54 protein-coding genes, 1 pseudogene, 4 riboswitches and 1 other annotated feature (2 of these 60 cut by a window edge) are annotated in these 57,671 nt (G+C 41.9%); of the genes and pseudogenes, 44 read left to right on the top strand and 11 right to left on the bottom strand.

What is annotated here, in order from left to right:
- From atpD to ACZ449_RS17765, 13 genes are all read left to right on the top strand, one after another.
- On the top strand, nt 1-921 hold the 3' portion of the coding sequence (gene atpD / locus ACZ449_RS17825; RefSeq protein ID WP_464257406.1) for a F0F1 ATP synthase subunit beta. It extends 495 nt beyond the left edge of the window; only the last 921 of its 1,416 coding nucleotides appear in the window; its start codon lies beyond the left edge, outside the window; it ends in the stop codon at nt 919-921.
- Complete coding sequence (atpC, locus tag ACZ449_RS17820; RefSeq protein WP_464257405.1) at nt 918-1,169, top strand: ATP synthase F1 subunit epsilon; 252 nt, start codon at nt 918-920, stop codon at nt 1,167-1,169. Before atpD ends, atpC begins: the two co-directional genes overlap by 4 nt.
- Nucleotides 1,170-1,450: 281 nt before the next feature.
- Nucleotides 1,451-1,537, top strand: a riboswitch (cyclic di-GMP riboswitch).
- Between the two features lie 100 nt (nt 1,538-1,637).
- Nucleotides 1,638-1,817 (top strand): hypothetical protein, encoded by a 180-nt coding sequence (locus tag ACZ449_RS17815; RefSeq protein ID WP_464257404.1) that lies wholly within the window; start codon nt 1,638-1,640, stop codon nt 1,815-1,817.
- A gap of 268 nt (nt 1,818-2,085) precedes the next feature.
- On the top strand, nt 2,086-3,141 hold the full coding sequence (locus ACZ449_RS17810) for an HD-GYP domain-containing protein (RefSeq protein WP_464257403.1): 1,056 nt from the start codon (nt 2,086-2,088) through the stop codon (nt 3,139-3,141).
- Between the two features lie 80 nt (nt 3,142-3,221).
- A riboswitch (THF riboswitch) is annotated at nt 3,222-3,327 on the top strand.
- 74 nt (nt 3,328-3,401) lie between these two features.
- Nucleotides 3,402-3,941, top strand: coding sequence for a folate family ECF transporter S component (locus tag ACZ449_RS17805; RefSeq protein WP_464257402.1), 540 nt, complete (start codon nt 3,402-3,404; stop codon nt 3,939-3,941).
- A 177-nt stretch (nt 3,942-4,118) separates the two neighbouring features.
- On the top strand, nt 4,119-5,474 hold the full coding sequence (locus ACZ449_RS17800; RefSeq protein ID WP_464257401.1) for a hypothetical protein: 1,356 nt from the start codon (nt 4,119-4,121) through the stop codon (nt 5,472-5,474).
- A gap of 250 nt (nt 5,475-5,724) precedes the next feature.
- Complete coding sequence (gene thiS, locus ACZ449_RS17795) at nt 5,725-5,919, top strand: sulfur carrier protein ThiS (protein WP_464257400.1); 195 nt, start codon at nt 5,725-5,727, stop codon at nt 5,917-5,919.
- 3 nt (nt 5,920-5,922) lie between these two features.
- Complete coding sequence (thiF, locus tag ACZ449_RS17790) at nt 5,923-6,726, top strand: sulfur carrier protein ThiS adenylyltransferase ThiF (RefSeq protein ID WP_464257399.1); 804 nt, start codon at nt 5,923-5,925, stop codon at nt 6,724-6,726.
- Between the two features lie 2 nt (nt 6,727-6,728).
- Entirely contained in the window at nt 6,729-7,508 is a 780-nt protein-coding gene (locus ACZ449_RS17785) for a thiazole synthase (RefSeq protein ID WP_464261898.1), read from the top strand.
- 5 nt (nt 7,509-7,513) lie between these two features.
- Nucleotides 7,514-8,665 (top strand): 2-iminoacetate synthase ThiH, encoded by a 1,152-nt coding sequence (gene thiH, locus ACZ449_RS17780; protein WP_464257398.1) that lies wholly within the window; start codon nt 7,514-7,516, stop codon nt 8,663-8,665.
- 7 nt (nt 8,666-8,672) lie between these two features.
- Nucleotides 8,673-9,284 (top strand): thiamine phosphate synthase, encoded by a 612-nt coding sequence (locus ACZ449_RS17775; RefSeq protein WP_464257397.1) that lies wholly within the window; start codon nt 8,673-8,675, stop codon nt 9,282-9,284.
- A gap of 260 nt (nt 9,285-9,544) precedes the next feature.
- Nucleotides 9,545-9,886, top strand: a complete 342-nt coding sequence (locus tag ACZ449_RS17770) for a DUF3870 domain-containing protein (protein ID WP_464257396.1) — start codon at nt 9,545-9,547, stop codon at nt 9,884-9,886.
- 321 nt (nt 9,887-10,207) lie between these two features.
- On the top strand, nt 10,208-11,101 hold the full coding sequence (locus ACZ449_RS17765; RefSeq protein WP_464257395.1) for a serine hydrolase: 894 nt from the start codon (nt 10,208-10,210) through the stop codon (nt 11,099-11,101).
- A gap of 85 nt (nt 11,102-11,186) precedes the next feature.
- Here ACZ449_RS17765 and ACZ449_RS17760 read toward each other — a convergent pair whose 3' ends face one another.
- Complete coding sequence (locus ACZ449_RS17760) at nt 11,187-11,534, bottom strand: ASCH domain-containing protein (RefSeq protein WP_464257394.1); 348 nt, start codon at nt 11,532-11,534, stop codon at nt 11,187-11,189.
- Between the two features lie 458 nt (nt 11,535-11,992).
- Here ACZ449_RS17760 and ACZ449_RS17755 point away from each other — a divergent pair, with 458 nt between their 5' ends.
- The 4 genes from ACZ449_RS17755 to ACZ449_RS17740 all read left to right on the top strand — a co-directional run bounded on the left by ACZ449_RS17755 (nt 11,993) and on the right by ACZ449_RS17740 (nt 17,316).
- Nucleotides 11,993-12,346, top strand: coding sequence for a response regulator (locus tag ACZ449_RS17755; protein ID WP_464257393.1), 354 nt, complete (start codon nt 11,993-11,995; stop codon nt 12,344-12,346).
- Nucleotides 12,347-12,412: 66 nt separating this feature from the next.
- Nucleotides 12,413-14,443, top strand: coding sequence for a methyl-accepting chemotaxis protein (locus ACZ449_RS17750; RefSeq protein WP_464257392.1), 2,031 nt, complete (start codon nt 12,413-12,415; stop codon nt 14,441-14,443).
- A 481-nt stretch (nt 14,444-14,924) separates the two neighbouring features.
- Complete coding sequence (gene nspC / locus ACZ449_RS17745; RefSeq protein WP_464257391.1) at nt 14,925-16,028, top strand: carboxynorspermidine decarboxylase; 1,104 nt, start codon at nt 14,925-14,927, stop codon at nt 16,026-16,028.
- Between the two features lie 28 nt (nt 16,029-16,056).
- Nucleotides 16,057-17,316: a saccharopine dehydrogenase family protein gene (locus tag ACZ449_RS17740; protein WP_464257390.1), complete on the top strand. Its 1,260-nt coding sequence runs from the start codon at nt 16,057-16,059 to the stop codon at nt 17,314-17,316.
- Nucleotides 17,317-17,494: 178 nt separating this feature from the next.
- On the opposite strand, the gene ACZ449_RS17735 is transcribed toward ACZ449_RS17740, so the two are convergent.
- The 4 genes from ACZ449_RS17735 to ACZ449_RS17720 all read right to left on the bottom strand — a co-directional run bounded on the left by ACZ449_RS17735 (nt 17,495) and on the right by ACZ449_RS17720 (nt 22,043).
- A complete protein-coding gene (locus tag ACZ449_RS17735; RefSeq protein WP_464257389.1) occupies nt 17,495-19,621 on the bottom strand; it encodes an EAL domain-containing protein in 2,127 nt (708 codons plus the stop codon).
- Between the two features lie 173 nt (nt 19,622-19,794).
- Complete coding sequence (locus ACZ449_RS17730) at nt 19,795-20,634, bottom strand: TIGR00266 family protein (protein WP_464257388.1); 840 nt, start codon at nt 20,632-20,634, stop codon at nt 19,795-19,797.
- Between the two features lie 120 nt (nt 20,635-20,754).
- Nucleotides 20,755-21,162, bottom strand: a complete 408-nt coding sequence (locus ACZ449_RS17725; protein ID WP_464257387.1) for a PaaI family thioesterase — start codon at nt 21,160-21,162, stop codon at nt 20,755-20,757.
- Between the two features lie 59 nt (nt 21,163-21,221).
- Nucleotides 21,222-22,043, bottom strand: a complete 822-nt coding sequence (locus ACZ449_RS17720) for a MerR family transcriptional regulator (protein WP_464257386.1) — start codon at nt 22,041-22,043, stop codon at nt 21,222-21,224.
- 276 nt (nt 22,044-22,319) lie between these two features.
- Nucleotides 22,320-22,403: riboswitch (ZMP/ZTP riboswitch) on the top strand.
- A gap of 464 nt (nt 22,404-22,867) precedes the next feature.
- Here ACZ449_RS17720 and ACZ449_RS17715 point away from each other — a divergent pair.
- Complete coding sequence (locus tag ACZ449_RS17715) at nt 22,868-24,628, top strand: formate--tetrahydrofolate ligase (RefSeq protein WP_464257385.1); 1,761 nt, start codon at nt 22,868-22,870, stop codon at nt 24,626-24,628.
- Nucleotides 24,629-24,821: 193 nt separating this feature from the next.
- On the opposite strand, the gene ACZ449_RS17710 is transcribed toward ACZ449_RS17715, so the two are convergent.
- The gene (locus ACZ449_RS17710; protein WP_464257384.1) at nt 24,822-25,025 is read right to left on the bottom strand and encodes a TOBE domain-containing protein; all 204 of its coding nucleotides are present in this window, start codon (nt 25,023-25,025) and stop codon (nt 24,822-24,824) included.
- 674 nt (nt 25,026-25,699) lie between these two features.
- Between ACZ449_RS17710 and ACZ449_RS17705 the strand changes: the two are divergent.
- Nucleotides 25,700-27,012 (top strand): annotated as a pseudogene (locus tag ACZ449_RS17705) (IS3 family transposase).
- Between the two features lie 183 nt (nt 27,013-27,195).
- Here the strand turns inward: ACZ449_RS17705 and ACZ449_RS17700 are convergent.
- Both ACZ449_RS17700 and ACZ449_RS17695 read right to left on the bottom strand, forming a co-directional pair.
- The gene (locus ACZ449_RS17700) at nt 27,196-28,881 is read right to left on the bottom strand and encodes a hypothetical protein (protein ID WP_464257383.1); all 1,686 of its coding nucleotides are present in this window, start codon (nt 28,879-28,881) and stop codon (nt 27,196-27,198) included.
- A gap of 87 nt (nt 28,882-28,968) precedes the next feature.
- On the bottom strand, nt 28,969-29,400 hold the full coding sequence (locus ACZ449_RS17695; RefSeq protein WP_464257382.1) for a hypothetical protein: 432 nt from the start codon (nt 29,398-29,400) through the stop codon (nt 28,969-28,971).
- A gap of 175 nt (nt 29,401-29,575) precedes the next feature.
- A riboswitch (molybdenum cofactor riboswitch) is annotated at nt 29,576-29,691 on the bottom strand.
- A 427-nt stretch (nt 29,692-30,118) separates the two neighbouring features.
- Here ACZ449_RS17695 and modA point away from each other — a divergent pair.
- Nucleotides 30,119-30,931 (top strand): molybdate ABC transporter substrate-binding protein, encoded by an 813-nt coding sequence (gene modA / locus ACZ449_RS17690; RefSeq protein ID WP_464257381.1) that lies wholly within the window; start codon nt 30,119-30,121, stop codon nt 30,929-30,931.
- A 123-nt stretch (nt 30,932-31,054) separates the two neighbouring features.
- Here modA and ACZ449_RS17685 read toward each other — a convergent pair whose 3' ends face one another.
- The gene (locus ACZ449_RS17685; RefSeq protein ID WP_464257380.1) at nt 31,055-32,041 is read right to left on the bottom strand and encodes a Gfo/Idh/MocA family protein; all 987 of its coding nucleotides are present in this window, start codon (nt 32,039-32,041) and stop codon (nt 31,055-31,057) included.
- Nucleotides 32,042-32,128: 87 nt separating this feature from the next.
- On the opposite strand from ACZ449_RS17685, the gene ACZ449_RS17680 reads away from it, so the two are divergent.
- The 7 genes from ACZ449_RS17680 to ACZ449_RS17650 all read left to right on the top strand — a co-directional run bounded on the left by ACZ449_RS17680 (nt 32,129) and on the right by ACZ449_RS17650 (nt 38,922).
- Nucleotides 32,129-32,941: a polysaccharide deacetylase family protein gene (locus tag ACZ449_RS17680; protein ID WP_464257379.1), complete on the top strand. Its 813-nt coding sequence runs from the start codon at nt 32,129-32,131 to the stop codon at nt 32,939-32,941.
- Between the two features lie 169 nt (nt 32,942-33,110).
- Nucleotides 33,111-33,371: a binding site (T-box leader), on the top strand.
- A 54-nt stretch (nt 33,372-33,425) separates the two neighbouring features.
- Nucleotides 33,426-35,123, top strand: coding sequence for a biosynthetic-type acetolactate synthase large subunit (ilvB, locus tag ACZ449_RS17675; protein ID WP_464257378.1), 1,698 nt, complete (start codon nt 33,426-33,428; stop codon nt 35,121-35,123).
- Nucleotides 35,123-35,620, top strand: coding sequence for an acetolactate synthase small subunit (gene ilvN / locus ACZ449_RS17670; RefSeq protein WP_464257377.1), 498 nt, complete (start codon nt 35,123-35,125; stop codon nt 35,618-35,620). The genes ilvB and ilvN overlap by 1 nt, the downstream gene beginning before the upstream one ends.
- A 71-nt stretch (nt 35,621-35,691) precedes the next feature.
- A complete protein-coding gene (locus ACZ449_RS17665) occupies nt 35,692-36,471 on the top strand; it encodes a hypothetical protein (protein ID WP_464257376.1) in 780 nt (259 codons plus the stop codon).
- A 215-nt stretch (nt 36,472-36,686) separates the two neighbouring features.
- The gene (locus ACZ449_RS17660; protein WP_464257375.1) at nt 36,687-37,544 is read left to right on the top strand and encodes a response regulator; all 858 of its coding nucleotides are present in this window, start codon (nt 36,687-36,689) and stop codon (nt 37,542-37,544) included.
- Nucleotides 37,535-38,002, top strand: a complete 468-nt coding sequence (locus ACZ449_RS17655; RefSeq protein WP_464257374.1) for a chemotaxis protein CheX — start codon at nt 37,535-37,537, stop codon at nt 38,000-38,002. The genes ACZ449_RS17660 and ACZ449_RS17655 overlap by 10 nt, the downstream gene beginning before the upstream one ends.
- 62 nt (nt 38,003-38,064) lie before the next feature.
- Nucleotides 38,065-38,922 carry a YitT family protein gene (locus ACZ449_RS17650; RefSeq protein ID WP_464257373.1) on the top strand — a complete coding sequence of 286 codons (858 nt, stop codon included), beginning with the start codon at nt 38,065-38,067 and terminating at the stop codon, nt 38,920-38,922.
- A gap of 65 nt (nt 38,923-38,987) precedes the next feature.
- Here ACZ449_RS17650 and ACZ449_RS17645 read toward each other — a convergent pair whose 3' ends face one another.
- Nucleotides 38,988-39,740, bottom strand: a complete 753-nt coding sequence (locus ACZ449_RS17645; protein ID WP_464257372.1) for an exodeoxyribonuclease III — start codon at nt 39,738-39,740, stop codon at nt 38,988-38,990.
- 193 nt (nt 39,741-39,933) lie between these two features.
- Between ACZ449_RS17645 and fliD the strand changes: the two genes are divergently transcribed.
- The 7 genes from fliD to ACZ449_RS17610 all read left to right on the top strand — a co-directional run bounded on the left by fliD (nt 39,934) and on the right by ACZ449_RS17610 (nt 48,467).
- Nucleotides 39,934-40,674 (top strand): flagellar filament capping protein FliD, encoded by a 741-nt coding sequence (gene fliD / locus ACZ449_RS17640; protein ID WP_464257371.1) that lies wholly within the window; start codon nt 39,934-39,936, stop codon nt 40,672-40,674.
- Between the two features lie 166 nt (nt 40,675-40,840).
- Complete coding sequence (locus tag ACZ449_RS17635; RefSeq protein ID WP_464257370.1) at nt 40,841-42,283, top strand: FAD-dependent oxidoreductase; 1,443 nt, start codon at nt 40,841-40,843, stop codon at nt 42,281-42,283.
- Between the two features lie 348 nt (nt 42,284-42,631).
- Nucleotides 42,632-43,927 (top strand): dicarboxylate/amino acid:cation symporter, encoded by a 1,296-nt coding sequence (locus ACZ449_RS17630; RefSeq protein WP_464257369.1) that lies wholly within the window; start codon nt 42,632-42,634, stop codon nt 43,925-43,927.
- Nucleotides 43,928-44,217: 290 nt separating this feature from the next.
- Complete coding sequence (locus ACZ449_RS17625) at nt 44,218-45,177, top strand: bile acid:sodium symporter family protein (RefSeq protein ID WP_464257368.1); 960 nt, start codon at nt 44,218-44,220, stop codon at nt 45,175-45,177.
- 207 nt (nt 45,178-45,384) lie between these two features.
- Entirely contained in the window at nt 45,385-46,593 is a 1,209-nt protein-coding gene (locus ACZ449_RS17620; protein ID WP_464257367.1) for an MFS transporter, read from the top strand.
- A gap of 88 nt (nt 46,594-46,681) precedes the next feature.
- Nucleotides 46,682-47,596: a Na/Pi cotransporter family protein gene (locus ACZ449_RS17615; protein ID WP_464257366.1), complete on the top strand. Its 915-nt coding sequence runs from the start codon at nt 46,682-46,684 to the stop codon at nt 47,594-47,596.
- Between the two features lie 274 nt (nt 47,597-47,870).
- Complete coding sequence (locus tag ACZ449_RS17610; RefSeq protein WP_464257365.1) at nt 47,871-48,467, top strand: ECF transporter S component; 597 nt, start codon at nt 47,871-47,873, stop codon at nt 48,465-48,467.
- A gap of 120 nt (nt 48,468-48,587) precedes the next feature.
- Here the strand turns inward: ACZ449_RS17610 and lepB are convergent, their stop codons facing one another.
- Nucleotides 48,588-49,151, bottom strand: a complete 564-nt coding sequence (lepB, locus tag ACZ449_RS17605; protein WP_464257364.1) for a signal peptidase I — start codon at nt 49,149-49,151, stop codon at nt 48,588-48,590.
- 252 nt (nt 49,152-49,403) lie between these two features.
- Here lepB and ACZ449_RS17600 point away from each other — a divergent pair, with 252 nt between their 5' ends.
- The 10 genes from ACZ449_RS17600 to ACZ449_RS17555 form a co-directional block, all read left to right on the top strand.
- Entirely contained in the window at nt 49,404-50,255 is an 852-nt protein-coding gene (locus ACZ449_RS17600; protein ID WP_464257363.1) for a YitT family protein, read from the top strand.
- A 127-nt stretch (nt 50,256-50,382) separates the two neighbouring features.
- Nucleotides 50,383-51,084 carry an aspartate/glutamate racemase family protein gene (locus ACZ449_RS17595; protein ID WP_464257362.1) on the top strand — a complete coding sequence of 234 codons (702 nt, stop codon included), beginning with the start codon at nt 50,383-50,385 and terminating at the stop codon, nt 51,082-51,084.
- A gap of 83 nt (nt 51,085-51,167) precedes the next feature.
- Complete coding sequence (locus ACZ449_RS17590; RefSeq protein ID WP_464257361.1) at nt 51,168-51,998, top strand: replication initiation protein; 831 nt, start codon at nt 51,168-51,170, stop codon at nt 51,996-51,998.
- Between the two features lie 111 nt (nt 51,999-52,109).
- The gene (gene arsS, locus ACZ449_RS17585; protein ID WP_464257360.1) at nt 52,110-53,072 is read left to right on the top strand and encodes an arsenosugar biosynthesis radical SAM (seleno)protein ArsS; all 963 of its coding nucleotides are present in this window, start codon (nt 52,110-52,112) and stop codon (nt 53,070-53,072) included.
- 39 nt (nt 53,073-53,111) lie between these two features.
- Nucleotides 53,112-54,089, top strand: coding sequence for an aliphatic sulfonate ABC transporter substrate-binding protein (locus ACZ449_RS17580; RefSeq protein WP_464257359.1), 978 nt, complete (start codon nt 53,112-53,114; stop codon nt 54,087-54,089).
- 66 nt (nt 54,090-54,155) lie between these two features.
- A complete protein-coding gene (locus ACZ449_RS17575; protein WP_464257358.1) occupies nt 54,156-54,965 on the top strand; it encodes an ABC transporter permease in 810 nt (269 codons plus the stop codon).
- A complete protein-coding gene (locus ACZ449_RS17570) occupies nt 54,962-55,717 on the top strand; it encodes an ABC transporter ATP-binding protein (protein ID WP_464257357.1) in 756 nt (251 codons plus the stop codon). The genes ACZ449_RS17575 and ACZ449_RS17570 overlap by 4 nt, the downstream gene beginning before the upstream one ends.
- A 138-nt stretch (nt 55,718-55,855) precedes the next feature.
- Nucleotides 55,856-56,104 carry a hypothetical protein gene (locus ACZ449_RS17565; protein ID WP_464257356.1) on the top strand — a complete coding sequence of 83 codons (249 nt, stop codon included), beginning with the start codon at nt 55,856-55,858 and terminating at the stop codon, nt 56,102-56,104.
- Nucleotides 56,105-56,672: 568 nt separating this feature from the next.
- Nucleotides 56,673-56,861 carry a hypothetical protein gene (locus ACZ449_RS17560; protein WP_464257355.1) on the top strand — a complete coding sequence of 63 codons (189 nt, stop codon included), beginning with the start codon at nt 56,673-56,675 and terminating at the stop codon, nt 56,859-56,861.
- Between the two features lie 384 nt (nt 56,862-57,245).
- Nucleotides 57,246-57,671, top strand: the beginning of a protein-coding gene (locus tag ACZ449_RS17555) for a sigma 54-interacting transcriptional regulator (RefSeq protein ID WP_464257354.1). The gene runs 1,659 nt beyond the window's last position; only the first 426 of its 2,085 coding nucleotides appear in the window; its start codon is at nt 57,246-57,248; the stop codon falls past the right edge of the window.

Below are 57,671 nucleotides of genomic sequence, written 5' to 3'. Positions count from 1 at the left end.
ATGGAACTCATTCGTAATATCGCGACAGAGCATGGCGGATTTTCCGTTTTTGCCGGTGTAGGGGAACGTACCCGCGAAGGCAATGAGCTGTGGCGAGAAATGATGGAGTCAGGCGTTATCAGCAAAACAGCCTTGGTGTACGGGCAGATGAATGAACCGCCAGGTGCTAGGATGCGGGTGGGTCTAACAGGGTTGACTATGGCGGAGTACTTTCGCGATGTGGCTGGACAGGATGTGTTATTATTTATTGATAATATTTTCCGCTTCATTCAGGCCGGTTCTGAAGTTTCGGCATTACTGGGCCGTATGCCTTCGGCAGTAGGTTATCAGCCTACGCTTGGCACCGATGTAGGCACTTTGCAGGAGCGGATTACTTCTACGAAAAAAGGCGCGGTAACCTCGGTACAGGCAGTCTATGTGCCGGCCGATGACCTAACAGACCCGGCACCGGCAGCGACTTTTGCCCATCTTGATGCAACTACCGTATTATCCCGGCAAATTGCTGAGTTAGGTATTTATCCGGCGGTAGATCCGCTGGATTCTACCTCACGGATACTTGACCCATTCATAATTGGCGACGAACATTATCAGATTGCTCGCGCTGTTCAGGAAATCTTGCAACGGTACAAGGAACTTCAGGACATTATTGCTATTTTGGGAATGGAGGAGTTATCTGAAGAGGACAAAGTTATAGTAGCCCGGGCCCGGAAAGTACAGCGTTTTCTAAGTCAGCCGTTCTTCGTTGCTGAGGCCTTTACTGGGACGGCAGGTAAATATGTGCCACTCAAGGAAACCGTGCGGGGCTTTAAAGAAATAATAAGCGGCAAGTACGACGATTTGCCGGAGAGCGCTTTTTATATGGTCGGAACGATTAACGAAGTCGTGGAAAAAGCCGAAGCCATGAGGGGGAAAGGGCAGTGAGCAAGTGGCTACGCTTAGAGATTGTTAACCCGGAACGTAAGGTATTTGAAGGCGAAGTGTGCATGCTTATCGCCCGGGCCACAACCGGCGAAATGGGCGTCCTTCCCGGGCATGCTCCCCTGGTTGCTCTGCTGGAACACAGGCCAGTCAGGATTCTGAGCGAAGAGAGTGAGCAGCAGATTATGGTGCAAGGGGGAATACTACAGGTTAAACCAGACTCGGTGGTTACCATTTTGACAAGTGGGTAAGGCGAATGGCACCATTATAATAGGCATTCATTCATTTTCAAAGATGACGTTACGTATAAGTATAGAATAGATAAAGTTCCTGCAAAATGTTCTAATAATTTGCAGGAACTTTGTATTTTTACGGTAAATCTATTAGTTATGAACGATTACTTATCACCTAGATTGATAATAGGACTAAAATCCTAAAGGTAGGACCCTAGTCCCAATTATTGACATTGAATATTAGCTCACATTAATGTAAGATTATAACTGAAATTCCTGTAATATACATGATTATACAAAATTTATTTAGGCAAACTTATCGAAAGATGAGGACGCAAAGCTATGGGTCTAAGGACAGATTGGTCTATGACTGCCAAGTTGCCGATTCGTAAAGAATTGTACTTGTTGGCATCAATCTGTTGATAGATTGATGCCATTTATATTCTCAAAATAGTATTGTAACAGGCAAATAGTGGGGGAATGCTTATGCTTCAAGTGTTTAAAGCGGTCGAGGAAAAATGTGCAGAACTAGAACAATTACGAATTATAATTCAAGCAACCGAAATTACTTATCGTCAAAAAGGCGAAATTCATACAGCAGATTGCATTAAGAATCTAGAAACAAATTTAGCAAAGGCTATTCATATTTTGAGCACAGAAACGTGAACTAATTACAAGGAGGACTGCATGAATATATTAATAGAAAATCTATATGTGATTTTATTAGGATTGGTTGCATTTTGTCTGATGATACCATATTTTTATTCGAAGGCTCATCCCACAAAAAGTATATTCCAAAAATCAGCAGACTATGTCGAAATACGAACTTGGAGGAAAAAATAGCGTTTCCTAGAAACCGAGACCATCGAACTTGATCTTAAATAATTATCGATGCTGATTTTTAATATTCCATATTCTACCAGGGGGGCTGCGCATGAATTTAATTTTTACAAAAGATTTAGTTCCTGGCATGTGCATCGGTGGGGATGTGATAGCTAGGGATGGGTTTATAAAGCTATTGACTCAGGGAGCTGTTCTCACTCAATCGCAAATAGACAGCCTTAGAAACTGGGGTTTGCCATCTATTTATATTAATGATTTTACTGAGAAAATGAAGGACAAAGTAATTGCCGTTCATATGACTAAGAAGGAGTTTGCAAAGGGCTATAATGAAACGCTTGATAAAATTATTCATGCATTTAGACATATTAAAAAATTTAGAGAGGTTCCAATTGTCGAAATGCAGGAACTCGTCGAGCAAAAGATTATCCTTTTAGCAGAAACAGTTGGAGTTTTGGAGCATTTGCATGATATACGGTGTTATAGTGAGAATAACTTCAACCACTCCTTACATGTTGCTATAATTGCCGGGATTTTGGGTAAGTGGTGCAACTACAAAGATGCTGAGTTGAAAAATCTAATTTTAACCGGCTTGCTCCATGATATTGGCAAATTGATTATTCCTTTGTCCATACTAGATAAACCGGGAAGTTTGTCTGATGAAGAATTTGCCGTCATTAAGAAGCATCCTCAGGAAGGCTATCAAATGGTTAAAGATGATGCCCGGATTTCAGAGAATGTAAAACTAGGAATTTGGCAGCACCATGAACGGCTGGATGGTAGCGGATATCCCCTTGGACTTGTCGGTGATGAAATTTATGCTGGGGCAAAAATTATTTCCATTGCTGATGTCTACGACGCGATGACATCTGATCGGGTATACCGTCGAAAAATGACGCCGTTTGAGGCGCTAAACATTTTGGCAGATAGTATGTTTGAAAAGCTGGAACCTGCTGCCTGTTTGACTTTCATGAATAATATGGGGGATTATCTTATCGGGTGCAATGTGGCATTAAGCAATGGACAAAAAGCAAAAATTATTGCCATTAATGCCAGAGACAGATATTTTACCAAACCAGTTGTATGTATGCAAAATGGCAATCTTTTGGATCTACAAAAGACCGATATACGTATTGAAGAAACTGAATAGTAAATCGGTCTTTTGTTTTTTTATTTTGAATTTCCAAAAGAAGGATTTTGGTATTCAAATCTATAACTATTTTAGTAAATTGCAGAGTAAATGTTTGTGCGTTAAGTGTCATGTAAACGGGGAGTTGTCACTGAACGAAAAACTACTGTATAGTAGTTTGCGGTACAAACATTGCATCCCGCTGCTGCATAGAAGGAAATCCTTAAATTATGTAGCAATATGTAGCAATTATTTTCCTACATTTTTATGGAGGTGTCTTCATGCATTTTTTTGCGAAACGTCATCCCACCCAACCTTTCATTACTACAAATACCCTAATTATTTCAGCAATCTTTGTATCTATGATCATTATATTTACTAATGTTTTTGCAATCCAGACCCCATTTATTCGAATCAGTCTCAGTTTTTTGCCAATTGCGATGTTTTCCATATTATTTGGTCCTATTCTTAGCGGTATTGTTGCTGCTATTGCCGACGTTCTCGGTTGCTTGGTTTTTTCTCCTGGATTGTTTTTCCCAGGGTTTACCGTAAGTTCTTTTGCATCTGGCATGATTTACGGTTACTTTTTGCATAATAAAAAAGTAACCTTGCAAAGAATTAGCTTGGCAAGCATAGTTGTGTTTTTATTCGTTGATCTAATTTTAAACACGTTGTGGCTGTCTATCTTATACAACAAAGCTGCCCAGTTGTTCTTACTAGCGCGGCTGCTCAAAGGTTCCATCTTGCTTCCCATTCAGATTGCTGCTATTTATGCGATATGCAAACCATTGCTTCGGTATAAAGTAGCCCGTCAGCATTAATTAATGAAGTGAACTACTGAAATCACCAAAAAAGTCGGCCATAATCTCCCCGGGCCGACTTGAATTTTGTATAGTCTTGACGAATTTGGGCCACAACTTTGGAAATGCATGGGTTGTGGCTTGTTTATTACTTTTATGGTTCAGGTATTTTAACCTGCGAAAGGAATTGTTTTGCCTATGGCAAGTAAGTTTGAGAATAAAAAGATTACTTGGTTTTTATTCGTAATGGTGTTAGCAGCTTGGATGATAACGATACCGGATAGAGCGGCTGCACAAACAGTGAATAGGTATTGCGGTCCGGAAGTACAGTTTTTAGAAGAAAAATATGGGATTTACTTTGGGAGTGTGATTAATAACGGAGAGTTTATTTCTGCACTGGCAAAAGTGTTGAATTTAGACTATACTGAGCAGTTCAGCCGGATTGACGGCATTGCGCCAAACTCAAAGTATTTTAAAGAGATGAATGCGTTGTATAAAGACGGTGTGCTGACAGAGAACAAGCTGGAGGCTGACAGTCGTCTAACTAGTATTAACACAGTCGCTTTGGCTGTACGGGCAGCTGGCTTAAAAGAAGTTGCTGATACTTATAATCGCCATAAGACCGATGTGGCGGTTAGCAAACTGGGGTTGTCAGGTAGCAAGCTTCAACCATCTTTGCTGAACGAGTTAGCAGTTGCGATTGATAGTGAGTTGCTGCCACAGTCTTGTTACAAATATATCCATCTTAATGAAGCGGTTACACCAGAATTAGCTGCTGTGCTGTTAACCAAAGTATTGGCTTTTCACGGTGAATATTTACCGGCAAACTATCTTGGTTATATCACAGATGAGGATATATATGGCAAAGTGTACACGACATGGAAAAATGCAAAGTTGATTAAGGATGAAAAGTTGCTGGAAGTAGTAAACAGGGGAGTGGCGCAAGGCCTGATAAACGGCTATAACCTTCGAGATAAGGATAATGCACACCGATTTGATGAGCGTCGTACTATCCGCTATGGTCATAGCAGTATTAAGCATGCGTTGCAGTTGATTGCGCTGTTAAAGAGTGAAGGATTAAATGCCAAAGTACAGTTCGAACCAAAAACTTCAGCCTACATCTATCTGAAAGAATGGGGCAAACCAAACATTACGCCTGATTTTACAGTTGCAGAGTTGGCTAACGGCATTTACGTTGCTTATGCTAAAGAATATGATATCTCTTTTGAATTTCAGACGTTTGAACAGAAACAGGCTTTTCAAACCATTATTTTTAGGTACGCCAAGAAAGATCGTGAAAATCAGCAGGGCTTGATTTGTGACGCATGGTGGCAGCCTCTGTATACATCGGTAACCCCCACTAGTGGTTATCAAACGGTTACAGATCATGTTATTACCGACGGTCATTACGAAATCCATACATTTTCTCTGGAAGAAAAGTCGGTTGCTGTATTATCAGGCCTAATGGCTATTAGGCCTGATATGCAAGTCGCCCGACAAACAGTTTGGGTGGATAATCCTTTCTATCAATATTTGCTGGGAGGGTATAAATAAACTGCTCTGTTTTAACCTTGATTTGTCGCATAAAACATGCTATTGTTATACTAGTAAAAATTACAAAAAAGCACAAAATGGGGGACACCACCGAAAGGGTGTCAATCTCATTTTGTGCTTTTTATATTTCCCTAACAGAAAGTATAAACTTTCTTAAAAGCAGGATAAGGGCAACATCGGCTTCCGCTTTCGCCAAAGGCTCGGCGCAAGTCGTGTTTTCTTTATTACCAGCAAATAAAGAGGTGAGGCAATGAGACTAAATGGTGAGACAGTTCAGCTGGAACAAGAGCAAACTTTATCCAAGTTCTTAATGGCTGCGAAGGTTGATTGTAAAACCATTGCCGTAGAGCGTAATGGGGTAATTGTTCCTAAAGCTGAGTATGAAAGTATCTGGCTTTCTGAAGAAGATACGTTGGAAATCGTCCGATTTGTAGGTGGTGGTTAAGAGATGCAGGTTGAAGTCAATGGAAAAAAACAGCTTATTACCTGTCGTACCGCTTTCGAAGTAAGAGCGCAGCTTGGAAATGAAACAGATATTGTTATTTTAAATGGCTTTCAGATCGATAGTGACTATCCGTTGACAGACAAGGACAACTTGACGATCATTCGTAAAGGCACTATGCCTGCCCAAGAGGAACTGGAGAGCATGATGATGGCGCGGCATACCCCTGAGGTACATAAAAAGCTGAAACAAGGCCGGGTGGCTATTGCCGGTCTGGGCGGGCTGGGTTCTAATATTGCGGTTATGCTTGCAAGAATTGGGGTAGGGCAGCTGTTATTAGTCGATTTTGATATTGTTGAACCCAGTAATTTGAATCGGCAAAGCTACTACATCTGTCATCTGGGAATGCCGAAAACCTTGGCGTTGCAAAGCCAATTGGCAGAAATTAATCCTTTTATTCAAATTGAAACCCGTACCGTACGGGTGGAAGAAGAAAATGTGGTGGAGCTGTTCGGCAGCTACCAAGTGCTTTGTGAGGCTTTCGACAAGCCGGCTGCCAAGGCAATGCTGGTGAATACGGCTTTAGAGAAGCTTCCAGATGTTAAAATTGTTGCTGCCTCCGGCATGGCGGGGTTTGCAAGTTCTAATTTGATCAAAACAACAAGACCCATTAAGCGGCTATATGTGTGTGGTGACAGGGAAAACGGAGCCGGAATCGGCTCAGGGTTGATGGCTCCCCGAGTGCAGATTTGTGCGGGGCATCAGGCCAATATGATTTTGCGGCTTTTAATGGGAATGGAAGAAATATGAGGATGGTGTATAGCGTGAATGATCAGCTAGTGATTAGGGGACATGAATTTAAGTCCCGGTTGATTTTGGGATCGGGTAAATTTTCGCTGGAAATGACGCGGGCGGTGATACAACATGGTGAAGTAGAAATGGTGACTCTTGCCTTGCGCCGGGCTAATGTTGGTGGTCAGGAGAATATCTTGGAGTACATTCCCAAAGGAATAACGCTGTTGCCGAACACTTCTGGTGCTAGAAACGCAGAAGAGGCTGTTCGGATTGCCCGCCTGGCACGGGAAATAGGTTGTGGGGACTTTATCAAATTGGAGGTTATTCACGATTCTAAATACTTGCTGCCAGATAACTACGAAACGGTCAAGGCTACCGAGATTCTGGCTAAAGAAGGCTTCATTGTTATGCCTTACATGTATCCGGACTTGAATGCCGCCCGCGCATTGGTCAATGCCGGGGCGGCTTCCGTCATGCCTTTGGGGGCACCGATAGGTAGCAACAAAGGACTTTGTACTAAAGAGTTCATCCGGATTCTGGTGGAGGAAATCGATTTACCAATCATTGTCGATGCGGGAATCGGTCGGCCATCACAAGCGTGTGAAGCGATGGAAATGGGTGTGGATGCGGTGATGTGTAATACGGCTATTGCTACCTCAGGCAATGTAGCCCAAATGGCAAACGCTTTCAAACAGGCCGTTGAGGCAGGACGGGCAGCTTATCTAGCCGGCCTAGGGCGTATTTTGACTGGTCAGGCGGAGGCCTCTAGTCCGTTGACTGGATTTTTGGAGGAGTGATGAACATGACAGGTCAGGGAAATCATATGATGTATATGGAAGGTATGGAAGCCATTAATTCAGACATGATGGAAAAAGTCACGGCTTTGGTGGAAAGATATGATTATCAGCAATATACAGTCGAAGATGTGAAGCGAGCGTTACAGAAAGACCGACTTTCTATTGATGATTATAGAGCGGTTCTGTCGCCGGCGGCGACAGAATGCCTGGAGGAAATGGCGACAAAAGCCACTGCAGAGACCCGGAAACACTTTGGTAACTCGATCCAGATGTTTACACCGCTTTATATTGCCAACTATTGTGAAAATCATTGTGTTTACTGTGGTTTTAACTGCCACAATCGCATTAACCGGGCTAAGCTTTCATTGGAGGAAATCGAAGAAGAGTTAAAAACGATAGCTGCAACAGGACTGCAGGAAATTTTGCTGCTTACGGGTGAATCTCGTCATCAGTCTGGGGTTGAATATATTGGGGAGGCCGTCAAATGTGCGGCGAAATATTTCTCAACAGTAGGGATCGAGATTTACCCCTTAAATAGCGATGAATATACATACCTGCATGAATGTGGGACCGACTTTGTTTGCGTTTATCAGGAGACATATAATCCGGATAAGTATGAGCAGGTGCATTTGCGTGGACCAAAACGAATTTATCCGTATCGCTTTCATGCCCAGGAGCGAGCTCTACTGGGAGGTATGCGAGGTGTAGCTTTTGGTGCCCTGCTAGGATTGGACGACTTTCGGAAGGATGCCTTTGCCGTTGGGTTGCATGCCTATTTTATTCAGCAGAAATATCCCCATGCGGAAATTTCCTTCTCAACTCCCCGGTTACGGCCTTATATCAACAATGCTAAGAACAACGCCAATGACGTACATGAACGTCAACTATTGCAGGTCATGCTAGCTTATCGTCTGTTCATGCCTTTTGCGGGAATTACGATTTCCACCCGGGAGCGGGCTGGGTTTCGCGATCATGTCATCGGTATGACAGCTACCAAAATTTCCTCCGGGGTTAGCGTTGGTGTCGGGGGACATAAAGAGGAAGAAAAGGGGGATGAGCAATTTGAGATTGCCGATCCGCGCAGTGTCGAACAAGTTCATCAGATGATTCTCGGTAGAGGACTTCAGCCGGTATATACCGACTATGTGAGAGTGTAGAGCCAGTATGTTGATTTGTGTGACTCACCGCAAGCTTTGCCAAGAGAATTTTCTGCAACGAATTCACCAATTGGCTCAGGCAAGGCCTTATGCGGTGATGCTGCGAGAAAAAGATCTTGATTTGGCGGCATATGAGTGCCTGGCCTGGAAAGTAAAAGAAATCTGTGACCGTTATGGGGTGCTATTGATCCTCCACCAAAACAGTACGGTTGCCGAAAAAATGAAGCTTACCCATCTGCAATTGTCGCTGCCGGCTTTGCGGGCCTATCAAAAAGGCGAACATTCCCAGCTTGTTGGCGCATCTGTCCACTCGGTCGCCGAGGCTGAGGAAGCTCAGGCTTTGGGGGCTGCTTACGTTGTTGCCGGACACATTTACGCCACAGACTGCAAAATAGGGGCCCCGCCTAGAGGCTTGGTTTTTTTGCGACAAATCTGTCAGGCGGTTTCCTTGCCGGTTTTTGCCATTGGTGGAATTACCAGGAGCAACGTGAAGGAGACATTGGAAAGTGGTGCGAAGGGTTCCTGTGTTATGTCAGAAGCCATGATCTGTAAGGACCCAGCAGCACTGGTACAAGGGTTTGCAAAGGAGAAACTGTTATACCAGCAAGTTTTGGATTAACCCCATATCTTGCAAACAGCAAAAGAACCAGTAATATCTCAGTACCAGAGATATTACTGGTTCTTTGTGCGTAGCGCCCTTTGTTAAGACGTGTGTTAGTTGGAAAGTAAAAAATCGCTAGTGCGACAGTGGCGTTGTCCTTAAAGGATGGATAAATATATGTATACAATGTAATATTCAAAAGCGGGAAGGGGATTTTTTACAATTGTCGAATAGCAAAGCAATTATCAGGAATATTTTTGAATTAAGGAGAGAAAACCATGTTTGCGAAAGATACAATATATATTGCCGGGAGTGCCAAAACACAGCATAACAATGCAATTACAATTCAGTTCGGACAATTTTTTATCGGATTTGTTATTAATAGACAAACTGGTAATATTATAGCATGTGATGCTTCAGCTACTCTTAGTGTAACAAATGAATTTATTCGCAGCTTACTTGTCGGTAAAAACATTCAAGCTGATACAGATATCATCAGGCAAGAAATTGAAGACCGTTATTTCGGTTCATCACAGAAAGCAATTTTGGTTGCTTATAAAGATGCGCAAAAACAATTTATCAATATTCAGCAAGGGGCGCATGCAAAAAACGTTATGTAACTAATACCTAATACTTGTAAGAAACTTTGACCTTCTTAAAGGAATTTCCAAATTTGCATCGAATAAACAAATATTCGCATATATAGTTTTGCTGCTTTATTCACATGTATGTTTTGCTTATAAACAGACATAGACGTAAATAAAACCCAGCAAAATGAGCCTTTCTAGAGGAAGGTTCATTTTGCTGGGTTTTTATGCTATGTGGGATAGGCGGGTGAATTATTTGAAAAATGTTAATTCGCAGCGTTTGGTAGATCAATTTCTTGAACTAATTAAGATATCAAGCTTTTAAAAAGCTTATAATAAAAAGGAGGCAATTTTATGAAAAGAAACCTGCTCGAAAAGAAAGTATTTTTGTCAATCTTGGTATGCTTTGGAATGCTCTGTATGTATGCACTTGCACTTCCCAATTTGGCAAGTGCCGCCCCTATTTCCGACAAATGGCTGAGTGAACAAGTCAAGAATTTTTCGACACAAAAGGAAGCACAATATGCTATCTATGTAAGGCCACTCAATCTGAAAGGTCAGGATGTAGTTCTGAATTCCCATAAAATGGCTTCTGCGAGCTTGATTAAAATCCCCATTATGATTGAAGCCTTTAACCAAAAAAATCAGGGAAAACTGAATTTCAACGAACGGTTTACTATCCGTCATTCAGAAACAGTAGAGGGCGGCTCTGTCTATAACCTTCCTGACGGAACCATACTTACTATCGGTCAATTGGTTGAACTTATGATTGTGCAAAGCGATAATAGTGCCTGTAATATTCTAATTGACAAATTGAAGATGGAAAATGTCAATGCTATGATTAAAAAACTGGGTTGTTCTAGTGATACGATTTTACAAAGAAAAATGATGGACTTTGAAGCTGCTAAACAGGGTCGTCAAAATTATACTAACGTAACAGACATGGCTAATATATTAGAAAAGTTGTATAACCGTAAATGCCTAGACCCGAAAAGTGACAAAGCTATGCTTGAAATTTTGAAAAGACAGGAAGACAACACCATTATTCCTGCTCAATTGCCTCACCATATCCAAGTCGCCCATAAAACCGGCGAACTGGATGGGATGAATTATGACTGTGGCATCATCTATGGCCAAAGCCATAACTATATTCTTTGCATGATGGCTGAAAACGTAAAAGATGAGCCTCAGGTATTCTATGATATGTCCGCAATGTCGCTGGCCATTTATGATCAAATTGGCCGGTAATAGGTAAGCTGCTTTTTCTGTAATAAAAAAGACTTAACTCCGGATTATGGGAGTTAAGTCTTTTTTTAGTCTTTGCGATATACTGCTATTCTATCACTTCTGAGAAATGAATTACAGTAACCATATCATCAATATGGATTTGTCTTTCATAGATATCCTCAAAGATGCGAATAAGTTCTTCGACAGAGTTAATCTCTGGATTTTGATGATTCAATTCAGCTGTTGTCAGATCACTGTACTTTTTTGTGAGTACTTTGTCAATGACGGCTTGAAACAATCTTTTTTTCTGGCCATATCTTTTGCCGAAGGTAACCCAGACAATTGAATTTTCTGGATAAATATTCCTGATATCGCCTGGGCGAATCGTAGTGGTTTTCATGCGTGATAGTAATAATTGTTTGTTATGCTCTGAGATAAAATTAAGTGCAAACATCGTAATCCCTCCATTATTGGTATTTGATAAAGCATAAACGTACAGGGCGGTGTTGCATAAAGCTAGAATTACCTTTTAGATATTGTTTCTGCATGTGTGTACAAAATCCTGCAATGCGCTGCTGGTTAAATAGATAAATCAGTAGTACATTGTATTTCTTGATTTTACAAAAATTGCATTGTTACAAAATATTCATACCAAAAACTGCATAGAATGCAATTTTTGGTATGCGTTCCACCCATAGAAAGCTGGCGAGTGCCCTATTGGTTTCCAACTTTGCTAGGAAAGTACAATTAGATTTGCAAATAGCGTGATGTTGGCACGCTATTTGCATTTATATAGGATAAAGATCTAAAAAGAGGAGGGAGGCAATATGACTAAGTTGTATTGCTAAGGCAAGGCACTATAGCAAAATTCGAGGTCATAGGCTAAAAAACGTAAAGCAAGGCGGGATGATAATGCATATTTTACTAGTTGATGATGATGCTGGTTCGCTTCTGGGTATGAAAATAGCTTTAGAAATCCTAGGGCACACCTGCGATACCTATACCGACCCGCTGCAAGCTATCAGGGACTGTATTGGCCTAGGTTATATATATAAATATGATGCGGTGATAACAGATATTCACATGCCGGCCATTGACGGTATAAAGTTAGCAGGGTTGCTGCAATTCTTGGTTCCAGAACTAAAGGTGGTTATTATATCAGGTTTTGTTAATGACGCTATTCGACAACATGCAAAGCATCATGGGTTTAGTACATTGCTGCCTAAACCTGTGAGCATTCAAGAATTATCAGCATCATTGCAATAAACGGCTGCTGAGGCTGATCAATTGAGTATAATCAGACAGTAAAATTGAGAGGAGCTAATAAAAAAGATGAAAATTAAAAGTATTCAAACCCGGTTGCTAATTATTTTATTACCACTAATTATAGTAGTGTTAGTGGCATTATCGGGGGTTAGTTATTATCTATCAACACAGTATCTAACTAAAAGCGTTGATGAAACAGCTATTGCCGTGGGAACTGACTATGCTAATCGTGTTCAAGGCGATATAGAAGTCATGCTGGCCCATCTTGAGGATTTGGCTAGTATTCAGCGCATCAGAGCAGGTGCTGATAAGACACAGATTGTCACTGCTATGGCGGAGGCTCAGCAACGGCTTGGCAAATTTGATGCCATAGTTTTTGTCAGCCCTGACGGAGCCGGCATTACCAACATGGGAACATCGGCGGCGTATGGTGACCGTGATTATTTTAAGAAAGTCATTGCTTCCAAGAAGCCTGTTGTTTCCGATCCGCTGGTTTCTAAGTCGACAGGAAAATTGGCGGTTGTATTGGCCGTACCTGTCATGAACAATGGGCAGTTAACAGGAGCACTTGTAGGAACGTTTTCTGTAGAAAGATTAGATAAAATGATTAGTGAACTAAAATTTTTAGATACTGGCTATGGCCATATTTCTGATGACTCCGGTAACCTTATAGCTCATGCCCGACATCCTGAATTTGTAAATAAGCTGAATCTGGGCGAGAAAAAAGTAAATCCTGAGCTTACTAAGCAGCCTGCCGAGCTGGATGAGCGTTTGATCAATTTGTTTAAGACGGCGGCGCAAGCGGGAAAACAGTCGCGTGATGTATATACCGCGATTGATGGTGTGACGAATGTTGCTGTAGCTACACCAATCAACCTGCCAGGTAACCGCTGGGTCATGATGGTCGAGGCGCCAGAAGCCGAGGCTACTAGAGTACTGGGCAACTTGGCGCGAACCATGCTGGGTATTGCGGTAATCTGTTTATTGCTTGCTACTGGGGCCATTGTAGTTATTGCTAAAAGAGTCGCCAAACCAATCTCGCAATTGCGTGATGAATGCATGCTATTGGCCCAAGGTGATTTACGGGAAGGTGAAGCGCGCAGTTTTTCTGAAGATGAAATTGGCCAACTGGGATCAGGTTTCCAGGAAATGAGACGAAATTTGCGGGAGCTTACTTCCAACATGCTTTCTCAATCTGAGCAAGTAGCGGCTTCCAGTGAAGAACTGACTGCTAGTGCCGAACAGTCAGCTCAGGCAGCCAACCAGGTGGCGATATCCATTACGGAGGTGGCCCAGGGTACAAATAATCAAATCCAGGCTGTGGAGCAAACCATGGCGGTAGTTGAACAAATATCGGCAGCTATCGAACAGACCGCAGCCACATCCAATGAGGTTGCCGCTATGGCTGTCGAAACAATAGAGGCAGTGAAGGGTGGGCAACAAGCAGTAAATAAAGCTGTTTTGCAGATGGACAATGTGGGTAAGGGATCGGCTGCGCTCCAGGTAACCGTGGACAAGCTGGCCGATAGCTCGAAACAAATTGGACAAATTGTTAGTGTTATCAGTGGTATTGCTGCCCAGACCAACCTGTTAGCGCTTAATGCCGCTATTGAGGCGGCCCGTGCTGGCGAGGCGGGACGGGGGTTTGCCGTAGTTGCCGACGAAGTCAGGAAACTGGCCGAACAATCGGCAACAGCCGCTAAAGAAATTACCGATTTGGTTACCGATAATACTAACAACATTGATAGTGCAGTTACTGTCATGAATTCCAGCACAGAGAATATTAAGGTAGGGATCGAAGTAGTAACAGGTGCGGGACAGGCATTTGAAGATATTTCCCAGCAAATTCATGTGATGGCCGAGCAGGTAAAAGAAATTTCGGCAGCTACTCAGGAAGTCGCTGTTGGCAGTCAGCGTATTGTGGAAGCTATGAAAAATATTGAAGAAACGTCTAAAGATTCAGCCGCTCAGGCGGAGACTGTATCTGCGGCAACTGAGGAACAATCAGCTTCCATGGAAGAGATTGCCTCTTCCAGCCAGGGAATGGCTAGGTTGGCGGCAGATATGCAGCAAGCGGTGAGTGCCTTCAAAATCTAAGCTATATAATATTTTAAAGAATTTTGCAGGTAAGTGGATAAGTTGAGAATCTCATCAAAACACGTAAATGAGTTTGTTGAGAGAAGATGGCCGCAGTCCTTAGACATGAGGGCTGCGGTTTTATGTGACGGCAGTAGTGATTACTAGAATTAATAAAACCTAAAAATTCGCGCTGGAACGGGTTTTAGGTCTAAAAGTAGGTTGTTTTTAAAGAATATTCGACAAATGCGTGGTTTTTTGCTATTATTAATGTCATAGAAAAAAATAGGATGCAGAAAATAGTAATTGCTGAAAGTTATGCTCCTAAATAAGGAGCTGGAACGCTACCTCCACTACATTCTGCTGCTTTGTCTTTATAAATCCGTTAGTCGGATTATGAGTGGCAGGGCGGCTTATTTGCGGTTGGTGTTTTTGTAGCATATATATCATCAAGAGACTACCCCCGTTTTAGAATATCATATAGAAATAGGAGCCTTACAAAATGGAAATATCCACACCCTATTACCTTATCGATGAGAAAAAGTTGCTGCGCAACCTAAAGATCATTGAGCAGGTGCGTCAGCTTTCGGGAGCTAAGTCGGTACTAGCATTAAAGTGCTTTTCCACTTGGAGTGTATTTGACCTGATGTGTCAATATATGGATGGCACTACATCAAGCTCGCTGTTTGAAGCACGATTGGGATTTGAAAAATTTGGAAAAGAAACCCATGCGTATTGTGTGGGCTATTCGGCAGAGGATATTCAGGCTGTCACCAAATTTGCCGACAAAATTATTTTTAACTCGGTTTCCCAATTGGATAGATATTACGACAGTGTTAAGTCTGTCAAACTTGGTTTGCGGGTGAATCCGGGAATCAGTTACTCACATTTTGATCTAGCTGATCCAGCGCGTAAGCATTCGCGGTTAGGCGTAGTGGACAAGGCTGAGTTGGCCAAACAATTACCACGCTTGAGCGGGTTGCTATTTCATTATAATTGTGAAAATGATGATTTGGATACGTTTTGCCAGCAACTGGATACAATTGGTGAATGCTATGGGGATATGCTCAAACAGTTGCAATGGGTAAGTCTTGGTGGTGGTTTATATTTCACCAAAGAAGGCTATCCAGTTGAGAAGTTTAGTCAAAAACTGGCAGAATTTGCGCGCCAATTTGATGTTCAGATATATTTGGAGCCAGGGGAAAGCGCTATTACCGGCTGTGCCGAATTGGTTACTAGCGTCGTTGACGTGGTGCATAATGATATTGATATTGCCATTGTTGATGCTTCGGTAGAGGGGCATATGCTGGATTTATTGATATATCGGTTATCAGCCAAAATTGATTCAGGTGTTGAGGGGAATCATAATTATATGGTTGCTGGGCGGTCTTGTCTGGCCGGTGATGTATTTGGTACCTTCCAATTTGATAGTAAGTTGGAAATCGGCAGCGAAATCAGGTTTGCCGATGCCGCTGGCTATACCATGGTAAAAAAGAATTGGTTTAATGGGCTGCAGATGCCAGCAATTGCTGTGCGCAAGCTGGATGGTACTGTAGAGGTTATTCGCGAATTTAGCTATACAGATTTTCTAAATAGCGTGTCTTAATTCAAATTTACGAGTAGAGGAGAAAGAAATGAGAAAAAACGTTCTAATTGTCGGTGCTGGTGGCGTGGGTCATGTAGTTGCCCATAAATGTGCGATGAACAATGATGTATTGGGTGATATTTGCATCGCTTCGCGTACCCAGCAAAAATGTGAGGCTATTATTGAAAGCGTATTACGTAAAAAGCATTTGAAGGATACAACGAAAAAGTTGTACTCACGTTCGGTGGACGCGATGGATACGCCGGCCCTCATTGAATTAATTAAAGATACTCAGTCGGAAATTGTTATTAATGTCGGTCAGGCTTATGTCAACATGTCAGTTTTGGAGGCGTGCATCGAAACTGGCGTTGCATATATGGATACCGCTATTCATGAAGATCCTGCCAAGGTTTGTGAAAATCCGCCTTGGTATGGGAATTATGAATGGAAACGTAAGGACCGGTGTACGGAAAACGGCATTACTGCAATTTTAGGTATTGGTTTTGATCCTGGAGTTGTTAATGCCTGGTGTGCGTTGGCTCAAAAGGACTATTTTGATACTATTAATACCATTGATATTCTGGATGTAAATGCGGGCAGCCATGGTAAGTTTTTTGCCACCAACTTTGATCCGGAGATCAACTTCCGGGAATTTAGAAAAGTATGGACCTGGATTGATCGCAAGTGGGTGCTGCAAAAGGTGCATTCGATAAAAGTGGATTATGATTTTCCTGTTGTGGGAAGTTGCCCGGTGTATTTGACAGGCCATGATGAAATCCATTCTCTTTCTAAGAATATTGATGCTGATTCCATTCGCTTTTGGATGGGTTTTGGTGAGCATTATTTGAATGTGTTTTCGGTTTTAACCAATCTTGGTTTGACCTCGGAAAAACCGCTCAAGATAGCTGAAGGTATGGAGATTGCACCGCTTAAAGTATTGAAAGCTCTGTTGCCTGACCCAGCCTCCCTGGCTCCTACCTATGTTGGTAAAACCTGTATTGGTAATTTTATTAAGGGAACCAAAGACAATAAGCCACGCGAAATCTTTATCTACAACATTTGCGATCATGCTGAGTGCTATCAGGAAGTGGAATCGCAGGCTATCAGCTATACAGCAGGAGTTCCCCCTGTGGCGGCAGCTATCTTGATTGCTCGTGGTGACTGGGATGTAAAACAGATGGTGAATGTAGAAGAACTAGACCCCAGACCATTTATCGAACTGCTGGATAAGATGGGCTTGCCGACAGAAGTTATTGATAAGCCAGCAATCTTTGAGTCACCGGTTATTGAAGCCTTAGAGTCTGTTTGATAATAAGCGAAAACCTCCTGTGGATACCTAGTGGGTATGGCAGGAGGTTTTTTTAGATAAATGGAGACTTAATTCAGACGGCGTTTTGACGCCGCCTGAATTCTAGTCGAAATTATCCAGGGACTTAACCGCTCTTTTACTCACCGCTTGTAGAAGCGGGAGTATTAGAGCGGGTTAGTCATCGGATAAATCGAACCTGTTTTTGTAATAGCTTCTCAAATTCAGCAGGAGGCAAGGGCCGGGAAAAAATATATCCCTGTATTTGATCGCAATTATGTTTTTGTAAAAACTCCAATTGTTCCTGCTTTTCGACACCCTCGGCTACAATCATCATGTGTAGGCTTTTGGCCATGCTGATAATTGCGTGGGCAATGTTGGCGTCTTTTGAATGCTGGCCAATTTCATCCACGAAGGATTTATCTATTTTTAAACAGTCAATATCAAAGCGTTTCAAATAGCCTAAGGAAGAATAGCCTGTTCCAAAATCATCAATTGATATGTGGATGCCCAGACTTTTTATATCTGCAAATGTCTTTAGTGTTGATGCCGCTTTGTTCATAAAGGCTCCTTCGGTAATCTCAAGTTCTAACCAACAAGCGGCAAGTTCTGTTTCTTCAAGGTTCTTTTGGATTTGAAGCAGCAAATCTTTCTGGTTAAATTGGTTGGGAGAGAGGTTGACGGAAACCCGTAATGGTGGATAACCGTTTAATTGCCACTGTTTGTTTTGCCTACAGGCAGTCCGCAAGACCCACTCTCCTAACGGAAGAATAAGTCCGGTTTCTTCAGCAATTGGAATAAATTCAGCAGGCGAAATGAAACCGCCGTTATAGGGCAGCCGCAGCAGTGCCTCCATTCCCACCATTTGACCAGAACGAATGTCAACTCGTGGCTGATAATAAACTTGAAAGCCTTCTTTTTCGATGGTTTGATGAATAATGTTTTCAAGTTCCATTCGACGAAGAATTTTCTGCTGCATTTGATTTGTGTAGTATTGAAAACTATTATTGCCGCGTTGTTTGGCATCATACATAGCCGTGTCGGCGGCACGTAAAATGGAATCTATATCTTTTCCATCTTGTGGATATAGACTAATTCCGATGCTGCAGGTAATATAAAAGGAGTTACCTTTGACGGAAAAGGGCTGCTCAAACACACCGATGACTTGCTCCGCAAGCGTAGAAACCTGCCGTTCATTGATGAAATTATGACATAATAGGATAAATTCATCTCCACCTAAGCGGGCTAAGGTGTCTATGTCAGGCAAACACGCAGTCATCCGTTCGGCAACGGCAGTTAATAGCTGGTCACCGACATGATGCCCCAAGGTATCATTGATATATTGAAAACGATCCAAATCAATAAATAAGAGTGCCAGGTGTGGTGGTGTTTTTTCTGAAAAGAGTTTATTTAGCCGTTCTATAAAATACCGGCGATTAGGCAGGCCAGTTAGCGCATCCTGATAGGCAACTTCTAAAAGCTCCTCATTTACGGTAATAATTTCCTGTACGTAAGCTTTTAAGGTGTTGGACATGTGGTAAAAACTACGGGATAGCCGACCTAGTTCATCTGTGGTATCTATTGGGACATAGTCACTTAACGCATTCACATTTCCTGAGGCAACCTGCTCAACCTGACGTACTATCTCATTAATCGGGTGTGTAATCATTTTCGTAAACCGTATTCCTCCAAGAATGGCTATAAGACCAAAAACAATGGAAAGAAGTAAAATGCCAGTAGAAAATCGGTTTGCTAATTGTTGTCCATCTTTGTTTTGTTTGTCGGCTGATAACTGGTTTTGGGTCATCATTTGCCAGAGGGTACGATCTATGTGTTCAGAATAGCCTTTGACATTTTCTTCGTAATAGTTGGCGGCCATAGTAAAATCCCCGGTATCGATCAGTCGCAGGACAGTACTCAGGCCATTTTGATAAATATAGCTTTGTGTCAATAGTTGATCAACGGAAGCCTGCTCTTGTGCATCTGGGGAATTATCATGTAATCCCACAAGCAGCTGGTCAAATTCTTCTAGGTTTTGTATAACGGCAGCTTTACTATAGCTGCGTTCTATGCTATCAGTCTTATTTGTAATGAGATGCAGCATAGTTAACTCTATATTTTTGCTGAGAACTCGGGCGTGTCCCAGCATTTCCAAGGAAACGACCCGTTTATTATACATACTCTCCATATTGAGAGAGAGTTCTTTAATAGCGGCAAATCCGGAAAAACCTACTACGCCAAGGAAAAAAGACATAACAAGAATGACAAAAAATATTTTATAGGACATTCGAATATCTAAGTATCTCATAAGCGTCAAATCCTTCTATATACAATGTGTTAAAGGTTTTTGCAGGTAGGTGGTGTGTTGGCAATGCATATCACCTACCTGCAAACTTCTTTACTGCTGTGAATAGTTATATTTAAAAAATCAAAGGAGGAATCGCCCTTGCGATTCCTCTTTGAGCCCAAACTTTTGCATTATTAGTCGTTGTCGTCGCCACCAAGGAAGCTTCCCAGACCACCAAGCACAGTTCCACCTAAAACTGTCTTGCCGAGCACGCTGCCCTCTTCTTTTGATCCGCCTTGGTTTGGCGCCGCAGCCAGCATTCGGCCAGCTAAGCGGGAGAAGGGCAATGATTGTAGCCAGATCTTTCCTGGGCCACTCAAGACTGCAAAGAATAGGCCCTCTCCGCCAAATAGAGCGGTTTTAACATTGCCGGCTCGTTGTATTTCAAATTGGACACTAGGTTCAAAGGCCACCACGCAGCCAGTGTCAACATGCAGGACCTCACCAGGCTGGAGCTGTCGTTCCACAATGGTTCCGCCGGCATGCATAAAGGCTAAACCATCACCTTCGAGTTTTTGCATAATAAAGCCCTCGCCGCCAAACAGGCCTGTCATGATTTTGCGTTGCAGGTAAATGCCAACAGAGACGCCTTTGGCTGCACATAAAAAGCTGTCTTTTTGACAGATGATTGTGCCGCCGATTTGTGGCAGGTGAATAGGAATTATATTCCCAGGATAAGGTGCCCCAAAGGCAGCCTTTGCTTTGCTGGGGCCGTTATTGGTAAATACTGTCATAAACAAGCTTTCGCCGGTAATCAGGCGCTTACCGGCACCGACTAGTTTGTCGAAGAAGCCGCCCTGTCTGCTTTTGCTTGAACCATCGCCCAATATGGTATCCATATCGACGATGCTATCTTTGTACATCATGGCTCCCGCTTCGGCAATTACACTCTCACCAGGATCAAGTTCTACTTCGACAAACTGCATTTCTGTGCCAAAAATTTTGTATTCAATCTCATCAGCATTTCCACTCATCGTACTATCACCTCACTATTTTTTGTAAAAAAAAATAACATCATAATTTTGAAAATTAATGTACTATTCCTTAACCAGATAAAAAAATCCTGCCACTTTGTTAAGCTGGCAGGTTTTTTTCTAACTTTCAAAGGCTAATTGCGCCTCTTTTCGGTAGACCATTCCTTGAAACACCGCTATCAGCGTGTGGTTGTCATCATAAATATTTACAAGATAATGACCTAATTTATGATTTAATGAGGTTTCTCGAGCTTCGGCAAATAAGGTTCCTGCACTGACGGCCTTCATGTACGAGATATTGCCGTTCACCCCCATTGCAATACGACCATGAGAATTCGAAGCTACGGCAAGGGCAAAATCGGCTAGAGTAAAAATAGCACCGCCATGCACTGTTTTGACACCATTCAAGTGGTAGTCCTGTATTGCCATTTTTACCCGGGCATAGCCTTTATCAGCTTCCAATAACTCAAGACCCGTATGCTTGGCAAATTGATCGTTAGTAGAAAAAAACTGTTTGATTTTTTCCATTGCAGATACCTCCGGCAATAATTATTATTTTAATTGTAAAGTATCCAGCAACTAGAGAGTCAATAATTTTTTACTACAGGGATTTGTATTTCGGTAAAATGCTTGTTCTGATCACCTGTGATGTATTGATTAATGATTGTTCGTTCAATCGAGTCGCCAGCAATGACATAGCCGCCTTTGGCAATAAAGTGTAGTAACTTCTCGTAATACTTTGCCGAATTACTATGATTTCCGTGATAGCAGATACAGGCATAATGACCATCGCGCAAATACTTTACCTGCGAGGGTTCTTCCATAGAGTCATCCCACAAAATAAACACCGAATTGTATTCAGCAAACTTTTGGTTAACGAGGTTGTCTTGCGCAACAGTCAGCCCTACTTTGCCAATAAATAAGTTCGGTTTAGTATTGGTGTCCTGGACTAGTTTGCTTAATGCTATTTCCCACTCCTGCTCAGAATAAAGTTGCTCATGAAGACTTAGTATCGCGCGCGACGGAAACCTTTTTAAATAGGGCTGTCCTGTTTTTACAGTTATACAAAGTTCAATTTCTTCAATTCGTTTGCAAAATTGGGTTTTGACTGTTTCAAGCCTGTTAATGGCTGCTTCGGTAATTGCTCTTTGTTTTTTTAATAGATCAAGAAAACTGCTAATGTCACGTATTGTTAAATGGTTTTTTATTTCTTTGAGCGGCAGTCCCAAAAATTTCAGATAAGTAATGGTGTTTAGTTGTTCAAATTGCTCAATGGAGTAATAGCGGTATTTACTGCTGTCATCGACCTCGGTAGGTTTAAATAAACCGATATCATCATAATACCGCAGGGTTTTAACTGGTACATTATGCAATTTAGACATTTCACCAATACTAAAGCGATTTTTCATAGTAAATACTCCGTTTTTCAATCCATATACAACATGTTTTAAAGTCGAACGCTACTACTTTTTAGGTAGTTTCTATATGGTAAAGATTATGTCCTGCTGGAGCTTATATAGAGAATATAGTAAAATTTTGTAGAATGGCAGAAGGTGCGTTTGCAAGTAATGGTCAATTTTGTAAAAGAAATAGTATGTAAGCGGAGGTTGCAAATTTCAAAAAACAGTAGTATAGGGGATTGACGATGACAGAAAAGTTTGTTAAAATATGAACATAGTTAAATATTGGATTTGTACTACTGACGGCTAAGTGGAGTTTACCACATGGAGTACAGATTCTTGAAAATGTCGACCGTCTGGGCAACGATACACATAAATGTGTAAGTGTATGCTCAGATGGTCTTTTATTATGCTATATATTCTGCAGTAAAGAAGTTTGCAGGTAGGTGATGCAAAAGTCGTTACACATTGTATATAGAGGATGCTGTAATTTTTATATTTATGTTTTGCAGCGGTAACAAGTAAGCTGGATAAGGCAGAGCTGGAGAGAGAATTTACAGAAAATATAACAAATTGGGATTTTTGCGTCATTTCTGCGTGTTTTGCTAAATTCTGTGCAGATCGAGTTACTTTAGCTAAACCTATCGAAGGCTTAAGGACAACCAATGGGAACTGCTAATGCACATGGCTTGTTTTTTACGTGCAAAATGCAGTTACCCCGGATTATTTAACGCTTAAATATAAGGAGGTGGTGTGAAAAAGAAGTTTGTTGGCAGCAATGGAAGTATGCTTACGAAATTAAATGAAAAGCAAAAAAAGGGGGATTTATTATTATGGCATGGGATCCTACAGTAATGAAAGACTGGCAAATAGCCGAAGCAGCAGAGGGGAATATCCCTTCTACCGAGAAGTATCAGGAAATAATGGGACTGCAAAAAGACGAAATCATTCCTTACGGTAAAACTCCGAAAATTGATTTCTTAAAGGTAATTGATCGTCTGAAGAATAAACCAGATGGTAAATATATTGAGGTAACTGCCATTACTCCTACCCCGCTTGGTGAAGGTAAATCCACTACGTCAATTGGTATTATGGAAGGCCTTGGCAAACGTGGCATGAATGTCGGTGGCGCGTTACGTCAACCTTCTGGTGGCCCGACTATGAACGTTAAAGGTACTGCTGCTGGCGGCGGTAACGCTTTATTAATTCCAATGACTGAATTTTCGCTTGGTTTAACTGGCGATATCAATGATATTATGAATGCCCATAACCTGGGTATGGTTGCCATGAACGCTAGAATGCAACACGAAGCCAATTACACTGATGCCGAGTTGGCTAAAAGAGGCCTAAAAAGACTGGATATTGATCCGAAAAATATTGAAATGGGCTGGGTCATTGACTTTGCTGCTCAAGGTCTTCGTAACATCATTATGGGTCTTGGTGGTAAAAAAGATGGTTTCATGATGCATTCTAAATTCGGGATCGCTGTTGGTTCTGAGTTAATGGCAATCTTGGCAGTAGCTAAAGATTTGACTGATATGCGGGAACGTTTCAAGCACATTGTAGTTGGTTATAACAGACAAGGTAACCCAGTTACTACTGGCGATCTTGAAGTTGACGGTGCTATGACTGCCTGGATGCGTAATACCATCAACCCGACACTCTGCTCTACTGTGGAAGGTCAGCCTTGTTTTGTTCATGCGGGTCCGTTTGCTAACATTGCAATTGGTCAGTCCTCAATCATTGCTGACCGTATTGGTCTTAAATGCTTTGATTATCATATTACTGAGTCTGGCTTTGCTGCCGATATCGGATTCGAAAAATTCTGGAACGTTAAATGCCGCTTGAGCGGACTTACTCCAAACGTTTCTATCCTGGTAGCAACTGTTCGCGCTCTCAAAATGCACGGTGGTGGACCTACCGTTATTCCAGGTCGTCCGTTGCCTGACGAATATACTAAAGAAAACCTGGGTCTACTCGAAAAAGGTTGCGAAAACATGGTACATCTGATCAACATGATCAAAAAATCTGGAATCAAACCAGTTGTTTGTATCAATGCTTTCTACACTGATACCCCGGCTGAACATGCTTTGGTTAAGAGAATTGCTGAACAGGCTGGCGCGCGCGCTGCTGTTTCCCAACACTGGATGAGTGGTGGCGAAGGCGCTCTTGATTTGGCTGATGCAGTTATGGATGCTTGTAAAGAAAAAGTTGATTTCAAATTCCTGTATCCGCTGGAAATGCCACTTCGTCAACGTGTTGAGAAGATTGCCACAGAAGTATATGGCGCTGATGGCGTTGACTGGGCTCCGTTGGCTGAGGAAAAAGCTCAGAAATTCGAGTCTGATCCTAAGTATGCCGATTACTGCACCATGATGGTTAAGAGCCACCTGTCCTTGTCGCATGAACCTACCTGGAAGGGTGTACCAAAAGGCTGGAGATTGCCGATCCGCGACATCTTGGTCTATGGTGGTGCCAAATTCCTCTGTCCGATGGCTGGTGCAATCAGCTTGATGCCAGGGACTAGCTCTGACCCTGCTTATCGTCGCATTGATGTTGATGTTAAGACTGGTAAAGTTAGCGGTTTGTTTTAAACCACTCTTAAAGGTGATACCTGTTGCTGTGAAGTTATGGCTCATGATTCCAAAGGGATACCGGTAGTGACTGCCAAGTAGAAATTGATGAAATCGAAAAGTGTAGATAAAGCTAAAACAGAGGCATTGACTAACCCTTACTTTGCGGGGTGAGTCAATGCCTCTGGATTTATTGGCAGGTACGTGGTTACAATTATTTAAGAACCATCATCTCAGTAGCCTTTACCAAAGCCGTAACCTTGTCTCCAGGAGCTAGGTTTAAGTCTTCAACAGAATCTACCGTAATGGCAGCTACCAGTTCGGTACCCTTATAATCCATGATGACTTTAGCCATAACAGTCCCTTTAACAACTTCTTTTACAGTGGCTTCCAATTTGTTTCTTCCGCTAATTTTCATTGTAATCAACACTCCTTAGTTTTTTAATATCCTTGTAACTAGTATAGCATGTTATATGACAAAAAACAATAAAATTACCCATTTAATCCTAAATTTAACCGTATTTAATCAAATTAACAATATAAATCTATATATCGCCGGATATCGCTAATTTAAGATGATTATCGCTAACAATTACGTACTGAAATAATGGTTATATTGGTAAGTGTTCGTTGGTTTGCTAGATCGGCGGCAACACCCCTCCTGTGGGACATGGCAGGGCTAACTGTTTTCAACATAAGCTAACATAAAGTACAATTGAGTTGTGTAAATGAAATAAAAAGAGGACTATCGCACGCACGATAGTTCTCTTTTTAATATATCAAAGTATAAGATTTGGGAGTCGCGGAGGCATTATAAAACAAGGGGTGTCAAGTACAAAACCCGGCACAGGCAGCCGTAAGGTGGTACCTCGGTATCCCTCGTAACCCCCGTAACCCCCCGGCCTTTGCCGGAAAAAGCGTTCCGCAGGAGAAAAGCCGGGCGGTATTCCGTTAAAAAATCCGTACTGTTTGAGCGTGAACCGGTACCCCGATAATGGACACTATTATAAAGTCCGTATCGGGGTTTTTGTATGTTCATAGAACGAATAAATGTATATAATGAAATTATTAATTACCGGAGGCGGAATTTTAGTGAGTAATATATTCTATAGCGAATCGGATCAACACATCCTTCTGAGAAACCCCAATGTAGAGAAAGTAACTGACCGCTATATCTCGTATCATTCCGATTTTAAAATTAGAGCGGTCAAAGAATACTTATCTGGAAAGAAGCCTAGACAAATTTTTATTGACAATGGCTTCAATCTTCAACTAATAGGAGACGATAAACCATTTGTCTGTATCAAAAGATGGCGTATCATTTTCAAACAGCGTGGTGAGCAAGGTCTGAGAGAAGCGGGACGAAGTTCAAAAGGTATCCGTTTAACAGGCAGAGAGTCGTCCATTGAAGATAAGTTAAAAAAGGCCGAGGCCAAAATTTATTTTCTTGAGGCAGAAAATGAATTGTTAAAAAAGATACGGGAGAAAGAAAGAAGGCGTTAAATGCTGCAGAAAAGTTCCAAATCATATATCGAGTCATACGAAAGTATCCGAAGTATCGTATGATTAGTTACTTATGTGAGATAGCACAAGTTAGCCGTAGCGGGTTCTATGCCTGGCTGAAGGCAGCACCTAGTCGATACCAGAGAGAAGAGCATGACAGAAATGATTATAAACTGATTGAAGAAATATTTATTGCTACTAAAAGAAAGGGTGGCTGGCGCACGATAAAGATGAATCTAGAAAGAGAGTACGCAATTCTTATGAATCACAAGAAGATTTTGCGTATTATGCGAAGGTTCCAATTGGTTACGGTGGTGAGACGGAAGAATCCGTATCGAAAAATGGCAAAGGCAACTCAACCTCATAAAACGGTATGTAATCTGCTAAAGCGCAAGTTTGATCACCACGAGCCGCAAAAGGTCATGTTAACCGATATTACCTATCTATATTACGCCGAGGGGCGTAAGGCTTACTTATCGGTCATTAAAGACGGATCAACAAGAGAAATTTTGGCTTACCATCTATCGACTTCTCTCGAAATGGGTCTTGTGATGAAAACGCTGGACCGATTACAGGAAACTTTGGGCGGAAACATCCACCCTGACGCAATTATACACTCGGATCAGGGATTTCATTATACACATCCTGAATTTCAGTGCAGGGTGAAAGAATTATTGATAAAACAGTCCATGTCTAGGAAGGGCAACTGTTTGGATAACGCATCAATGGAGTCATTCTTTGGACATATGAAGGATGAAATTAATATAAAAGAGTGCCAAAGCTTTACTGAAGTTCAGAATAAGATCGATGAATACATTGAGTATTACAATTGCCAACGTTACCAATGGGGATTAAAAAAGATGACCCCAAATCAATATCGGGATCATCTTATCGCTTCCTAAAACGGATTTCTTCTCACTGTCCTAATTTAGGGTACCAGTTCACGTAGCGAGTTTGCGGATTTTAGGAATATCGCCCGGCTTTTCAGCTTTTGGAGGCTTTGGGCCTAGACCTTTTGTTACTTTTGGGGCAATGCCAAAAGTAAAACCCTTCTCCTTGTATTCAAATTCGTAATTAATGCTGGTTCATAGTTCGACAACACGGCCGATATCATTATGTACTGTGGCATTTCTTGCTGCTGTTTCTGCTGCATAGTCCGAATCTGCAGCGTTGACCATCTGGTGAATGGTAAGGGCAATATTAGTATTAGGCAAAAACACTAGATGCTTATTATAATAGCGAATTGGTTTGATCATCTTATAAAAGCAATCGTGGCTAAATTTGCACCGAACATTGGCAAAAATAATATCGGCATGGATAATCAGTGCTTCGTCAAAGTTGCTTGTGTCGCCAAAAAGATATACAAAGTGGGGGAGTTTGCGCTTTAACTTGGCTTGCCAGTTTTCAGAACCGCCGATAACCAAGGCATGAATAGTGCTTAGTCTTTTTAAAGCCGTCTCTATATTGTAATGTTTATTGGATATTGCTGCTTTAAAAATAGTATCAGAGTGAATTGTTTTTATGTCTGCGATTTTTCGAGGGTGATCTTCGATTTGCGCAAGTTTAGTTTTAAGCAGTTGATTTTCCTTGGTCAATGCATTTAACACGAATTTTTGTTTAAGAATCAGATTGTTAATCTCTTCTTCCTTTAAGGCTAGTAAATTAGTTTTTGCAGTCAAATCCGCGCTCATTCTTCGGACCTCTGTTTCACAAGTCTGAAGCTGCTTTTGAAGATTATTCATTTCAGCATATGGAAATGGGGCATTGTGTTCAAAATAATATTTTTTCGTTTTCTTATATTCTCTTACGAACTCAAGTAAATTTAAGCCAAACATTACAAATTCAGCACAATCTAATTCCATCTCTTCTTTGCTTTGTTTATGATTAGAGCGAAATAACTCTGCAGTCATCTTAACAATATAAAGGCGGCAAAGAAGTTCTACATCTCGCTCCTTAACCTGCGTCAAGAGTTTTGGGGAAAACAATGATATTCCTGCTATTGACGACAGATATGCGCTGCAGTGGGCCAAGCCCTCCCAGCAGTGGTCGCCGTTCCAGGGATCGCGATAATTATGAAAGACTTTTTGATATATCAAATTTTTTAGATAGCGGGCCACTTTTTTTACTGATGCTTTATTCAGTCTGCCTCGTAATTGTTGAATTTCGCTAGTACCATCAAGTTTGCTGGCAAGTGTTTGGATAATAGATAAAGTCTCAGGAGTTGATACAATTGCCTTTTTTCCTAGAGCACATGTCATAAACATTGCGAATTTTAAGGAGGCCTGCGGTGGTAAGTCGATGGCTGGATACAACGCAATGAAAGTCTGGAGATATTGTGTTGCGGCGCCTGTAAGAAGATTATGGTGCTGACTATTTTGGGTGGATTCAGCGTAATACTCCGGCTTAACAGCTGTTGATAAATCGATTGTTTCGGAGTTCTTTATGTAATAGTGCAAATCATTCCAGTGTTTTGTTAGGCTGCGTAATAGCTGTTCGAATAAGGGAGAATCGCGACCATCTTCTATAGCCGCAAGCAGCACCCCTAAATATTTTACGGCATAACATTGCCGTTCAATACCGCTGGTAGTGAACAAAGGGTAATTTGCATAGGGAGAAAGGGATGCTGCGGTCTGGTAGCGTGTTTTATCAGTTTCATAGAGTGCGTCAATCTCCTTGTATGCCGAGGTTGTATCGGCAGCGAGTTGAACAAAAAGTGGAAGCGTATCTACAGAGACATTGTCGACTATTAAAGTGAAATCGGAAATCTTCATAAGGCATCACCATCTCTTATGTAATCATGTATTGTTAAATTTCCTTTTGGAGCTATTTTAAAGCAGAACATGTGCTTTGTAGGGGCTTCATTTTTGAAAGATTCGTAGCGTATGCAAACTGCGTTTTGCTGTGAACTGGTCGGGGTCATTTTGGTACGCTGCTGCATTTTTTTTTGCACTGTGTTCGACACTTTCCTGTTGGTAAGACTCAGTAATAATTGTACCTTGCTTGCCGTTAGCTGCTTGTATTGCTGATTTGATTGCAAGAAGAGATTTCGTAATATTTTCAAGGTTGTTTGTCAACGATACAATGGTATTGGCATAGGCCTCAAAAGTGAAGTTGTTCTTAGTCAATTTAGCTTCTTGGAGGGTTTTATAGGTGTCCACAAGGAGTTCCTGAAATGCGTGTTCTGAATATTCTAAGTCAGTTAACGTGTAGCAACCGGGTTCGCAGTCGACCAATAGCATGATTTTTCCGTTTTTTAAAATATCGCTGTGGGTATGGACTCGCTCGAACATAATTTTTCCTCCTATCAAAATAGTGTTATTGACATACAAATGTTCTAGGGTGGAGCATATGCAGGATAGTAAACTTCTAATAAATCAAAATTGCCAAGCTTATCCGGGATGGAAAGGCTTGGCAATGAATTTAAGCAGGCGCAAATCGGATCATAAATAGGCACAAGGAACTGCGCCGCTTAAAATATTGCTCCTTTCCAAAAGGGAGATATAGCCGTTTCCCGCTATACCGATCGGCCGGTTACCATACCTTGAAGGATTAGGTAAATCGGCTAAGAAGCAGACTATTCAATTGTGAGAACTTGAGATAAAAGGCATTTTGATAACAAGAACTAACATAAACAAATATAAACAAGTATAATACTATTATATTTGCTGAGATTATATAAAGCAATAGGGTTGGTATATATTGAGTAGAAAAAATTTAGTTTAGCGATAATGCCGGTAAATATGGAATTATGCCTGTAATTACTGAGTTTTAAGGCTGAACAAGTGTTACTTAAAGAAGTATTTATTATATGGTAATTGCTTGCAATTACCATATAATAAATACTATAATAAAGTTATGTTAGTTTATGTTGGTATAAATTTGTTTATTTTTAAATTAGGGGCGGTCAGGTCATAGCATGGAATTGTGTATTAAAAGATGCTGACAGACATGAGCTTGTCCTGGAGAAATAGCAGCCAGCGCTACTGGCAATGCGAGGGGGAGTTATCTGTGAAAGAGAAGGTTGTAGTTAATTGGCTGTTTATACTGGTTGCAGTTCTGGTTGTCGCCGGAACAATTTGGGCAACAAAGCCTGTTGTCCAAACGCCGGTAAAACTGACCGAGCCTATGGAAATTAATATTTCTGCTGCGCTTGGGCTGAAAGATGCTCTGCAGGATATTCAAAAAGAATATGAAGCGTCTAATCCAAATGTAAAACTTGTATTTAATCTTGGTCCTGCTGGAGTTTTACAAAAACAGTTAGAACAGGGTGTCATGGCAGATATATTTATTTCTGCTTCACCGAAACAGGTGAATGATCTGCAAAACCAAAATCTCGTAGTAGCTAGTACCCGAAAAATACTGGTTAGTGATAAATTGGTACTGGTGGTTCCGAAAAACTCTCAATTGAAAATCGAAGGTTTTCAAGATTTAACAAGGGTCACAAGGTTTGGTATGGGCGAGCCGGGGACTGTGCCGGCTGGTCAATATGCTATAGAGTTACTTAAAAATATTGGTATATGGGAAGCTGTTAAAGATAAAGCCGTACAGGCTAAGGATGTTCGCACAATCATTGCCTATGTTGAGACAGAAAATGTTGATGCAGGAATTGCATTTTCGACGGTGGCCGCGTTAAGCGATAAGGTCAAAGTAGTCGCGGCTGCGCCAGATGGGTCGCACACGCCGGTTACGTTTCCAGCAGTGGTTATGGCTAATTCTAAGCATCCCCAAGAAGCCGAAGCCTTTTTGACATATCTTTGTAGTCCACAAAGTGCAGCAGTCTTTAAGAAATATGGTTTTACTTTTGTTGGTTCAAACCAATAAAGCAGATGATATTGTTAGTAGGTTAACGTAAACGGCCTTGCCTCCTGTGTTGATCAGGAAGCAAGGCCATTAGTATGACTGTTTGCCGGTATTACAATTACCTGGTTTAAGCTATGCCGCTAGTTAATCCTCACAAGGGAACCTTAGCCCCCAGTCGGCACGGGCTGTATCCATTAATCGCATTACTGCTAGGGTATTTTGATGAGTCATGATATCACTCTCCCTTTTTTTAGCGCGCAAACAAGTGACCGTTTCCCGTATTTGATATTCAAAACCATTAATCTCAAAGGGTGAATCGACAGTGGATTGTGTACCATCGTTTTTTTTCAAAGTAAAGTTTTGGAGTGCGGAAAAGTTGGGGAGAATAATCTGGCCTTTAGTACCGAAGACCACAGCTTGTGGTTCGATAACAGAGCCAATGGTTGTAATTAAGTGGGCAGTCATGCCGTTTTCATAAGCTAACATGATACTATTAAATTTATCTGTGCCATATTCGCCCATAATGGCACTTGAGCACATCTGGGCAGGCTGATAGCCTAGCAGCATGGTTGCCACCCCGAGGGCGTAAACACCGATATCCAACAAAGCACCTCCGGCCAGGTTAGGATCAAATTTTCTTACATACCTCGCCCCGGTGGGGGCAAAGCCATATTGGGCCCTGAAATGAATTATGTCCCCAATAGCACCTTCGGCGATAGTTTTGCTAAGCTGCTGGTAGGCTGGGAGAAATTTTGTCCAGAAGGCTTCCATCAGAAACAAATTTTTTTCTTTAGCCAGTTGAATAAGGGCAGTAGCTTGCTCTATGTTGACAGTAAATGATTTTTCACAAAGAACATGTTTGCCATTCTCTAAACAGAGTTTCACGTTTTCATAGTGGGAAGAATGTGGGGTAGCAACATAGATAACATCAATCTCGGGATCACGCACTAACTCTAAATAACTACTATAGGCGCGTGGTATACTATAACTTGTGGCAAATTGACGGGCAGATTCCTGGCTGCGTGACGCGACAGCTAAGAGAGTGCCGCAATCGGGTAACTGGGGAAAAGTGTCTGCAAATTTTTTCGCAATCGTACCTGTTGATAGGATACCCCAATTTATCTGTGTCATGATAAAGCCTGCCTTTCAGGTAGAGTTTAATTTCTATTAAAGTTAGTTTATAATAGAAATTAATATAAAACAAGAAGAGGGATTCATATGCAGATCGGAAAAAAGGTAGTATGCCACCAGCTTATTTGCCTGCTTGTCGGACTTTTGCCTGTTATGTTTGCCAATAGTGCATCTGCCCAGTATCTTAACGGTATTCCCGTATTGTTATATCATCATGTGAGTGAGGACAACAGTGATTTACCGAATTTAACGGTGACACCGGCAGAGTTTGCACGGCAGATGGATATGTTGAAAAAGGCGGGTTTTGAAACTATTTCCCCGGAAAAGTTTGTTGCGTATATGCGGCAAGAGCCGGTTAAACTGCCGGACAAGCCGATTCTTATTACATTTGATGATGGTTATGAGGATAATTATTTATATGCTTTTCCTATATTAAAGCAATATGATTTTCGTGCTGTTATTTTTGTACCAGGTGTAAATATTGATAAAAACAAGCGGTTGTCAAGTGCTCAGATAAGGGAGATGTCTGCCTATGGTATTGTTTTTGGCGGTCACTCGGTGACGCACAGTGACTTGACCGCGCTATCAGGTCAGGAGTTGCAGTATGAGGTTAAGGCTGTCAAAAAGGACCTTCGACAGGTTACGGCTAAAACTTCGGAGTTATTTTCCTATCCCTACGGCTATTTTAATCTAAGGACCTGGGAAGTAATAGCAGCAGCCGACTATCAAGCGGCGTTTACCGTCTTGCCGGGTCTTAATACCCCTGACAGGGACAATATTTATTTATTACGACGCATACCTATCTATAGTACTACTGACTTTAATGGTTTGTTTAGACTTTTGGATACCAATCAGGTTAAAACCAAACTGCTGGAATATTCACCGGAATACGGCGGGTAGGTCAACTGTTTTTTGTCATTTTGCTTCTTCGCTTGTTGGCATAGTATATAATGTTTACAGTTAGTTAAAGTATAATGATATTAAATAGAAAAGGTGTAAACAAAATAGCAGAATGTTCTTGACAACAGAACGATTTTTCTGTAATATAACAATCAATAAAATAGAAGTTGTAAAGACGATGAACGGAAGAGTAGTTATAGTGTGATAGCAACAGCGAGCTGGGATTGGTGTGAGCCAGCGCTATCGAATATAATGAAAATCATCCGCGAGTTGCGTGCTGAAATGTTAGTAGGCTACGCCGGGTTCTCTTGTGAGAAATTGCCGCCCGTTATTGCGGCGAGGTATCGAGTCTAACCTCCGTACCTATGAGCAGCTATGGTTATTAACCATAGAATTTGGGTGGTATCGCGGATTAACCTCCGTCCCTTTTGGTAAGGGACAGAGGTTTTTTATTTTTTATTGAGTATAAAAGGGGGAAATTAGCTTGAAAATGTTGGGTGCGGAAGCAATTATCGAGTGTTTGAAGGCCGAAGGGGTAAACCTGGTGTTTGGCTATCCGGGAGGCTGTGTGTTGACCTTATATGATGCGTTGTATAAAGCTGATTTTCCCCATATTTTAACTAGGCATGAACAAGGTGCTGTTCATGCTGCCGACGGCTATGCCCGGGCAACTGGCAAAACTGGGGTTTGTTTTGCGACCTCAGGTCCTGGCGCGACCAACTTGGTAACCGGTATTGCCACTGCCTACATGGATTCTGTTCCGCTTGTGGCCATTACCGGGCAGGTAGGGGTTGGGGTGATTGGAAAAGATGCTTTTCAGGAAGCCGATATCATTGGTATTACTACTCCCATTACCAAGCACAATTATTTAGTTAAAAAGGTTCAGGATTTGCCGAGAATCCTGAAGGAAGCCTTTTACATTGCGCGGACTGGGCGGCCGGGGCCGGTGGTTGTCGATGTTTCCCGCGACGTTTTTAATGCTCCGTTGGATTTCGAGTATCCGGAGACGGTTAGCTTACGGGGCTATAGCCCCCTGTTTGCCGGTGAACCGGAGAGTGTGGAACTGGTTGTACAGGCTATGGCGGCAGCTAAAAATCCAATCATTTTTGTCGGCGGCGGTGTTATCCTATCTGAAACAGTAGCGGAATTTCGTAAGTTTGCTGAGATGACAGGATTTCCTGTGTTTTCCAGTTTGATGGGATTAGGTTGTATTCCGGCTGATTCCCCGCAACATTTAGGTATGGTAGGTATGCATGGGACGTATGCAGCCAATATGGCTACCACCGAGTGTGATCTTTTGCTGGGTATTGGCGTTCGATTTGATGATCGGGTAACAAGCGTAGTCAAAAATTTTGCGCCACAGGCTAAGATTGTACACTTCGATATTGATCCTGCTGAGGTGAATAAGAATGTACGTGCCGATCTGCGGGTTGTCGGCGATCTTCGCTGGTCTTTGCCTCTGCTTAATGAAAAGACGGCTAGACGCAGCTCAGCAGAGTGGCGCGAAGGAATTGCCGTATGGAATGAGTGTGTACAAATGTGGAAACGGGAAAATCCGTTAACCTATGCTCAGACATCAGGAAAAATTATGCCTCAAACTGTTATTGAGAAGGTAAGTCAGCTTACCCAGGAGAATACTGTTATTGTAACTGATGTTGGACAACATCAGATGTGGGTGGCACAATATTATAATTTTGTCAGAGAACGTTCCTATATAACATCAGGCGGTTTAGGAACCATGGGTTATGGTTTGCCAGCAGCTATTGGTGCGCAGATGAGTTTACCTGATAAAAACGTGGTACTATTTACTGGCGATGGCAGTATTATGATGAATTGTCAGGAACTGGCGACAGTGGCTGACAATAATTTGCCATTAAAGATTTTTGTTATGAATAATGAAGTGTTGGGGATGGTTCATCAGTGGCAGCGGATGTTTTACGGTCAGCGCTATTCTCATTCCAGCATCAAGGGAAAAACTGATTTTGTCAAACTTGCTGAGGCGATGGGTGTGCCAGGTTTGCGGGTTACTCAACCTGATAAGCTAGATGCAGTGCTGGAAAAAGCCTTAAACATGTCGGGACCGGTACTGGTTGATATACTATTGCCGCCTACTGAGGATGTGCTGCCTATGGTTCCGCCGGGTGGACGGCTGGATCAAATGCTTTTAGGGGGGATGAGCTGATGAAATACACGTTGGCAGTGTTGGTCGAAAATCGACCGGGGGTGTTAACTCATATCTCCGGACTGATTAGCCGGCGGGCTTTTAATATCGAGAGTATTGCCGCCAGCTATACCGAAGAGCTAGACACGACCCGGATTACTATTAGCGTTGCGGCCGATAACGAGGTTGAGCTGGAACAGGTTGTCAATCAGTTGTCCAAGTTAGTTGATGTCATTAAGATTGTTAACCTTACCTATGTTGAGTCCATTGAGCGGGAATTGGCACTGATTAAGGTAAAAGCCAGCAAAACCAACCGCTCAGATTTGGTGAATGTCGTAGAGATTTTTCGTGCCAAAATTATTGATGTTAACCGGGAAACGGTGGCAATTGAACTTACCGGCGAGGAAAGCAAAATTGACGCTTTCTGCGAAGTGCTGCTGGATTTCGGCATTATTGAGATTGTCCGGACAGGTAAAATTGCGCTGGCGCGGGGGCCGGTTCCAGCCAAAGAGATGTAGTGAAGTTAATGGTTTTAATAGCCCTGCTAGATAATTATTTAGTCATACAATAACTTAGCGGAGGTGTCACTATGTATTCAGAGCGAGCCTTTATTGTATTAACACCTTATGAATCCAGGCGACTGATTGCCAAGGCAGTTGCCCAGCTTCCGGTAGTTAAAGCAGCCTTAACAAACGGCTGGATAGTTGTGGCGACCGGAACCAGCACTGGATATGTTGCCGAGGAACTTCTTGGCAGCAAGCTGATTAAAGAAAATTTTATATCAGGTCATATAACTGTGGGAGAGACCTGGAGCACTCCGGATAACCCTGATTTTATTTTCCCCATTGTCTTGCATAAAGGAGTCCGGCAGGATATTCGGACCGAAAAGGCTCTGGAGAAATTCTCGGACACGGATGTTTTTATTAAAGGTGCAAATGCTGTTGACAGCAATTTCAACACGGCGATCTTCATGGCTAATGATGCCGGCGGAACAATTGGTTCAGCTATCGGCAGTCTGTATGCCCGTGGCGCCCGCTTGATTATGCCGGTAGGACTGGAAAAAATGGTTCCAAACGTAACCGAGGCTGTCAAACACTGTGGTAATAAAAGCTATAAATACACTACCGGCACCCCGGCTGGGATGATGCCGATTGTTAATGCTACGGTAATAACTGAGATACAAGCGGTTTCGACCATGTTTGATGTTCAGGTTTACCATGTTGGATCTGGGGGAATTGCTGGTTCCGAAGGCGCAGTGACCCTGGTGCTTGAAGGTGAACCGGCAAAAGTTGAAAAGGCATTCCAGTTTATTCAGTCGCTTAAAGGGGAAAAGCCGCTATTGCGTCCGAATGGGATACAAAAACAATAAGCAGTAACAGTGTCGCAACTTGGTAACGGTGTGATCAAAATAAGATAAAGGGCTATCCTTGTATCTTATTTTTTGTCTTATTTTATCTTAATAATTTCTTGTGGAGTTGTTTTCTTAGGCAATTTGAGTTATCATTAATATAGGTAAATCACATTTTCTGGGATGGTTAGTGGGGGTTGGTCACGTAAAATATAATACGAAAGTAGGGCTAAAACTTGAGTATTCGCATTATGATTGTTGATGATTCATCCTTTTCCCGGGTGATTTTAGCAGACAGTCTCCAGCAGGAAGGCTATGAGGTTGTTGGTGAGGCTGAATGCCTGGAATCTTTAGTAGATACGTATAACAAATGTAAACCTGATATTGTAACCATGGATATAGTCATGCCAGGGGCGGACGGTTTTGAGTGCAGCAAAGTACTGCTTGCCCATGACGCCATGGCTAAAATTATATTAATTAGTTCTATGAAGGATGAGCAAACAGAGGCTGAGGCCCGGCGTATTGGCGTAGCTGGTTATGTGCAAAAGCCTGTTGAGGCAGAAGTATTGCGACGGGTTATTACTGGAGTTGTCTCGCCAGACCGTTTATACGAGCAACTGGTGAACTGGAGTATCGATGTTTTCCAGGAAGCATTGGCGCAGAGCATAACCCGCATGACTAAAACAATAACCACTTTCTCGGAACGGACGTGGTCAGACAATGAGGTTTCACAGGGTATAACGGTAGTTATTGGTATAATTGGCCATTACTCAGGCTCGATGATCTTGGATTTGTCACAGGAAACGGCAGAAAAGATGGCAGAGGGCATTTTGCGTCGCCCGGCTAAGAACCAAGAAGAGATTATGGCAATGGCAGCGGAATTTGCCAACGTAGTTGGTGGTGTGGCTTGTTCTATGCTAAATAAAAAGGAGCAGGCATTTGGACTCAGAGTATCGCCGCCAAGCGTATTCTATGGAGTGCAGACGAAGATTGTCAGCCCTACTATTCAGCTTCAGGGTATCTATGGCGATAATGATTTTGGCCGGATATATCTAGGTATTGGCTTTAAGAGGGGGATGGTATTATGGATGTAAACATAATTAATCCTATACTAGAAGCTTTCACCAATATTTTGCCGCAGATTGGGTTTCAAACAGTAGAGAAAAAGGGAGTTTCACTAGCAGCATCTCCTTTGCAGTATCAGGGAATACTTATTAATATCGGTGTTCTTGGTCCTTTGCAAGGAACAATACTTATTGGCATGGATACTGCATCAGCTAAGCAATTTGCCTCCAAAATGATGATGGGCATGGAAGTGGCTGAATTAGACAGTTTAGCGCAAAGTGCTATTTCCGAGATGGGAAATATGGTGTGTGCTAATGCCTGTACCCAATTTACTAAGGTTGGTATTGAGGGCCTGGATATATCACCGCCCACTTTGTTGATTGGTAATGATGGGCAGGTAAGATTAGCAGTTCCGAATGTTATCGTAGTTGAATTTGCTGCAGATAATATTAAAGTAATGGTATATGTGGGTGTGTATGATAAGTAAAGCTTAGGTGATTTATTGTAAAAGTATAAAAAGCATTAGATGAAATCGAAAGGAGGTTATATATGACGAAACGAAGTTCAAATTTACGAATTCTAAAAAAGTATACCTTGCTTTTCATAGGATCAATCATAGCTGCAATTGGATTGGAGATTTTTTTAGTTCCCAACAATATTATTGATGGCGGTATAGTCGGTATTTCTATTATGGCTAGCCATATAACAGGGTTACCGTTAAGTTTATTTTTGGTAGTGCTGAATATACCGTTTTTATATTTGGGATATGCTCAGATTGGTAAAACATTTGCTATTTCAACTCTTTTCTCTATCCTATCTCTGTCCTATTGGGTTTCGGTCTTTCATCCTATACCGGGACTAACCAACGATTTGTTCTTGGCGGCAATCTTTGGGGGCATCATCGTTGGCATTGGTGTTGGTTTGATTATCCGGTATGGGGGTTCTCTTGATGGAACAGAGATTGTTGCCATTTTGCTGGACAAGCGTACCAGTTTTTCAGTCGGCGAAATCATCATGTTCTTTAATTTGTTTATTCTTACCAGTGCAGGGTTTGTGTTTAGCTGGGATAAAGCTATGTATTCGCTGGTGGCGTACTTTGTTGCCTTTAAAGTCATTGATACAGTGATCGAAGGTCTGGATGAATCTAAGGCAGTTATGATTGTAACAGACAAGCCTGATGAGATAACCGAGACCTTAATGGCTCGGCTAGGCCGGGGAGTTACCGTTTTGCATGGTTCAGGCGGTTATACTAAGGAACGCAAAGATGTGCTGTATTGCGTTATTACGCGGTTGGAGATGGCCAAATTAAAATCGATTGTTGATGAGATTGACGAGGGTGCCTTTGTTACCTTTAACGATGTTCATGAGGTAATGGGTGGGCAATTTAAGAAAAAGGCAATTCACTAATCAATTCATGCATTAATACGAAAAAAATAGACCAGTACCTTAGCGGGTGCTGGTCTTTATTGTCTTTATACCAGTTCAAGGCCGATCGGACAATGGTCACTGCCCATGATGTCAGCATAGATGCGGGCTTCTGTTATAGAATCTTTTAAATGATTAGATACTAAAAAATAGTCAATACGCCAGCCGATATTTCGTGCTCTGGCGTTCATCATATAAGACCACCAGGTATAGGCGTCCTGCTTATCCGGATATAAAGTGCGAAAAGTATCGGTGAAGCCTGATTGGAGCAGTAGTGTCATTTTATTTCGTTCGTCGTCAGTAAAGCCGGCATTTTTGCGATTGGTTTTCGGATTTTTAATGTCAATTTCCTGATGGGCCACATTGAGGTCACCGCAGATAATTACCGGCTTACCTTTGTTAAGCTGAGTAAGGTAGGCTTTGAAATCTTCTTCCCACTTCATTCGGTAGTCAAGGCGGGCAAGCTCACGTTGAGAATTGGGGGTGTAGACATTGACTAGATAAAAATCAGCAAATTCCAGTGCGATTATTCGGCCTTCCTGATCATGTTCAGCAATGTTCATGCCATAGGTCACGGCTAATGGCTTGGTACGCGTGAAAATGGCAGTACCTGAGTAGCCTTTTTTCACAGCGCTGTTCCAGTACTCGTGGTAACCTGGCAGTACCAATTCAGACTGAGCCTGTTGCATCTTAGTTTCTTGTACACAGAAGATATCGGCGTCTATAGCAGCAAAAAAATTGGTAAAACCTTTATTGAGACAAGCCCTTAGTCCATTGACATTCCACGAGATTAGCTTCATAATATCCCTCTTCCTATGCCGTATTGTCGAGAAGTATATTCCCTGCTGGTTTGCTATTATCCTTCTTAGAAAATAAGAGGATGACGGCCATGATTATTAGAATAATGTTTAATAAAATTATTGACCTTGGTATAATTTTACTGTAAACTGAAAGTGATAAAATAGATAAATTTAGTTCTTGAGGGGTGGTAATATGGTTAATTCTATCGGATACAATTACACCCAGTATAACCCCTATAATGTAGTTACCAGGCAATTTTCCGGGATTAATGCTGCCGCTGTTTCGACCATGTTGTCCGGCTATCAGGACAACAGCAGCCTTGTTTCACAAACTACGTCGACTCAGACTCGGCTGAGTAGTGCACTCAAAGAAGTCCGCGAATCGTACAGCGATTTGAAGCCTGCCGCCCAAGCGCTTACTGCTAGCCACCAGAATGGTGTATTTAAAAAATCAGATAGTAGTGCTATTGTCAGTGCTGTAAAGGATTTTGCGGATAAATATAATAATACGGTTGACACTCTACAGGATAACAGCGATCTGGTAAATAAACGGCTACTTAAAAACTTGACGCAAGCGGCGAGTGACAATAAATCTAGGCTGGGCGATATTGGGATTACGATTAATAAAGATAAGACACTGACAGTAGATACAGATAAGCTGGAGGAAGCTATTAGCGAAGCTATTAGCAGCAACTTATCAGGCGTAAAGACTACTCTAGGTAGTACTAGCGGGTTAGCAAGTAAAGTAGCTAAAGTATCCACAAACACTCTGGCACAGCCCATGGCGGCTATGGTGAATTCGAATAATTATGTTGACCAGCTTACTAAAAATTCACAGTATCAGGCGCTGATCAACCAATATTTCAGCAGTATATTTCCTGCTTCATTCAGTCAACTTTATGGTGTAGGCGGTTTGGTGGATACGGTTATTTAAAGCTTTGGAATATGGATTAAAATAATAGAAGGCCTGAACCTTGCGATGCGAGGTTCAGGCCTTTTAGCTGTTCATCTGATTTTAGATTATAAAGCAGGAATTTACAAAAAAACAGATAATAAATATTAATAGAAATAAATTATATAGGAAATAGGGGGCATGAGAAATGATTGATGTCTGTATTGTTGGTGCTGGGGTCGTCGGATTGAATATTGCCCGGCAATTGTCACGGTATCAGATGAAGGTATGTGTGCTTGAGCGCCAAGATGATGTCGGCTGTGGTTGCTCGAAAGCCAATAGTGGCATTGTCCATGGCGGTTATTCTGATAAACCAGGTACCTTAAAGGCACAGCTGTGTGTCAAGGGCAATCAGATGTACGAGCAACTGAATGAAGAGTTAAATTTTGGCTATCGAAAAACAGGTTCGCTTGTTTTGGCTTTTCAGGAGGAAGAAGTAGCGACATTGAATGAGCTTGCTCAATATGGCAAGCAAAACGGTGTGCGCGGTTTGCAAATTATTGATGGCGACAAGGCACGGGAATTGGAACCGTATATAAGTCAGGAGGTAAAGGCCGCATTATATTGCGAAAATGCTGGGGTTACCTCTCCTTATGAATTTGCACAGGCATTGGCGGAAAATGCCATTGCTAATGGTGCAGAGCTTAAACTGGAAGCAGAAGTGACGCAGATACAACAAATGACAGACCATTTTATTATTTCAACCAATAATGGTGATGCGGTAGCGGCACGTTATGTGGTCAATGCTGCTGGGATTCATAGTGATCAAATTGCGCGGTTGGTAGGAATTGATGATTATCACATTAGTCCCCGGCGTGGTCAATATGTTTTGCTGGACAAAGAGCAAAATTATCTGGTTAACTCAGTCATTTTTCAGGTTCCGACAAAGCTGGGCAAAGGCATCCTGGTAACAACAACCTATCATGGCAACTTAATGATTGGCCCGAATGCCGAAGAAATTGATGATAAGGAAGACTTGGGCACAGATGAAAAAACGTTGGAGCACATTGTGGAAACAGCGCGCAAATCTGTTCCCGGCTTTACTATGCGTAAGGCGCTTAAGTCATTTGCCGGTAATAGGCCAGTATCAAATAAAAAAGACTGGGTCATTGAAGAAGGTGCCGTAAAACGGTTTATCAATTTGGTTGGAATCGACTCGCCAGGTCTAACCTCTTCGCCAGCAATTGCCTTGCAGGTTCTTGACGTTCTCCAGGCTGCTGGCTTGTCATTACAGCCTGATCCAGCGTTTGAACCATACAGAAAACCAATTATCAGAAAAAAAGATGCGACGTTTGTTGGTGATATTAACGCCACAGAACCAGACCGTCATATTATCTGCCGCTGTGAACAGGTGACAGAAGCTGAGATTATTGATTGTCTGCATAGGGGCATTCCGGTAAAATCGGTTGCGGCTGTTGGCCTGCGGACTCGTGCTGGTATGGGAAGTTGTCAGGGTGCCTTTTGTGGTCTACGGGTTCGAGAGCTTATTGCCCGTGAACTCAATATACCGCTAGATTCTGTTCCGGAACGAGGGAATGGTTCATCCATGTTGGTGCAGCGGGCTAAACGCGCTGACTTGCTGAAAATGTAACATAATAGGTTAAAAGTAAATAGCTGGTAGGAATGCAAGATGCTGCATGTCCACCCGTGGAATACTTATGAATATTCAGAAAGCACTAAATTGTTTTTTGTATATTTTAGCAAATACGCTATAAATTGCAGGTGTCCCTGAGTTATAATGGGAAGATAAACACAATAGTATTTCAGTTTGTGTTAACATTACTATTGGGATGGGAGATGGTTGCAAAAAGTATACTGGAAAATACTTTTGCCTGTCCGTAATGCAAGGACAAGAAGATGAAGTATGAGGCCCGGTAAGCGGATCGACAAAAAGTAGTGTAAGCGGAGACTCAGTACTTTTATGAAAGGTAGGATGAGAATGAAACAATATCAAAAACTTATTTTAGGCTTCTGTGCTGGTGTTATTGTTGGTCTTATTGCGTATTATACTTTACCTGAAAAAGCTTTTCCATGGATGAAAACATGGACAGAAGTTTGTACCTTGGTTGGCTCCATTTTCCTTAAAACGATTTTCATGGTTGTTGTTCCTTTGCTAGTTTCGGCTCTAATGCTTGGCGTTTACGAGCTGGGCAAGGGCCGCAGTTTAGGGAAAGTTGCCGTAAGATCATTGGCATTTACCATCCTGTTAAGTGCAATTGCAGTTTTTATTGCCATATTGATGACCAACGTTATGCAGCCAGGTGTTGGCCTCCAGTTTGACCCGGCTCAGCTTGCCAAAAATCAGGCCGTTATCACAATAGACAAAAACATGCAAGCTGCGCAAGCAAAGCCATGGACTACGTATATTACGGATTTGATTCCGCAAAATCCGATCGACTCTGCTGCAAAAGCCTTCAACGGCGAAATTATTGCTGTGATGGTATTTGCGTTGCTGTTCGGTTATGCTCTGAGTATCTGCGTTAAAGATGAAAACCATCCCTTCGTTAAAACGCTTGAGGCCATTTACAATTGTTCATTAAAAGTCATTGATTGGGCAATGCAAATCGCTCCTTACGGTATTTTTGCTATTGTATTCAATACTACCTACCGTATGGGTGCCGGCTTCTTAGCAAACGTCGCTTACTTTGTCGGCGTTGTTGTAGTAAGTTTATTAATTCAGCAATTTGTAGTATATGCCCTTTGTCTTAAGGTTTTTGCCAAAACAAATCCCTGGACGTACTTTAAAAATTGCCAAGAGGCTTATGTATATGCATTTTCAACCGCTTCTTCTAATGCTACCTTGCCGATTGCCTTAGAAGTTGCAGAAAAAAAATGCAAACTTCCTCCGCAAATTTCACGTTTTGTACTAACCTGCGGTGCTTCTGCTAACCAAAACGGCTCAGGATTGTATGAAGGTGCTGTTTTGCTGTTCTTAGCTCAGGTATTCGGCATTGATTTGACATTTGGACAGCAAACGGTAGTAGTTTTAACTGCCGTCTTAGGCGGTATCGGTACAGCCGGTGTTCCTGGCGGTACTTTGCCAATCATTGCTATTTTGTGTGTAAATGTTGGCATTCCGGTAGAAGGCTTAGGATTGATTCTCGGCGTTGACAGATTCCTGGATATGTGCAGAACGACTTTGAATGTATCTGGTGATTTGGTCATTGCCAAATTAGTCAGCGCTGGTTTTGAAACAGACACTTCTGAAACAATAAAACCAGGAATAAGCGCCTAATGCAAAATAAAAGCAGGGGCCGCCTTCAAGGCGGTCCCTGCTTTTATTTTGAAAAGAAGAGCTGTGGACAACTATTTACTCAAACACGTTAATGAGATAAAAGTGACAGTGTTACAAAGACATGCAAACATAGAGTCTATTGACAAAACACAAATATACTGAGATAATAGGGTAAATAAAAAAGGAGGGACAAGTTGGCGGGAAAATCTCGTCTAAAAGAAGTTTTCGGGCATGGTCTTGCTACGGTATGTAGTCTTTATTTTTTTTACATACAAAGGTGGAGGGAGAATATGACGTTTATAGAGAAGGTAGTTAAGTTTTTTGGCGATTATTTTGCAGGTTTGGTCATTGTGGCTGCAGCACTTGCGTATTTTAACCCCGGGACGTTTAAAGTTGCCGCTCCATTTATTCCGCAGCTGCTTGGTATAGTCATGCTGGGAATGGGTTTAACGCTGACAAAAAGTGATTTTGCTGCTGTTTTCGATCGGCCACGCGATGTGGTTATTGGTGTTCTGCTGCAGTTTATTATTATGCCTTTGTTGGGTTTTGCTATTGCTGGCGGAATGGGAGTCAGTCCGGAATTGGCGGCAGGCTTTATCCTGGTAGGCTGTGTGCCAAGTGGTACAGCTTCTAATGTTATGACATACCTAGCCAAAGGGGATGTGGCTTTATCGGTTACTGTAAGTTCGGTCACTACATTGATTGCGCCTTTCATTACGCCCTATTTGTTCCTGGCCTTAGGCGGAAAATATATTCCTGTTGATGCTACTGCACTTTTAATTGATATTTTGAAGATTGTATTGCTGCCAATTATTGCTGGGGTAATTTTGCGGCATTTATTTAACTCAGCAGTTGAGAAGCTGGCAAAGGTTGTTCCTCTTATCTCTGTTATTGCCATTATTACCATTGTAGCTGCCGTTGTAGCAGCTAGCGCTCAGAAACTGGCTTCGATGGCAGGTATTGTTGTTCTTGGTGTAATGCTTCATAATTTACTCGGTTATTTGATCGCTTATGGGGTAGCCACTAAACTATGTGGCATGAGTGACTATAAAGCTCGGGCCATTTCATTTGAAGTTGGCATGCAAAACTCCGGTTTGGGAGCTGCGCTGGCAATGGTTCATTTAACACCGGTAGCCGCTTTGCCAAGTGCTGTTTTTAGTGTATGGCACAATATCTCTGGCCCCTTGCTTGCTACTTGGTGGTCAAAGCGTCCGACTGCGGAAGCTGGGAAGCAAGCACGGAAGATCTGAAAGCCTTGTGTTTTTGGAAATAGATAATGGTGCAGAATAGAGCTGCAAATCATCGAAGTACCCGTAACTTACTGACAAGGTAGGTTATGGGTGCTTTCTTTTCTGATAATTCCCATAGTGGCAGCATGTATTCGCGTAAGGTATTTTTTGTGTTACAATTAGATGAATCGTAAGGTGTAAGGTTAATAAGGAAGGAGTAGTGTAGCTTTGAATTGGCGTAGAAATCTTTGGACTTTAGCTTTTGCCGTAATGTTGTCTGGCTCAAGTTATACTATGCTTATACCGTTTTTGCCGTTATATCTTTTGGATATTGGGGCCAGTTCTCAGGATGTAAATATGTGGTCAGGACTGGTGCTTTCGGTTACGTTTTTGGTTGCTGCTGTGCTGGCTCCTTATTGGGGGCGGTGCGCTGATAAAAGCGGTCGACGCCGGATGGTTATGCGGTCAGGTTTCAGCTTGGCGGTGGTCTACTTTCTGGGATCACTGGTGCGAAATCCGTTGGATTTGTTTTTTGTAAGGTTGCTGCAGGGTTTTGCTAACGGCTTTGTTCCGGCAGCGATGGCGATTGTAGCTGCTTCAACACCCAAAGAACATTTGGGGTTTAGTCTAGGTATTATGCAAACTACATTGTTAATTGGCGGTATTTTAGGGCCGTTGGTGGGAGGTACACTTTCACACGTTTTTGGGATGCGCTTGTCCTTTGTGGTGGCTGCGGGGATCATTTTTTGCAGCACTTTGCTAGTAGGATGGCTAGTGGTGGAGCCGGAGACGGAGAATGGTTCTGCTTGTCAGGAGCAGGGCAGCATGCTGGAGGATTTGAAAACCTCGCTTGCCAACCGTCAGTTAGTGCAGATGATGCTGCTGTTATTTGCGGTGCAAGCTGTGGGTATGGTGTTGCAGCCGGTCATTGCCTTATATGTGGCTGAACTGCAGGGAAGCATGGAAGGTGTTGCGTTAAAAGCCGGTTTGGTATTTAGTTTGGCTGGTATTGCCGGAGCACTGGCCGCGCCCGTATGGGGCCGTTTGGGACAAACACGAGGTTTTTTTAAAGTTATGCTTATTGCTTTTTTAGGTGCCGGAGTATTTAATCTTTGGCAGTTTTTTGCCAGTGATATTTATCAATTCGGTGTGTTGCAGTTTTTTTATGGATTATTTATTGTGGGGGTTTTTCCAGCCATTAATGCAATCGCCATATCTTCCGCCGACGCCGATGCGCAGGGGCGTGTCTTTGGCTTGACAACAACAGCTAACCAGCTGGGACAGATGCTGGGGCCTGTTTTGGGCGGTGTAATTAGCTCGTGGCTGGGAATTGCTTCTGTATTCCTCTTTACTGGCAGTATACTTATACTGCTAGGCGTTCTGGTATTCTTTGTTTTTATGTTTAGAACCTGTCCGCAGCAACAGTCGCAGTCGTAAAACTATCGTGTGAAAAGAATAGGTGTTAAACATACCGAGAAACCTTCCGTCATATGGTAGAAGAAAGCCTATGTTGGAGGGTACAAGTATGTTGGCAGTTTTTCTAGGTATTGGTATGCTGTTAGGTGGTATCTTTGTAATGCGTTATGGGTTGCAAAAGGCATTATGGTACCAGATGCGCATAGCGTTAGAGAAGCTAACGAAAACGCCTTGGCGCGGATTGTTATTAGGCATAGTGGCCGCAGCTGCATTTCAAAGCAGTACAACGGTTTGTTTAATCACGATTGGTTTGGTGAGTGCGGATTATATGTCTTTTCGGCAGGCATTAGGCATTATCTTGGGAGCCAATATTGGTACTTGTTCTACTCTGGGATTGCTTAACCTGGCAGTTACATCAGCCTATATTTTACCGTTACTGGTTCTCTGTCTTTTTTTGAGCATCTTTAGAAAAATGCGCTATATAAGTGTTGCCTGTATGGGATTGCTAAGTATGTTTGCCGGAATTGATCTGTTAGTGCAAGGAATTGCCAGTGCCTCAGAGCTGGATCAGGTAACAGAATATCTTATCCTGGCTAGAAATCAGCCGTTTTATGGTATTTGGGGCGGCATAATTGTGACAATTGTATTTCAATCCAGCAGCGCGGCTACTGCTTTGCTGATGTTGCTTGCTGATCGGGGCGTAGTCGATATAACCACAGCTGCTTATGTTGTTTACGGCAATAATATCGGTTCCTGTGTATCTTCTGTTGTTTTTAGTGCGGCAGCGCCGTTGGCAGCCAGGCGGGTGGCAATGTCTCATATTCTGCTGAATGTTTTTGGGGTTATCAGTTTTCTGCCCATAACACGGTTCCTTATCAGTGTTTCCGAGTGGGTTACAACCGATTTCAGCGCTCAGGTGGCAACTATGCATACTTTATTTAATCTGCTATCTTCGATAGCGGTATTGGCGCTGTTTGATCATTTTACCAAGCTGATTTTTTTCCTAATTCCCAAGCCGAAGTGATAAGGGGAGTAAGATAAAAGCCCTTTTGTCTGTGGTTCAGCAGTTTTTACCTGCCATCCTAATCACTTACGACAATAGTATAGGTTGGGAAAATTATCTTGATAATTACAAAAAACCTATACAAAATTCATTACAAATGTGGTAACATGTTAAACGGAGTATGACAATCTGCCTTTACTAGCTGGTATTCGCCGGAAACCAGACTGGCGGCTTGGGTATGCTCTGGAAAATCGACTTATATCCTACAAAGGAATAAGAACGGAGGGTATGAATTATGGAAAAAATGGCATCACTACGAGGAACCGGTAGATTTGGGGTGCGGCAAATTGCGATTATTGGCATGCTGTCAGCCATATCTATCATGCTGGGGCTTTCGGGCTTTGGCTTTATTCCACTACCTACGGCTAAAGCAACTATTATGCAGATTCCGGTAATTATTGGCGCTGTTTTAGAAGGTCCGGTTGTTGGAGCCATGATTGGTCTGATTTTTGGTCTATTTAGCATTATTCAAAGCTTAACTGCTCCTACTATTCTTTCATTTGCCTTTATCAATCCGCTGGTATCAGTACTGCCCCGTGTGCTTATTGGTATTACCGCATACTATGCCTATAAGTGGACTTGGAGTAAACGCGAAGGAGTACGCATTGGTGTCAGTGCGGTTGTTGGTGCGCTTACCAATACATTTGGTGTACTGACCATGATTTACATCTTATATGCAGCCCAATTCGCCGCCGCGCGGGGAATTGATCTAGACGCAGCCATTCAAGTCATTTATGGTATTGCATTACTTAATGGCATTCCGGAAGCCATTATTGCTGCCGCTATTAGTATCCCGGTTGTGGGGGCAATCAAAAAACGGTATAAAAACTGATATTATATAAAATTTTCGATAGAGCAAAAAATACCCTATAGAATAGACGCTAAAAAAGTCTACCCTATAGGGTATTTTCGTTGTATCCCTAGTTACTTGTTGCTCAGGCTTATTTCTGTCCTATAATACCCATACTACTTTTCCAAGTACATGACTGATAGGAACAGGTCCAATATAACGACTGTCACTCGAGTTGTTGCGGTTGTCACCTAACACGTATACTTCACTTGATGGTACAGTAACCTTCTTAGGAGCGGCAGTGCGCATGGTTTCTTTGATATAGGGTTCATTAAGCTCGGTGCCATTGCGGTATACTTTACCGTCCATAATCTCAATGGTATCGCCAGGCTTGCCGATAACGCGCTTAATCCAGATGTGATTGTCAACCTCTGCCAGTTTGACAACACTGAGGTAGGTAGAGACCGGGTCGGCAAGATCATCTTTTACGCCACGCTCCCGAAATACGCGGCTATCAATAATGACGATATCGCCATAATCAGGTGCACCGGCAAAGGTATGGGACAACTTAGATACGAAAACATAATCATTGTTGTGCAGGCTTGGTTCCATGGAACTGCCCACAACACGGGTGGGCTGAAAGACAAAGGCATTAATCACAATAGCCATGGCCAAAGCTATGGCTAGGCTGTATGTCCAATCAGCAATTTCCTTAAATAGTTTCATTCTTGAATTCCCCCTAATATTAAAATTCTACCAGATAGAATGGGTGGGAGCAAGAATTATTAATAGTTAGGATGAAGAAATGAAACGAGAAATGAAATGATGGTAATAGTTTATCTTCTTTGGTATTAAACTAATCGGTATACGCTGTAGTTTTACTTTTCTTACACTTTTATATTAATCAAAGATATTCACGGCTTTCTAATAGTGTGGTAAAATTTGATTGATGTGTAATGAATGAGTAACGGAGGTTATATGAAAAATAAGGTCAATCAATATGTATGGGTAGCCATCGGGTGTTTACTCAGCAGTCTTTCTATTAATGCTTTTTTGGTGCCACACCATCTCTTAAGCGGCGGGGTGTCAGGGCTGGCTATTATTTTCTATTTTCTTTTTGGTTTTCCAATTGGGGTACAAATCCTGTTGATGAATATTCCACTATTATATGCTGGCTACCGGCTTTTAGGCAGAGAGTACACAATTGGTACCATCTATGGAACTATTCTCTTTTCTTTGGCAGTCGACGCCACGATGTTTGTTTCACAATACAACCTCATTGATGATCCTATCATTTCGGCTGTTACGGGTGGTGTTCTCGCGGGTATTGGCAGTGGTCTTATTTTCCGCGTGAATGGCAGCGCAGGTGGTTTAGATATTGTTGCTGCAATTGTAAAAAAGTATTATTCGCTTAACTTTGGGGCCGTAGGATTTGCGATTAACTGCTTAATCATGGGTGTGGCAGCCATGCTGTTTGGACTTAAGCTGGCAATGCTGACATTGATTTCTATGTTTATTAGTGCTAATCTTACCGATAAAGTGGTAGAAGGCTTTAATCGCAAAAAAACTATTTTTATCGTTTCCTATAATACAGATGCAATTATTGAAGTCATCTTAAAAGAAGTAGGGCGGGGTGTTACCATTCTGCATGGACAAGGCGCATTTACTCGCCAGACCAAGCAAGTGTTGTTCGTCGTTGTCAGTCTAACCCAAATTGCTAAGATTAAACAACTGGTTGATGAGGTTGATCCCAATGCCTTTATGATTGTGCAGGATGCGGCAGAAGTTATGGGGCGCGGGTTCACTTTGCCGGGAAATAGGCAAATATAGCTGAAGCTGGTCTCGAAGTGGGATGTCCAGGCCATGTGAATATCACAGTTAGTAAACAGTACGGGCAAGTCAAGACAATTAAGGTCGGCGGTACCGCTGTATGCGTAATGGAAGGGGAAATGCGATTTTGAAGACAATCGGTCTTATTGGCGGATTGAGCTGGGAATCATCATTGGAATATTACCGGCTGATTAATGAAGGGGTGAAGCAAAAGTTAGGTGGGCTGCATTCAGCCCAGTGCTTGATATATTCAGTTGATTTTGGACCTATTGAGGAGCTGATGAGGCAAGGCGACTGGCTGGAGGTAAACAAGATACTGGTTGACGCGGCGCTGCACTTAAAACAGGGCGGGGCAGACTTTATTCTTATTTGTTCTAATACTATGCATAAATTTGCTGACAGTATTATCGAGCAGTCAGGTATGCCTTTGCTTCATATTGTTGATGCGGCAGCGCAAAAGATTAAAGAACAAGGGCTAAAAAAGGTTGGGCTGTTGGGAACTAAGTTTGTCATGGAAGGAGACTTTTACCGGAGGCGCCTTAAGGAAGAGCATGGCATTGAGGTTATTATACCTGATGAGAACGAGCGGGATAATATAAACACGGTGATTTTTCAGGAATTATGTCTTGGTGTTCTTAATCAGGATTCAAAAATGCAATTCAAAAAAAATATCAATAAACTGGTACTGCTGGGAGCCGAAGGAATTGTTTTAGGTTGCACCGAAATTCCCCTACTGATAAAGCAATCTGACGTAGCTGTGTCGGTGTTTGATACAATGACTCTTCATGCTGAAGTGGCTGTTGAGTATGCATTAAAGGGCAATAAATAACCTTTAGAAAGTATCAATTGCAAAATAAAGTTAATTTGCAATTGATACTTTTTTGCTCTATAATCATAGTATGAGGTGAAATAATGGACATCCCTTTAAAAAAGGATCAGGCAGCCATTGATAGTGAAAAATTTATATCTGCTGTGCTTCAGCCTGATGGGCTCATAACTAAGCCTAATCAGTCAATTAGCGTGGGAAATATAAGCGGCCGCCGTGACCCTCTTACTGAGCTTCAGCAAAAAATATTGTCTGCAGTCATCTACCTGATGCAAACGTCCAAAGTAGTCGAGTCCACGCGGACGGTGTGCAGGATGCCGATTAGCGATTTTTTAAAAATTTGCGACAGTAACCCGGAGCGGTTGTACGCCTTCCTGGTTAGTGAGCTTGAAAAGGTATCCCAAAAGGGAGTATGGCTGTACGAGAAAAATAATCAGAGGTTGATCCGGACACAGTGGTTTCAAGCCATCGAATATACTGAGAGAGAAATAGTTTTTCAATTCACTGATGAGATTTGGAAATTGATCACGACTATGGATCCTAATGATGTTGAGTGCCAGTTGATAAAAGGAATTCAATACAGAGGTAAGCATACATTAGCTGTTTTTGATCTTATCTGGTCTTCCAAGGCTACAGGGGTCAATGAATACAGCATCTCTGAACTCATGAAGCAATTGTCTTTGGAGTATACAAGATATTCCTATGGGCAGTTAAAACTTCGGGTTTTGGAACCTTCACTGCAAGAAATCTATGACTGGGATAATGCCATATTTGTTCGGTTTGGTCCAACATTTTCCGGTCGCAGGGTGGAAGGTATTTGGTTTGAAGTAATAACTGGGGAAGAAGCCAGGACGATGCGTGAAAAGGAACCTGAGTTTAAATTCGCGCTTCCTGAGCAGAAGCCAATGAAGGATTAGAATAGAAAGGCTAACGATTGCAAATTAAATTTAACTTGCAATCGTTGGCCTTTCTATTATATAATCTGTATAAGATGAAAATACGGAGAATACGTGAAGGGAAGTAATGGCATGGTAGAATTTGAAAAATATGTGGATAAATTAGGTGAAAAACTGGTAAAGGACAATATTCAGTGTTTGCAAATGAATTTGGGATATGCTTGTAATTTGCATTGTAGTCATTGCCATGTTGAGGCTGGTCCTAACCGTCAGGAAAAGATGAGTTTGGAAGTTATCGAAGATTGTTTACGCTTTGTCGAAGATGCTGGTGTAAAAATAATAGATATTACAGGTGGCGCTCCGGAAATGAATCCCCATTTACGTGATTTAATTCGAGGACTAAAGCAGTTAAAGTCAGTGGAAAGCATTTTGCTACGGAGTAATTTGTCTATTTTGGATCAGGCAGAGTATGCTGACTTACCTAATTTTTTTCGGGAAAATAATGTGGAGATCATATCCTCAATGCCATGTTATTTGGAGAGTAACGTAGATTTTCAACGTGGTAAAGGTGTCTATAATAAGAATATTAAGATATTACAAAAACTCAACCATTTGGGCTATGGGCGCAAGGGGCCTAAACTGCATTTAGTTTATAACCCTGGAGGCAATTTCCTGCCAGGGCCTCAGCAGGAATTGGAAAAGGCATACAAAGAAAATTTGGGTGAACGCTTTGGAATTACCTTTAATAGTCTGTATACTATGGCTAATGTGCCGCTTGGACGGTTCCGGACCGATTTAGAGAAACAAGGGTTACTGGAAGGTTATATGAAGCTTTTGGCCGATAACTTTAACCCGGCGAATTTAACAAAGGTGATGTGTCGAAATTTAATTAGTGTAGACTGGCAAGGCAAAGTGTATGACTGCGATTTCAATCATGTATTAAAACTGCCGATTGCAGCTAGAGATAACTACATAGGCAATATTAAGGCCAAAGATTTAGTGGGGATGCCCATTAAATTAGGGAATCACTGCTTTACCTGTGCTGCCGGTGCTGGAAGCAGCTGCCAAGGAAGCTTGGACAATAAGGCGGTATAGGTTTACTGGTTTAATGAATGACGGTGAGGGGTTAGTTTTATGAACAAGTTGAAATTATTTGCGGTAATGTTTGTTATAATATCGGCTGTTTTGGCAGTAAGCGGTTGTACAAGTACTCCTGCAACTCAGTCCAAGAATGATACGTCTGCCTTAAAGGAGCTTCGTGTTGGCGTTGTGCCATTGCCTCATTACGCTCATATGTGGGTGGCGAAAAAGAAAGGATTTATTGACGAAGAACTGCAAAAAGTCGGTTTTAAGCTGAAGTGGCAACCGTTTAGTCTGGGACCCATGGTGAGTGAGGCCTTTGCCGCTGGGCATTTGGACATGGGGGTTATGGGAGATTTCCCTGCTTTTATTGGCCGTTCTGCCGGCACGAACTATCGAATTGCGTCAATTGCTTCTGCTGCACCGAAAGCATTGGCGTTGGTTGCGAAAAAAGATTCGGATATTGTTAAAGTAACTGATTTAAAAGGGAAAAAAGTGGCTACGACCAAAGGCGCTTATGGACAGAAACTATTGTCACTGCTTTTGGAGAAAAATGGCATGACCATGAATGATATCCAATTCATTCATATGTCTATGGACGATCTTGCCACAGCGCTGCTGCGTGGTGACGTCGCGGCAGGTGTTATCTGGGATCCTTTAATAACCCGCATGGAAGAAGCCGGTGAAATCAAGATTGTCGCTGATGGGACAGGCATTTATGAAGCCTATGCCGTGTTGATGGCAAACGGGGACATGCTTGATAAGAATCCGGAGGCGGTGGAGGCTGTACTGCGGGCCTTCCGGCGGGGAGATGAGTACTTAAAGCAAAACCCGGATGAATGTATCAAATTGTTGATGGAAGATATGAGAATACCAGAGTCGCAGTTGACTAAGATTATCAGTAAATTCAATTATGACGGGACAATCACTGATAAATTTGTGACAGATATGAAGGATACGGAAGAGTTTATGCGTAAGAACGGTCTGATCAAAACACAGGTAGATGTTCAGTCCTTTATTCGTAAGAAATAAGGATATATTGGGACAACCCCTGAGAAAGTCGAATATGCTAGGAATCGGTAAGGGAGATATAAGATAATGGAAATGGTGCTAAAAATAGCTAAAGTGTACAAGATCGGTATGATTACTGGCTGTCAGCACTGGAAACGGGTTTTGCTACCTTGTATTGTGCTTGCCGTATGGCATGGCATTACTATCAGCGGCATGGTAAAACCGATTTTGCTGCCATCTCCAGCTCAGGTATGGGATGCTTTTGTTGTTATGCTATCTAACGGGGAATTGGTCACTCATTTAGGAACAAGCATGATACGGGTGCTGGAAGGGTTTATCCTGGCTGCGCTTTTAGGTGTAGGGTTAGGACTGATACTGGGTATCTTCCCACTTATGTTTGAATTGATGGATGGCTTAATTCAATTGCTTAGGCCTATTCCTCCCATAGCTTGGCTACCCTTATCGATCCTTTGGTTTGGTATTGAGGAAGGATCAAAAATATTTATCATTATCATCGGGGCATTTTTCCCCATCTTTATTAATGTTTTAGATGGCATTCGTCAAACAGACCATAAATTTGTTGAATTATCTCAAGTGCTGGAAGTACCCAGACGCAAGTTTATTGCGAAAGTCGTTATTCCTGGTGCCCTTCCCTTCATTATTTCCGGACTACGGGTTGGTCTTGGCTATGCCTGGATGTGCGTTGTAGCTGCAGAATTGTCTGCCGGGATGACTGGTATTGGGTATATGTTGACCGACGCCCGGGCCTTAGCCCAAACTGACAGAGTTTTGGTAGGTATGCTTGCTATCGGTGTGATTGGCAAGATCATGGATAGTGTACTTCGCGCTATGGAAAAGAGAATTATCCGCTGGAAGGGGTCATTTACCGGGGTATGAGAGATAACAATCATGTAGCTATAACCAACATATCCAAGACATATAAAAAACAAAATAGCGATGTACTAGCACTTAATGGAATAACTCTCAATGTGTCCCGAAATGAATTTCTATGCATTGTTGGTGCCAGCGGCTGTGGTAAGAGTACTTTGCTTCGTATCATTAGCGGGCTTGACAAGGAGTATAATGGGGCGGTTTGTATTGGGGGAACAAGAATCAGCGGGCCGGGTCTGGATCGGGGAATTGTCTTTCAAGAACATAGGCTATTGCCTTGGTTGACAGTACGGGAAAATATGGAGTTTGCATTGCAAACAGGAACACAGGCAGAAAAGGCCAAACTTATTTTCGACCATCTTAAACTGGTGGGACTTGTCGGTTTTGAAAAAGCCTATCCTGCCCAGCTATCCGGAGGTATGGCGCAGCGGGTTGCAATTGCTCGTGCGTTGGTTAACCGACCGGAGATTTTACTTTTGGATGAACCTTTTGGCGCTTTAGATGCTCTTACTCGCCTAAAAATGCAGCAAGAGGTTTTGGATATCTGGCAAAAAGAGAAAACTACGATGATTATTGTCACACACGACATTGAGGAAGCTGTATATATGGGAGATCGGGTTATTGTAATGTCAGAGCGTCCCGGAACGATTAAGAAGGAGTTTGTGGTGGATCTTCCGCGACCTAGGAATCGTTCCGATATGGCTTTTCAGCAATTAAGAAAAGAGATTTATTTGGAATTTAATGCGGATTTGGTATAAATGTATATGAATGACCAGTATATTTTATAAAAATCTCAAAATAGGACAACAAGCCATAAACCGTTCTATTTTGATTCTTGACGCTGTGCCCAATTAGTGTGATACTCAAAATAGTAAGAATTAAAGGAGGGTTATATTATGGCATTCACATTGCAAGATGCAGTGGCCGTTTGGAATAAGCTTCATCAAAATAGTGGTTCAACTTCTCCGTCGGTATTCATGGGGAACTTGGCAATGGATTTGGGGGATTACCAATCCAACGAAGAGCTGGAAAAGAGGCTGCGGGAGCTCTTTAAGAGTGCAGATGTAGAGTATCCGGAAAAAAGCCACGCAATGCATCTTAAAACAACACTTTTAGCTGCTATTAGCCGATTTGACGCGAAATAACTGCTATAATGCTATAATGAAGAGTCTTCGCGGCTACTTAGGTAATAAAAGGCTAGTAATTACTGCTGGATATTACATAGAGTGTCGAAGTGCTAGTCTCAAAATAGGACAATGAGTATTTGCTTTATGTGCTACTCTGACTGCACTTCGCATTCTGTGTAGGATCTAGTATTGATGGGAACTGAGGAGGAAGCAGTATGTGTTGGTCTTGCAATCCATATTGTGGGGGATGTAAGCCGCCAAAGGAAAAGCCAAGAGCATGTCCTGATTGCGGTACCTATAACTTCCCCGAACGTAAGAACTGCAAAAAGTGTGGAATAGAGCTGCCTCCACTTCCAAAACGTCCAACCGTTATGTGTCTGTATGTTGATGATTTATGTGCAAACCCCTGTAATAAGCATAAAAAGCCATCTCAAGATGGTATCGTGAAGACGTGTAAATTTCGTACTCCACCTCTCGATGCTTCAGATAATGCTGAATGATCGTAACCTATTTTTAATATAAGTATTGCTTTAAAGAATTAGAAAAATAGTTGCAAGATTAATAGATAACAAGGAGAAATAAAAATATGGAGATAGATTATCCTTCTTTTACAAGTTCAGGATTTGGCACCGAATCAATTATCTTTTCACAGGGTGAATATGTACTGCTTAATATGGTAGATAAGACTAGTCGCCCTCTCGGAAAAACGTCAGAAGAAGCAAGAGCGAAGCTTAGAGAAATCAAAATGGAACATTTAGAATATCTATTACCATGATATTACTAATAATTCCACTAGATAAAGTAGAATTTTACTAAAAACGGAAATTGTCAAAAATTATTGGAGATTTTAAAATAAGTAAGGCTTTTTTGCAGGAATTTATAGAAGATGCAAGAATATTATACTATTATAGATATATAGATAAGTTCTGAGTCATCTTGTCCTACGGGGAAGTATTTAACGAAGGGTGTGGAGTGTAGTGTTACTGCCTTGCCCTATTGTTATTGAAAAAGGAAGTCTGTAAAGGCTGCCTCTTTTTTTTCAATATCTTAGGACTGAAAACCTGTTCCAATGGCACTTATAGCCTAATGATTTTGTGGTTACAAGGAGCATGAGTTTTAATTGAAAAATCATCTGGTAAAAATAAGGGAGGGGCTGTAGGTGACTGTTGTAGACACTCATAGTATCTCAAATACACCAGCTAATTTTATTACTATTAACAGCGAACTACTATCTCGTGAACGTTGGCAGGCTATACTTCAATATAAACAGGTGTTTCTACAAAATGCAGCTGAAGACCCACGCCAATATTCCTATATGGATCAGGAAGTAGCTGCTTCTTGGATTAGATCACGTAATAGAGGCGTTAATCCTTATTCGGTGGTGACAGGGTCCAATTTGTGTCCGATTGAATTATCTGAAATTTTGGATAAAAACCGTAGACTCATAGACACTACCTATGCGTTGATAAAATCTTTGGAAGAAGTCATTATAGCCTGTGGCTATATTGTATACTTATTTGATAAAGATGGAGTGGTGTTGTTAAATAATGGGAGCCTGGAGAGCTTCGCAAAACTTCCTGAATTC

It is taken from the genome of Desulfosporomusa polytropa (assembly GCF_055380075.1).
The sequence above is the reverse complement of the archived record's forward strand: the minus strand, read 5'-3'. Positions and strand labels throughout refer to the sequence as shown.

Coding starts and splice junctions, on each gene's coding strand:
- thiF (WP_464257399.1), top strand. CDS start 5,923: ATGCAGGTTGAAGTCAATGGAAAAAAACAGCTTATTACCTGTCGTACC.
- ACZ449_RS17635 (WP_464257370.1), top strand. CDS start 40,841: ATGATTGATGTCTGTATTGTTGGTGCTGGGGTCGTCGGATTGAATATT.
- ACZ449_RS17695 (WP_464257382.1), bottom strand. CDS start 29,400: ATGTTCGAGCGAGTCCATACCCACAGCGATATTTTAAAAAACGGAAAA.
- ACZ449_RS17615 (WP_464257366.1), top strand. CDS start 46,682: ATGTTGGCAGTTTTTCTAGGTATTGGTATGCTGTTAGGTGGTATCTTT.
- ACZ449_RS17765 (WP_464257395.1), top strand. CDS start 10,208: ATGAAAAGAAACCTGCTCGAAAAGAAAGTATTTTTGTCAATCTTGGTA.
- ACZ449_RS17645 (WP_464257372.1), bottom strand. CDS start 39,740: ATGAAGCTAATCTCGTGGAATGTCAATGGACTAAGGGCTTGTCTCAAT.
- ACZ449_RS17735 (WP_464257389.1), bottom strand. CDS start 19,621: ATGAGATACTTAGATATTCGAATGTCCTATAAAATATTTTTTGTCATT.
- ACZ449_RS17575 (WP_464257358.1), top strand. CDS start 54,156: ATGGAAATGGTGCTAAAAATAGCTAAAGTGTACAAGATCGGTATGATT.
- nspC (WP_464257391.1), top strand. CDS start 14,925: ATGGAAATATCCACACCCTATTACCTTATCGATGAGAAAAAGTTGCTG.
- arsS (WP_464257360.1), top strand. CDS start 52,110: ATGGTAGAATTTGAAAAATATGTGGATAAATTAGGTGAAAAACTGGTA.
- ACZ449_RS17650 (WP_464257373.1), top strand. CDS start 38,065: ATGACGAAACGAAGTTCAAATTTACGAATTCTAAAAAAGTATACCTTG.
- ACZ449_RS17610 (WP_464257365.1), top strand. CDS start 47,871: ATGGAAAAAATGGCATCACTACGAGGAACCGGTAGATTTGGGGTGCGG.
- ACZ449_RS17755 (WP_464257393.1), top strand. CDS start 11,993: ATGCATATTTTACTAGTTGATGATGATGCTGGTTCGCTTCTGGGTATG.
- thiH (WP_464257398.1), top strand. CDS start 7,514: ATGACAGGTCAGGGAAATCATATGATGTATATGGAAGGTATGGAAGCC.
- ACZ449_RS17700 (WP_464257383.1), bottom strand. CDS start 28,881: ATGAAGATTTCCGATTTCACTTTAATAGTCGACAATGTCTCTGTAGAT.
- ACZ449_RS17770 (WP_464257396.1), top strand. CDS start 9,545: ATGTTTGCGAAAGATACAATATATATTGCCGGGAGTGCCAAAACACAG.
- ACZ449_RS17750 (WP_464257392.1), top strand. CDS start 12,413: ATGAAAATTAAAAGTATTCAAACCCGGTTGCTAATTATTTTATTACCA.
- ACZ449_RS17775 (WP_464257397.1), top strand. CDS start 8,673: ATGTTGATTTGTGTGACTCACCGCAAGCTTTGCCAAGAGAATTTTCTG.
- ACZ449_RS17800 (WP_464257401.1), top strand. CDS start 4,119: ATGGCAAGTAAGTTTGAGAATAAAAAGATTACTTGGTTTTTATTCGTA.
- ACZ449_RS17655 (WP_464257374.1), top strand. CDS start 37,535: ATGGATGTAAACATAATTAATCCTATACTAGAAGCTTTCACCAATATT.
- fliD (WP_464257371.1), top strand. CDS start 39,934: ATGGTTAATTCTATCGGATACAATTACACCCAGTATAACCCCTATAAT.
- ACZ449_RS17665 (WP_464257376.1), top strand. CDS start 35,692: ATGTATTCAGAGCGAGCCTTTATTGTATTAACACCTTATGAATCCAGG.
- ACZ449_RS17715 (WP_464257385.1), top strand. CDS start 22,868: ATGGCATGGGATCCTACAGTAATGAAAGACTGGCAAATAGCCGAAGCA.
- ACZ449_RS17810 (WP_464257403.1), top strand. CDS start 2,086: ATGAATTTAATTTTTACAAAAGATTTAGTTCCTGGCATGTGCATCGGT.
- ACZ449_RS17805 (WP_464257402.1), top strand. CDS start 3,402: ATGCATTTTTTTGCGAAACGTCATCCCACCCAACCTTTCATTACTACA.
- ACZ449_RS17625 (WP_464257368.1), top strand. CDS start 44,218: ATGACGTTTATAGAGAAGGTAGTTAAGTTTTTTGGCGATTATTTTGCA.
- ACZ449_RS17815 (WP_464257404.1), top strand. CDS start 1,638: ATGCTTCAAGTGTTTAAAGCGGTCGAGGAAAAATGTGCAGAACTAGAA.
- thiS (WP_464257400.1), top strand. CDS start 5,725: ATGAGACTAAATGGTGAGACAGTTCAGCTGGAACAAGAGCAAACTTTA.
- ACZ449_RS17680 (WP_464257379.1), top strand. CDS start 32,129: ATGCAGATCGGAAAAAAGGTAGTATGCCACCAGCTTATTTGCCTGCTT.
- ACZ449_RS17720 (WP_464257386.1), bottom strand. CDS start 22,043: ATGAAAAATCGCTTTAGTATTGGTGAAATGTCTAAATTGCATAATGTA.
- ACZ449_RS17760 (WP_464257394.1), bottom strand. CDS start 11,534: ATGTTTGCACTTAATTTTATCTCAGAGCATAACAAACAATTATTACTA.
- ACZ449_RS17685 (WP_464257380.1), bottom strand. CDS start 32,041: ATGACACAGATAAATTGGGGTATCCTATCAACAGGTACGATTGCGAAA.
- ACZ449_RS17570 (WP_464257357.1), top strand. CDS start 54,962: ATGAGAGATAACAATCATGTAGCTATAACCAACATATCCAAGACATAT.
- ACZ449_RS17600 (WP_464257363.1), top strand. CDS start 49,404: ATGAAAAATAAGGTCAATCAATATGTATGGGTAGCCATCGGGTGTTTA.
- ACZ449_RS17630 (WP_464257369.1), top strand. CDS start 42,632: ATGAAACAATATCAAAAACTTATTTTAGGCTTCTGTGCTGGTGTTATT.
- ACZ449_RS17565 (WP_464257356.1), top strand. CDS start 55,856: ATGGCATTCACATTGCAAGATGCAGTGGCCGTTTGGAATAAGCTTCAT.
- ACZ449_RS17590 (WP_464257361.1), top strand. CDS start 51,168: ATGGACATCCCTTTAAAAAAGGATCAGGCAGCCATTGATAGTGAAAAA.
- ACZ449_RS17710 (WP_464257384.1), bottom strand. CDS start 25,025: ATGAAAATTAGCGGAAGAAACAAATTGGAAGCCACTGTAAAAGAAGTT.
- ACZ449_RS17725 (WP_464257387.1), bottom strand. CDS start 21,162: ATGGAAAAAATCAAACAGTTTTTTTCTACTAACGATCAATTTGCCAAG.
- ACZ449_RS17740 (WP_464257390.1), top strand. CDS start 16,057: ATGAGAAAAAACGTTCTAATTGTCGGTGCTGGTGGCGTGGGTCATGTA.
- ACZ449_RS17580 (WP_464257359.1), top strand. CDS start 53,112: ATGAACAAGTTGAAATTATTTGCGGTAATGTTTGTTATAATATCGGCT.
- lepB (WP_464257364.1), bottom strand. CDS start 49,151: ATGAAACTATTTAAGGAAATTGCTGATTGGACATACAGCCTAGCCATA.
- ACZ449_RS17785 (WP_464261898.1), top strand. CDS start 6,729: ATGGTGTATAGCGTGAATGATCAGCTAGTGATTAGGGGACATGAATTT.
- ACZ449_RS17560 (WP_464257355.1), top strand. CDS start 56,673: ATGGAGATAGATTATCCTTCTTTTACAAGTTCAGGATTTGGCACCGAA.
- ilvN (WP_464257377.1), top strand. CDS start 35,123: ATGAAATACACGTTGGCAGTGTTGGTCGAAAATCGACCGGGGGTGTTA.
- ACZ449_RS17730 (WP_464257388.1), bottom strand. CDS start 20,634: ATGAGTGGAAATGCTGATGAGATTGAATACAAAATTTTTGGCACAGAA.